The organism is Paenibacillus sp. FSL E2-0201, from assembly GCF_037963325.1.
In the GTDB taxonomy this organism is placed as follows: domain Bacteria; phylum Bacillota; class Bacilli; order Paenibacillales; family Paenibacillaceae; genus Paenibacillus_AQ.
Window position 1 is genome coordinate 3,402,227 of the sequence record NZ_CP150154.1, and the last position, 57,671, is coordinate 3,459,897.

Genomic DNA, 57,671 nt, shown 5'->3' on the forward strand with positions numbered 1-57,671 from the left:
AACCTGTTGTTGTATCGGAAAATTATGAGCAGGTTGACGGCCGATTGGCAGGAAATACGGACGCAAAAGGTCTTTCTCTTGGATTGGCCCAATGGAACGATAGAGGAAAAGTCGATATATCGGCTAAGGTATGGAGATATACTGGAGAAAAATGGTCCAGACAATCGGAGGAGCTCCCTCTCCATCGTGTTCTTGATTTGTCCATTCTGATTTGTCGGTCATTGGAACATTTTCGGGAAGCGTATCGATATGAGAATTTATATGACACTGAGCAGCCTATAATTGATCGAATTGGCTTACAAGGGGATGCCATGACCGTAGGAATTTGTACGGACAATGAGCGAATTAATGAAGATATTAAGCTGTTCAGTCAAGCGCTGAGCGATGATGATGAAATGATCGGTGAGCGTCTGAGCACGTTATCCAAAATATTAAAGGATATGGGATATTAATTAGGAAGTGGCAGTCAATCGGGGGAAAGCAGCCTTCGTGACTGCCACTTTTTTTATTGTAATCAGTTTATAGGCTGATGGAACAACTATCGGATGAGAAGCCGTTTAATTGAGAACACTTTACTAAAAGATAAAATGAGAGAATTAGGCAATGATTTAATACTATTGTGGTATCTGTTTAGTAAAGAATTGTTGCATACTTGAATAGTACTCAAACTAATTTGACTGAACTTCATGAGAAAGAAAGAGCACAGAAGCGCATGCGTAAATTAGGAAATAGCGGCTTGGAAGTTTCGGCAGTAGGGCTTGGCTGTATGGGAATTGGCTCAAAAATCATATATTCTCACGATTCCAGGTACTACAAAATTAATCAGATTAGAAGGAAACCTATTTGGAGTCGACCTTAAATTAACAACGGAAAATGTAAATCATCTGAATGAAGCGATTTCTAATATGGACATTGATAGTACACATTTCTAACTAAAACGATCTCAACTATTAGGAGGATTTTATTATGCAAAAGGTTATTTTGAACAATGATGTTGAAATGCCGATACTCGGATTTGGTGTTTTTCAAATTCAAGAAGAGGCTGAATGTGAACAAGCTGTTTACGAGGCGATTATGGCGGGCTATCGATTGATTGATACCGCAGCCTCCTATTTAAACGAAGAAGCAGTGGGAAGAGCTATCAAACGAAGTGGTATTCCAAGAGAGGATCTATTTATTACAACGAAATTATGGATTCAAGATACAGGATATGAACGTACTAAGAAAGCTTTCGAGAAATCTCTGGCAAGATTACAACTTGATTATTTGGATTTGTATTTAATTCATCAGCCTTTTGGCGATGTGCATGGTTCTTGGCGTGCGATGGAGGAATTGTACCGCGAAGGAAAAATCAGAGCGATTGGCGTAAGCAACTTCCATAGTGATCGGCTGATTGATTTGATCATTCATAATGAGATAACCCCTGCGGTTAATCAGGTTGAGACACATCCATTCTGTCAACAAATTGAAAGTGCTAAATTCATGCAAGAAAACAATGTCCAGATCGAATCATGGGGACCATTTGCTGAAGGTAAAAATAACATGTTCCAGAACAAAATTTTAGCTTCAATCGCCCAAAAATATAATAAATCTGTTGCCCAAGTGGTGTTACGTTGGTTAACGCAAAGAGGAGTTGTAGTAATTCCAAAATCTGTTCGTAAAGAAAGAATAATCGAAAATTTTAATATCTTTGACTTTGAATTAAACGCAGAGGATATGGAAAGAATTGCGATGCTGGATACGAAAGAGAGCCTGTTCTTTTCACATAGAGATCCTGTAATAGTACAAGCGTTAAGTACTAGGAAGTTGGATATTTAATATAACTTGATAGAAGAGGGGTTAACCATATTAATGAGTTAACTCCTCTTTTATTTATTAGACGCCTCTAAGGGATGTTTAAGGATAATTTAATTATAATTGTTTTTACTATCCAGATTGTCAGTAGAAGCTGATAAGCTGTACATTAACTGATCGAGTTTGGACGCATAAAGTAAAATTACAGGCTAAAGGAGAGATTTTTTGACAAATAATGAGGTTGTTGAAATTGCTGATGTGTATTTGCTACCATTGATATCGGAGTTGTACGAGTTGAATGGTTATGAAATTCAGCCCATTCCGGCACATGATGGAGGGCGTAATGTCGTTTATATATGTGAAAAAGAAGGTACTGACGCCAAAATACTCAGAATCGCCTTCCTAAATGACAGAAGCCGGGAAGATTTTTTAGGTGAAGTTGAGTATGTTAGATATTTATTTGAGCATGGCGGAAGTGTCTCGGATGTAGTCAACTCCCTAAAGGGGAATCTACTGGAAGAGATCATTCATAATAATCATACTTTTTTTATCTGCCTATTTAATAAGGCTAAGGGGAAAATGCTTGTAGAAAATAATTATCGGTACCGGGAAGAAGCTCCAATTACAGAATATTATTATAACTGTGGTAAAGTTCTAGGGAAAATACATGAATTGTCGAAAGGATATACTCCTGTTCATCGTCGGCATAGTTTTTTTGACAGATTTAATGCCGAATATATTGATAAATTGATACCTGACTCCTTATCTCTCCTTAAAGAGAGATTGGTAAAGCTTCTTAAAACTTTAGAAGAATTGGACAGGAACCTTGAGTCATTCGGTTTGATCCATTTTGATTACAATGATGGGAATTATTCGATAGATTTTGATACTGGACAAATCACTGTGTATGATTTCGATAATTCATGTTTCTGTTGGTATATGTTTGATCTGGCAGGTCTCTGGACACAGGGCGTGGGATGGGCACAATTCGAACCAGATGCTGTTAAACGAAAGAAGTTCATGGATGATTATTTTGAAGTAGTCCTTAAAGGATACAGATCTGAGACCGCGGTCGATCAGTCAATGTTGGATAAGCTCTCCTTATTCATCCAAGTGACGCTCATGGAGAATATTGTAGATGCATTCGAGGTAATGAGGAACAATGGTGTAGTACCCACATGTGATGAGGAATTATCCTATCGCATAAAATGCATGGAAGACGACATTCCGTTTATGGGGTTTTTCGATGACATTTACTCGTGTAAAGAACCATTTGAATATGAGGAAAGAGAAATTTAGTCTCTAATTTATAGGAGTTGAAGCTACGGTGACTTACGCGAAGCCAAAATTGGCCATGAGTGAAATTGAAAAAGTATTAGAGAATCATCTTAGACCAGGTGCAGTTGAGATTACACCTCTTTCCGGTGGTAATATAAGCAACGTGTTTTCTTTTGTCCTCGAAGGGAAAGGATATGTAGTCAAATTCAGCGATCTGGCAGGAGCGTATGAAACAGAAAACTATGTATCGAATCTGCTATCAAGTCAGAACATCCCTTTCCCGAAATGTTTGGCTTTAGGAAAAACTAGTCAGATAACCTATTTAATCATGGAACGAATGGAAGGTCGCAACCTATCCGATTTCACGGCAGAGGAGCAAACCCTTCACTTGCCTGAAATTATCAGCATTTTGACAAGAATGGGAGCAGCGGATATTGGGGCAACTAACGGGTATGGGTGGATCGGTGCTGATGGCAACGGGGTCTATTCATCTTGGAAAGACTTTATTGTTGCAGTAAATGCTGAGGATCAAACGGGAACGTTCTGGGAGAATTGGTATGATCTCTTCCATACGTCTTGCTTGGAGAAGGATGTATACGAAGAAATATACAGTCGGTTGATGGACTACGTACCCTATAATGAATCTAATAGAAGCTTTATACACGGAGATTTTCAACAGTGGAATATTTTGTCCGATGGAACACGAATTACCGGCATCATCGACGGGAATTGCATGTACGGTGATTGTCTCATAGACCTTGCGATTCTCGATCGGCATATGCCATGGAGTGATGTTATTAAGGTGTATCAAGACTATCAAGAAAAGAACGGAGTAGAAACTCCTAATTTTAAAGAGCGGCTAATGGGAGCCTATTATTTCAAGGGACTTGATGGACTTCGATTCTACGCAAAAATGGGATGGAATGACGCTTATCAGAGCACAAGACAGTTTCTTTTAAACTTGTAGGTTGTAGAGCTGAGAGACTAATTGATTAAATTTGGAAATCGTGATTCAAATGATATAAAAAGATTGAGAGCACCCGTTTGTTTAAATGGGGGCTCTTTTTATTTATGGAGACCAAGAATATGCTTGTACTCGAGCTTCAGGTTTACAATCTGTAATAAGTGCACCTGGACTTGTCATTAATCCACTATCTACAGCTTTGTCCAGCTTGTTAAAATGTAAGCGCAACCATATTATCTATTGATTGGAGGAGTATGGCATGAAAAAGATTGGTGCAGGTTTTATATTCTTATTGGTGATGTGCGCAGCAATATCTACAACAGCTTTCGCTAAACAGCCTTATTCATCCTACTGGTTTCCAGAGCAATTGCTTCAGTGGAGTCCTGCATCCGATCCGGATGCGGCATTCAACCGGAGCACAATCCCGCTGCAAGATCGATTTGTGACAGATGGTGTCAACTCCCATGCGACCAAAGCGCCGAAAGTTATGGCCTTATCAGCTCTGAACTCGGGAACAAGTGGTGTGCCATCACAAGGTTCGGACAAATTTGAGGCTAACACGTTCTCCTATTGGCAGTATGTTGACAAGCTGGTTTACTGGGGCGGATCAGCTGGAGAAGGGATCATTGTACCTCCAAGCGCGGATACTATCGACGCAGCTCATAGGAATGGCGTACCGATCATAGGAACGGTATTCTTCCCACCTACCGTGTATGGAGGGAAATTTGAATGGGTGGAGCAAATGCTTCAACAGAACAGTGACGGCTCGTTTCCTGCTGCAGACAAGCTGATCCAGGTTGCGAACTATTATGGATTTGACGGCTGGTTCATTAATCAGGAGACCGAAGGTGGTGTGCCGGCTGATGCACAGAAAATGAAGGCTTTCCTAAGTTATCTAGAGTCGCACAAGTCGGAGTCTATGCAAAATCGTATGGTACGACTCTATGACTAAGGAGGGCAGTATCAGTTGGCAGAACGCACTAAATGACAAGAACGCGATGTTTCTACAGGAAGATAATAAGAAAATAACAGACAGTATGTTCCTAAACTTTTGGTGGAAGGATCTTAAAAGCTCCGCAGAGAAGGCCAAAAGCTTAGGAAGAACTCCATATGATCTGTATGCAGGGATCGATGTTGAAGCCAAGGGCTACGATACAAATGTGAACTGGAATCTACTGTTCCCAGATGGCAAGCCTGCCGTCACTTCCCTTGGTATTTATCGCCCAGACTGGGCTTTTAACAGTGCAGAGAGTATGGAGGATTTCTTCGTACGTGAGAGCAAATTCTGGGTGGGGCCAAACGGGAACCCGGGGAACACCGTGAGCGATCAGGCATGGAAAGGGATCGCGAATGATGTGGTAGAATCCTCCCCAGTAAATAAGCTGCCTTTCATCACTAACTTCAATACAGGAAGCGGACAGAAATATTATGTCCGAGGGCAGCAGGTACGAGATAAAGGATGGAATAACCGAAGCTTGCAAGATATCCTGCCTACATGGCGCTGGATCGCAGACAGCAAAGGAACAGCACTTACTCCGAGGCTTGATTGGTCCGATGCATATTACGGCGGTAGCTCTCTGAAGGTATCAGGTGAACTGAGCCACAACAATGCCACACATTTGAAGCTCTACAAGACAGACCTGAAAATTGAAGCAAGTACAAAGCTATCGATTACGTATAAAACGCCGAACAAGCCAAGTCTAAAGGTTGGTCTCGCTTTCGCAGACCATCCCGACCAATTTGTCTTCCTTAACGTGAAGGATAAAGCTTCGTCAGGCTGGACTACCGAAACTTTGAATTTGACCCCATATAAAGGAAAACGTATCGTTGCGTTGTCACTGTACTTTGATACCAAGGATACGATCAGTAATTATAGCATTCAAATTGGCCAGCTCTCCATCCAGAATACTAATGATTCAATTAAAGCACTGCCGGCAGTTCGCGAGCTTAAGGTCACTCAATCCGATTTCCGTAATGGAATTTACGGAGATGCTAGATTACAGTGGAAACCGCTTGATCAACAGGTGAAGCAATATGAAATCTATCGTGTACTGCCAGATGGCAGAGAAGTGCTGATGGGTGCAACAACGAATCATGTGTTCTATGTTCCTGAGATGAGCAGAATAGACAAAGAAACGGTCACAGAATTGAAGGTCGTTGCGATCAACGCAAGATACGAGCAAGGTCAGTCCTCCAGCGTCAAGATCAGTTGGCCGGCTTATCCGAAGCCAATCGCTGGGTTCAAGGCTGATCGGACCCTGGTGGCACCAGGTGAGAGCGTAAACTTCATTGACTTATCGACGGAAGTAACAGAAGGATGGTCATGGAATTTCGAAAGCGGAAGCCCAGCTGTGAGTACATCGAAGAACCCTGCTGTAACGTTCAATCAGGAAGGCGTGTATAGCGTGACACTGACTGCAACTAACAGCGCGGGGCAAGATACCATTACGAAACAGGAGCTCATCACAGTAAGCAAAGAAGCTGGAGCGGTGAAGAATTTAGCACTTGGAAAAATTGCAACGGCTGATCATGCATGCGGAGAGAAGGAAGGAGCAACGAACGCCGTAGACGGCAAAGTTACTGATAACAGCAAATGGTGCGCACTTGGAAATCTGCCTCATTGGCTTCAGGTCGATCTCGGAGCCGAGCATCAAATTAGCACTTTTATCATCAAGCATGCACAGAGCGGAGGAGAATGGTCCGGGTTTAATACGAGCGATTATACCATTCAGGTGAGTATTGACGGAACGAATTGGACGGATGTCGTTAACGTTCAAGGAAACTCGGAAGCCGAGTCAACAGACGCGATCGCGTTGGTGAAAGCACGCTATGTAAAATTAATAATTCTTAAACCCACGCAGGGAGCCGATGCGGCGGCGCGAATCTATGAGTTTGAAGTCCATGGGTTATAGCTCCAATGTAAAAGATGGAGTATAGGCCGAGTGTTGGTTATTGATTACTGGAATCAAAAAAAGAACCTGAGTCGTTTATCAGGTTCTTTAATATTGCATATGAACAGACACGATGATATAATCATATCACGTCTTTACATTATTTAGTGGACAAAGATAATGGATCTTATATTAATAATGTACCATGCCGGTCAACTCTTGTCAAATGTTTTTTCTCAATTTAATAGATAGGAGAGATTGAATGAGTTCTTTAGTTCTTGGGTTTCAGGAAATAGATCATACGCAGCTTTCGCTTGTTGGTGGAAAAGGGTTAAATTTAGGGAGATTATCAACTATCGAAGGAATAAATGTACCAGAAGGATTTTGTATTACAACAGTGGGTTACCAAAAAGCTATCGAAAAGAACGAAAAGTATCATACTTTGTTAGATCAACTATCCATGCTAAACGTAAACGATCGAGCGCAAATTGGTGAAATCAGTAGGAAAATTCGAGAAATTCTTATGGAAGTAGAAATTCCTTCAGATGTTGTGACAGCAGTTACTCACTATCTCTCCCAACTTGGTGAAGAACAGGCTTACGCAGTACGTTCTAGTGCAACTGCTGAGGATTTACCAAATACCTCTTTTGCCGGTCAACAGGACACCTATTTAAATATCATCGGACGAGAAGCAATGATGCAGCATATAAGCAAATGTTGGGCGTCTCTATTTACGGATCGCGCAGTAATCTACCGAATACAAAATGGTTTTGATAACAGACAAGTTTATTTATCCGTTATTGTTCAAAAGATGGTTCTTCCACAGGCATCAGGAATTATATTCACCGCTGATCCAATGACCTCTAATCGAAAGTTGCTATCCATTAATGCCAGTTTTGGGCTCGGTGAAGCTCTGGTTTCTGGCTTGGTATCTGCCGATTGTTATAAAGTACACGAAGAGAAACTCGTCGATACGATGATAGCAACCAAAAAAATAGCTATCTATGGCATAAAAGAAGGTGGAACAGAAACCCGGAAAATCGATTTCGAACAGCAAAAGTCTCAAACACTTACAGAACAACAAATTTTACAACTGGCACGAATAGGTAGAGCGATTGAAGCTTATTTTGGTTGCCCGCAAGATATCGAATGGTGTTTGGATCATGATACTTTTTATATTGTTCAAAGTCGACCAATCACTACTTTATACCCGATCCCTGAAGTAAATGATCAAGAAAATCACGTTTACGTATCTGTCGGTCATCAACAAATGATGACGGATCCCATGAAACCACTAGGATTGTCTTTTTATCTGTTAATAACTCCTGCACCAATGCGTAAAGCCGGTGGAAGGTTATTTGTTGATGTTGCACATATGCTGGCTTCACCTGCCAAAAGAGAAACTTTCATAAATACCCTTGGAAAATCCGATCCGCTCATAAAAGATGCATTTATATCCCTAATAGAACGAGAATATATAACATCGATACCAGATGATAGAAAAGAACGGAGTCCCGATAATAGCAGTAAAGATAGGTCGTCAGAAGTTTTTCAAGCCCTAATCGAAAATGATCCGGCAATTGTTTCTGATTTGATTAAGAACAGTCAAACATCAATAGAAGAATTAAAACAAAACATCCGAACAAAATCAGGAGCAGATTTATTTGATTTTATTCTCGAAGATCTCCAGGAATTAAAGAAGTTCTTATCTAACCCACAAAGTACAAAGGTCTTTATGACTGCTATGAACGCTTCGTCATGGATCAATGACAAAATGTACGAGTGGTTAGGTAAAAAAAACGCAGCAGATACGCTTTCTCAATCTGTACCCAACAACATTACTTCGGAAATGGGCCTAGCGCTATCGGATGTTGCAGATGTGATTCGTCCTTACCCGAAAATAATTGATTATTTACAACATGTAAAAGATGATGATTTTTTGGATGAACTGGTTAAGTTTGAGGGTGGACGTGAGACTCAAGACGCTATTTATGCATATCTCAACAAATATGGGATGCGATGTGCCGGTGAAATCGATATTTCGAGAACCCGTTGGAGCGAAAAACCAATTACACTTCTCCCCATGATTCTCAATAATATCAAAAACATTAAGCCAAATGCTGGCAAACGGAAATTTGAGCAAGGAAGACAGGAAGCTTTGGAAAAAGAACAAGAGTTGTTAGATCGATTGAAGCAATTACCGGATGGTGAACAAAAAGCTGAAGAGACCAAACGAGTGATCAGTTTAATCCGGAATTTCATCGGTTATCGTGAATATCCAAAATACGGTATGATTAATCGCTATTTCGTTTACAAACAGGCATTACTGAAAGAAGCCGAACAACTAGTAGAAGCGGGAATAATTCATGAAAAAGAAGATATATTTTATCTCTATTTTGAAGAACTTCACGAAGTCGCACGCACAAATAAACTGGATTATCAGATCATCAGTAAACGAAAAGACGATTACAATTTTTTTGAAAAACTAACTCCGCCACGTGTAATCACGTCTGATGGTGAAATCATTACGGGTGAGTACAAACGAGAAAATCTCCCAGCCCAAGCGATTGTAGGTCTACCTGTTTCTACCGGAGTTATAGAGGGACGAGCACGTGTCATCTTAAACATGGAAGAGGCAGATCTGGAAGATGGAGATATATTAGTCACCGCTTTTACTGACCCTGGTTGGACATCTTTGTTTGTATCCATTAAAGGCTTGGTCACCGAAGTTGGCGGACTGATGACCCATGGAGCGGTTATCGCTCGTGAATATGGCTTACCGGCTGTTGTCGGAGTGGAAGACGCTACCAAGCTGATAAAAGACGGGCAGCGAATTCGTGTGAATGGCACTGAAGGGTACATTGAATTATTGTAGAAATATTTAAAATAAAAATAATTATCGATGTTCTCTTTCGCTTATCTGAATTTCAGTTTAATGTAGGAAAAGGAAGTAAATAATATGGGGAAATGGACAACCTCATAAATTATTCAACTAAGGAGAGTATAAATTATGATTAATAAAGTGGGTCAAGTAATGTTATATGTAAATAATCAAGAAGAATCCAAAGATTTCTGGACAGAGAAGCTAGGGTTTGAGGTGATTTTGGACGAAACAAATGGCCCTATGAGATTTATCGAACTTGCTCCGAAAGGTGCAGCTACTAGCATTGTTCTTCATAATAAAGAGTTGGTTGCCCAAATGAATCCTGAAATGAATCTCGGAACACCTTCTTTAATGTTCTTTTCGGATCATTTTGATCAATTGAATCAAGAGTTGAAGAACAAAAATGTTACGGTAGGAGATATTGTAGAAATTCCCGGTGGAAGAGTATTTAATTTCGCTGACAGTGAAAATAACTACTTTGCTGTAATGGAAAAAGGACAATAAATAATAGTGAGCCATGCAATAAAGCTATAGTTAAATAAGTTACGTCAGCAGCTAATCCAAATGATTAGCTGCTTTTTTATTCCCATATTGGGCGTTAAAAACTTCAAAATCTTACTTGTTAAGTAAAGAATATCATGGTATTCTGCAGAAAGAGGAGATGATCAGATGTTTGAGAAGGGATCGTTCCGACCCGTTCAATCCACTAAGTTAGTGGACGATGTTGTTAACCAAATCCAACATAAGATTTCAACAGGAACTATCTTACCAGGAGACAAATTACCTCCAGAACCTGAATTGATGCAATTATTTAATGTAGGGCGATCAACGATAAGAGAAGCAGTCCGTGTGTTAGTTCATGCTGGACTATTGGAGAAAAAGCAGGGTTTTGGAACTTACTTAAAATCCAGTCCTCTTATTCAAGAACCACTCACCCATCGTTTACTTCGTGCAGAATTGATTGAAGTCTTCGAAGCTCGAAAAATGATTGAATTAGAAATCGCAAGATTAGCAGCTCTACGACATGATGACACTGACTTATCCAACATGCGGAACCATTTGGATACTAGAAATATGGCTCTACAGAAGAATGATCGTGAACTGTATGCCAAATCGGATATAGAGTTCCACATGGCAGTAGCAATGGCAAGCAAAAACGCTGTGATCATTGATTTATATAGAACCTTTACGCATATTTTGTCAGATGCAATGAGTAAATTAAACCGTAATTATAGTTCTCATGATCCTCAATCCGATTACCATGAACAAGTTTATGAATCTATTAAAAATGGGGATCCAGATCAAGCGGTACAATGCACTCTGAGTATTTTAAATGGAACTCTTTCTGAGCTTTAAGTTCAATACAGACATTCATAAGGAGGGGAATTTGGGGCATGATTATATCTCTTAAAAATGTATCGTGGCAGCGCGATAAAACCATGATCTTACGCGATATGAATTGGGAAGTGAAACAAGGGCAACATTGGTGTATCGTCGGATTAAACGGTTCAGGCAAGACGACGATGCTGAACGTAGTGAACGGCTATGTATGGCCGACGACTGGGCAAGTCGAAGTGCTAGACCATCGCTTCGGTGATGTTGATCTTAGGGAGCTGCGCAAACGAATCGGTTGGGTCAGCACCTCCCTGCAGCAAAAGCTATACGGACATCAGACCGCCCTGACCATCGTCCTCAGCGGGAAATTTGCAACTATCGGTTTATATGACAAGACCAATGAAGAGGATCAAAAGCAAGCCGAAGAATTGATGGAGTTTCTAGACTGCTCTTCCTTAGCCGCTCGTACATACGATACCTTATCGCAAGGTCAGCGACAGAAAGTCCTCATTGCACGCGCACTTATGGCCAATCCAGATCTATTGATCCTTGATGAGCCATGCACAGGGCTTGATATTTTTGCCCGAGAACAGCTGTTGCAAATGATCGAGAAGATTACGAAGCAACCCGGCGGACCAACTTTGCTGTATGTAACGCATCATATCGAAGAGATAACACCCTGCTTCACACATACGTTATTAGTTAAGAACGGCGAAATCTATAAAGGGGATGAGACGGAAAACTGCCTGCAGTCGGATGTGTTGAGCGATTTCTTTGATACCCCCGTTGATGTTCAGGAGCATCACAATCGCAAGTGGCTTACACTTGCCGGTGATAAGTAGGATACGCTGCTTGAACATCTTATACAAAAACAAAAGCTGCCAAGCAATCGCATGGTAGCTTTTGTTTTTGTATAAGGAAATAATCGAGATGGATCTAAATTAAACAAGAGGAGTCACAGCAACTTTAGGGGTTCATTTCATTGATATTAGAAATACTTGTTCTTTAATTGGAGAAGAGATAGTACAGCTTTATATTAGTGGCAAGTTCGGAATTTCGTTGTGTATATCATTTGCTGACTTTAAAATAAATCGGATTAGTAGGAGGTACTATGGAAGAGAGCAGATTGTGGAAGGCACATTGGATTTGGTCTAAAGGCTATCCGTGGACGTCAAATCCGGGTACACATGAATTGGTGTATTTTCGCCGTGAATTTAACGTTTCTGATTCAGATGGAGCAAAACTCGTTGTTGATATCACAGCGGATAGCCGGTACCGAATATTTCTTAACGGTGAATCCGTCTCTGTTGGACCCTGCAAAGGTGACCAGTTCAGCCATTATTACGAAACAGTTGATCTGAGCGAGCGTCTTATTAATGGAAAGAACGTGCTAGCAGTTAAAGTACTTCACTATGCTGCAGCCGGTCCCTTTGAAGGATGTTTAGTAGCTATTGCTCAACTCGTAGCGAATTACTATATTGCCGGGGAGTCATTCCGATCTTTTTTTTAAATATTTGGTGAAAAAACTTCAGGTCAGCATATCCGACTGCTGCGGCAATTTCACTTACACCTCTATAACCTCCAGAAAGCATACGGCAGGCAGCATCCATACGAATACTTTGCATGTAATCTGTAAAACTCATTCCCGTTTGATGCTGAAAAAGTCGGCTAAATTGCCGTTCACTAAGGTTCGCTTTGCTAGCAAGATCGCTAAGTTTAAGCCCGCTGGCATAATTATAATTTATAAATGCAATGGCTTCATCAACTGCCATCCATTGTGGCTTCTCCCCAGTTGGTGTATTAAGCTGCAACCGATGTCTAAACAAGCCCGTTAATATTTGCACAACAAGAGCATCGAGGACAGCTAAATATCCAGGTGGTTTTGCCGAGAATTCACGAAACAGTTCACGGAACATTATATGGTATGAACCACTGATATCTTTCATAGAGAACCATAGCAATTGCATATCTGTGAAAAATTCACAAATATCTTTAGCGTGAGGAAAAGTAACCTGAAGCTCAGATAAATACTCTACCGGAAACAAACAGTTGTAAACAATAAGCGGACGGTCTTTTATAGGTGTTTTAGGGCGAAATACATGACTGCGTCCGATAGGTATAAAAAATAACGTACCGTGCTCGACAGGAACGGCCTCATCCTCAATGTAGTGAACCCCTGCGCCTTCACTGATATAAGTAATCTCGATAAACTCATGGGAATGCGCATTCAATTCGAACGTTTCGTAAGCCCTGTTCACATTAATTGGCACATCAGGCTCAAAAAAGCTATCTCCGGACATGACAAAGGTACTGCGTCTGATACTCATAACGTGGCCCCTTTCAAATTACCTAAGGCTAGTCTCATCGTATGAAATTTATGAATGAATGTCCAGATCCACCTATAAAAATGTCAGAAATACCCCCAATTCTATGTTAAGCGACCTCGTACAATAGAATTAGCTCTGCTGGATACATGAGCGACAATTCTATTCTTAACTGTTCTGGTAGGTTACCGAATGATTATAGGAGGTAGTTACAAATGTCCAATTTTGAGGTCACAAATCTTAAGGTGAATTATAGAAAAAATCCATTGGGGATTGATGATTTACATCCGCGGCTTAGTTGGTGGATCAGCACAGAAGTAAGGGGCTTTATCCAATCTGCCTACCAAGTTCAGGTCGCGAATGATCCTAAATTTGTTTCAGAACTCATCTGGGATTCTGAAAAGGTAGAATCAGATAGCAATGTTCATATTGAGTATGCAGGTCCCGACTTACAGTCACGCACTCGGTATTACTATAGGGTTCGAGCTTGGAACGATCAAGGAAAGGTTTCGGAATGGAGTGAACCTGCATACTGGGAAACAGCCTTGTTGTCGGTCAAAGAGTGGCAGGCAAAATGGATAACAGCACCCCTGAGTAACCAAGAGAACGGAGCGGAGCCTTGCGATTATATTCGTACGGAATTTTCAATCCCTGACAATGTCGTATCAGCACGTGTGTATGCAACCTCGCTTGGATTGTACCGCCTTTATATTAATGGTATTCCAGCAGATAACACACTATTTAATCCCGGTTGGACCAGTTATAACAACAGGCTTCAATATCAGACCTATGACGTGACGTCATTGATTGCTGCTGGTGGCAACGCGCTTGGTTGTATTCTGGGAAACGGATGGTATAAAGGGTATCTAGCTTGGGAAGGAAAGAAAGACATCTTCGGTAATGCTCGTGCTGTGCTAATCCAGCTACACGTCACATTATCCGATGGTTCTGAACATATCATTGTATCGGATGAGAAATGGCGTACTTCGACAGGTCCACTCTTGATGTCGGAATTATATCATGGCGAAACATATGATGCGAGGCTCGAGAAAGAAGGATGGTCTTCTCCCGGTTTTGAGGATTTAAAGTGGCAAAAGACTATTCTCAAGGACCGTCCAAAAGCTACATTGGTTGCTCAGGAAAACGAACCGACTAGGGTTATAGAAACCATCAAGCCTATCGCTATCATTACTACACCTAAAGGTGAACACGTGCTGGATATGGGACAAAATATGGTTGGATGGGTAAGGTTTATGGTTCATGCTGAAGCAGGAACCATAGTTACTTTAGAACATGCTGAGGTCTTGGACCGCGAGGGGAACTTCTACATCGGTAATTTACGATCGGCAAAACAGACTGTTACTTATGTATGCCGAGGCGGAGAGGAAGAAACATTTGAGCCGTATTTATCCTTCCAAGGATTCCGTTATGTAAAAGTGACTGGTATACCGCAAGATCAATTATTGGAACAATTCATCGGCTGCGTCATCCATACGGACTTAGAGCAAACGGGCAAGTTCAACTGCTCAGATGAACTCTTAAATCAACTTCAGCACAACATCTTATGGGGACAAAAGGGGAATTTTCTAGATATCCCTACAGATTGCCCTCAACGAGACGAAAGATTGGGATGGACGGGGGATGCTCAAGTTTTTATTCGCACAGCTGCCTTCAACATGAATGTCGTTCCGTTCTTTGAAAAGTGGCTAAAGGATTTGGCCGCGGATCAAGAAGAGGACGGAAGAGTTCCACACGTCATTCCAGATGTACCAGCGGCAGGATACGGATCTGCTGCTTGGGGAGACGCCGCGGTGATTTGTCCTTGGACGCTTTATCAATGTTATGGGGACATTCGTGTGCTGAAAACGCAATATCCAAGTATGAAAGCTTGGGTCGAGTATATTCGGGTGCAAGGTGAAGACGAATATCTATGGAATACAGGTTTTCACTTCGGAGATTGGTTAGGTCTAGATGCCAAAGAAAACAGCTACGTCGGAGCAACTCTAAAAGAGTTGATCGCTACCGCGTTCTATGCTTATTCAACGGAATTGCTAGCTAAGACAGCGACTGTCATTGGAAAACCCGAAGATGCCTTAAAATATGAAGCATTGCATGAGAAGATTGTTCTGGCATTCCGTCAAGAGTTCGTAACGCCAAATGGGCGGGTGGCATCACCGACACAAACTGCCTATACACTCGCCCTTATGTTTGACTTATTGGAGGAAAAGGATCGTCATCGTACAGCCAAGATGCTAGCAGACCACATCGAAGAAAATGGAGTACACTTGACGACCGGTTTTGTGGGAACTCCGTATCTGTGTCTAGTCCTCTCTAGATTTGGTTACACGGATTTAGCCTACCAATTGGTACTGCAAAAAGAGTATCCTTCCTGGTTATATTCCGTAATTCAAGGGGCCACAACCATTTGGGAACATTGGGATGGAATAAAACAGGACGGTTCGTTCTGGAGCGATGATATGAACTCCTATAACCATTATGCTTACGGCGCTATAGGAGATTGGCTCTATCGCACTGCCGGTGGTATCGAACTATTGGAACCAGGCTACAAAAAAATACGGATCCAACCGCAAATCGGGGATCATTTATCGTGGGTTGATGCTTCGCTTGAATCTGTCCATGGAACGATCAAGGTAACTTGGAAAAAACTTAATGAAGCTTCAGTAGAAATGCAAGTATTGATACCATCTAATACAACAGCTGAGGTTATGATTCCAACAATGAAGCAGGAGAATATTTTGGAGTCTGGGATCCCAATAGAACAAGTTATAGGTCTGTCTAGTGTGGAACAAATGCCAGAAGGCCAAAAACTAATCATTGGATCTGGAAATTATCAATTTACGTATCCAATGAGCTAAAAATGATATAACCTTCTACTTTGCAGACAAGCCAAATAGGCTTGTTTTTTTATTCAGTTGATGTCGAGTATAATAAACTTAACCTATAGTAAATCAGATAAATAAGATTGGAGTGAACGATAGATTGAAGGTCATTATATTTGGCGCTACGGGAATGGTAGGTCTAAGTGCACTGCAGGAGTGTATATTAGATGACAGAGTGCGAGAAATAGCTACAATAGGTCGTAAACATCCAGAGCATCTCAGGGTATGAAAGAAGATCAATATCGACGAATAACGTATGACATTACGCTATCCGTTGCGGGAACATTAGCTAGACTAAATCCCCAGATGACCTTTTTATATGTGTCGGGAAGTGGGACAGATAGTTCTGAAAGAGGTAGGTCCATGTGGGCGAGAGTGAAAGGAAAGACGGGAAATGATCTGTTACAGCTTCCGTTTAAGGCAGCGTATATGTTCCGACCAGGAATCATTCTTCCTTCTAACGGCGTCCGATCCAAGACAAAAATGTATCAACTTTTATACGATGTGCTAAGACCTTTTTACCCCATACTTAGAAAGCTGAAGGGTGTCGTTACTTCGGAACAATTAGGGCAAGCAATGATACAAGTAGTAAGTGCTGGTTATCCTAGTCCAATCCTTGAAAGTAATGAGATCAAAAAGATATCTATGGATAATAAGGAATTACAGCATTAAGCCAAAAAAACACATGACATACGTAGTCGCCTTGTCGGCGGCTTTTTTGATTTATCCAAACAAATCATAGAAAATCTTATCTTACAAAAAGAGTTCCCATTAACAGTATTCAATAATAAATTTTGAGTTTAGGTTAAAAAAGCGTATTTGTTGACAAATAGTCTAATTAGACTAATAATATATACAGTCTAATTAGACTATTGAAGAGAGGATGAGAATAATGGTCAAATCATTTTTAATGATTGGTCAGTCAAATATGGCTGGACGAGGATTTATACATGAAGTACCCCCTATCTATAACGAAAGAATACAAATGTTGCGTAATGGTAGATGGCAAATGATGGCTGAACCTATTAATTATGACCGTCCTGTATCAGGAATAAGTCTTGCTGGATCATTTGCGGATGCATGGTGTCGTGAAAATGAAGAAGACATTATTGGCTTAATTCCTTGCGCTGAGGGCGGGAGCACCATTGATGAATGGGCAGTAAATGGGGCACTTTTTAAACATGCATTACAAGAAACTAAATTTGCAATGAAGAATAGTGAATTATCGGGGATTTTATGGCATCAAGGAGAAAGTGATAGTAGTAACGGCAACTATAAAGTCTATTATCAGAAATTACTTCAGATTGTTACGGCGCTAAGAAAAGAGTTAGAGGCTCCAAATATTCCATTTATCATTGGTGGTTTAGGGGATTTTTTAGGCAAAGAAGGATTTGGGAAACATTGCACGGAATATGCGTTAATGAATCAAGAATTACAAAAATTCGCTTTTGAACAAGATAATTGTTACTTTGTTACAGCTTCAGGTTTAACTTCTAATCCGGATGGGATTCATATCGATGCAATATCTCAAAGAAAATTTGGGTTACGATATTTTGAAGCCTTTATTAATAAGCAACATGTAATTGAGCCGTTAATGAATGAACATGAGTTGTTAAGTCTCCATAATGCAAGAATACACACTAAAGCGGAAAAAATGTATATATTGAGTATGGATTTTGCATTAGGAAAAATATCATTTGATGAATTTCAAGCCCAGTTCATACAAATCAACAATGATTAAACCTAATAGTACTTTGACGGAGGCGTTTATTTGATAATATTACTAATTTTAGGATTATTAAAACAAAATCCAGGAGCTCACGGTTATGAATTGTTATCCTTAATGGAGGAAAAACACTATAAATATATAGTGAATTTCACTAAAGGCTCCTTTTATTATAATCTTGGGCAATTAGTAGAGAAAAAGTATATTGTAAAAGTTGATCAAAGAGATAACACCAGAGAGACGCATAATTATAACATCACTGAATTAGGGGAAAAAGAGTTTGAAAAGTTGATGTTCAAATATGGGTCTAAGACAGACTATATAAATCTATCTTTTTACGTAGCCATGCTATTTTCAGATGAATATAAAAAAGAAGAACTATCTAAATTAATTGAATTACAAATTGAACAAACTAAAAATAAGATTTCTTTACTACAGCTATCTATTGAGAACGATGAAAATATCAGTTCTAATTTCAAAAAAATGTTAGAAAATTCACTATCTCATCATTTAGTAAATGTACAATGGTTTGAAGGTTTGCTTGAAGATATACAAAAATGAAAACTGATCAGAACATGCTCTTATAAGAACCCGCGCCCACGCGGGTTTTGTATTTTGTTTACAAGTTTTTAGTCAAGGTGCCTCTGTATTAGCGTAATTACATACTAACGGTACCTGTAAAAAACATTTTGACACATCTAACAGGTACCGTTATAATAAAAACAAACAGGTACCGTCACAAAGATCAACAGGTACCATAAAAACTTTATGGAGGACACATTTATGGACATGAATACTGAATTGTACGAAAAACTTGCGAAACTGCAATGGCTGCTGCAACGTCAACACTTAAAAACACACGCTGCTGTTGGCCCTATGGCCGACACATCCCGCGGGCAAGGCAGGATACTGGCGTTTCTTCGTATGAAAGACGGTATCAGCACAAAGGATTTATCCTATATGCTGGACATCCGTGTATCATCTCTCAATGAATTACTTGCAAAATTGGAGAAAGCCGAATATATCACCCGTAAGCCATCAGAAACAGACAAGCGCATCATGTTGATTTACCTAACCCAAAAAGGACAAGAGGAAGAGGGACAAGAGTTAGACAGTGTTAATATATTTTCTCGCCTATCACCAGAAGAACAGGTTGCTTTCGGGGATTACTTAACTCGCGTCATTACGGCGTTAGAAGAAGAACTTGGAACGGACGGAGAACGCGATGTAATGGCTATGTGGATGGAGGCAGCAAAGGAGCGTATGGGAACAGAGGAATTTGAAAAACTAATGGCCATGCGCGGACAAATGCATAGAATGTGGGGAAATTCTAGAGACGAACGCTTTAACGGAAGATTTCCTGAATTTGGCAGGGAAGGGCGTGGTGACATGCGCGGATTCGGTTGGCCATCCAAAGATGGAACGAATTCGTCACCAGACAAGTCACAGGACCCGGACGATAAGTAAACAGAGTCTTTTAAACAAACAGTAGCTATTGCGCTGCCTTTCCTTAAGAGAAGGAGGAACGTCAAAGGCAGCGCAATGACATGCTTTTAAAGAAATTAAGATCAGTCCAATCCGGCAAACCAAACCTGAAAACTCGTCGTTATGGTACGGGTTTGTTTGTTGCCGTGCCACGGTTTATATTGAATTAATAGTTAGAATTCTAAGTAATTTTTGAAATAAAATAAAGAAAGATAGTGGTGACCGATATGGACGCAGAAAACATTCATTACTTTGAAAAAGCACCTGTCGCAAAAGCCGTAGCTCACTTCGCAGTACCGATGATGCTAGGCATGTCGATGAGTGTCATATACTCCATTTTGAATGCCTATTTCCTTGGCACACTGGGCAATACTGCGATGTTAACCGCACTCGCATTAACTTTACCGTTATTCGCGGCCATTATGGCGCTAGGTAACTTGATTGGTATCGGCAGTAGTGCATTCATCTCCCGTTTGCTCGGAGAGAAAAAATATGATGATGTAAAGCATGTATCTTCATTCGCCTTTTACAGCAGTTTAGTTCTCGGACTTATTTTGATGGCTGGCGGTATCCCGTTGATCGATCCAATCGTTCATGGCTTAGGAGCGACGCCTGACTCCTTTGGATTCACGAAAGATTATGTCACGATAATGCTTATTGGTTCACCATTTGTCGTATTATTCTTCACGCTTGAGAATATCGTACGCTCGGAAGGTTCAGCAATCACTTCGATGATCGGTATGCTTCTCAGTGTTGTTGTGAATATTATTCTCGATGCTCTTGTCATCTTCATCTTCCATTGGGACGTGATCGGCGTTGCGTCTGCTACGGTCATTTCTAACTTGGTTGCAAGTGCATTCTACGCCTTCCATATGGGATATAAGAGCCAATTCTTGACCATCTCCGTAAAATGGTTCAAAGCTAACAAAGAAATTCTCAGCAATGTATTCAAAATCGGAGTTCCCGTCTTCGTTATGAGTATCTTTATGGGTGCAATGTCGCTCATCTTTAATCGTTTTCTGGTCGAATATGGGGAGCAGGCTATAGCAGCATTCGGGATTTCATCACGTTTATTGCAATTTCCTGAGGTTATTCTGATGGGTTTATGCGAGGGAGTCGTGCCGCTAATTGCCTTCTCTTTTACAGCAAATAAATTACGCATGAAGCATACGATTACATTCACAATCAAAGCGACTGTGGTGTTAGCCGCCGTATTCGGCGTCATTGTCTATCTGATTTCCGATCACTTAATTAGTTTATTCACGAATGACCCTCAATTAATTGAAATGGGTAGCTATATTCTTCATGTGACATTCTTATCCTTGTTCATTTCAGGAACGACCGCGTTGTTTACGGGGATCTTCCAAGCAACAGCGCAAGGAACCGCAGCATTTATTATGTCAGTAATTCAAGGTATTACTCTGATTCCAGTGTTGTATATCGCCAATCGAATGAACGGTTTCCATGGAGTGGTCTGGTCGCTCGTCATTTCGGATGCTGTTGCATTCCTTGTTGGTGCCATCATGCTGTATATTTTGCGGAATAAATTGCAGCCGGATTTAGATACTTTAGTACAGTAGAATCCTGAGCCTTAAGTTGATATTTTACGTTCATTAAAAAACCTTGATTCAGCAAGGTTTTTTTGGTGTAGTAGGCTTACAATCTCCGCAAAACACACATGATGATGTAGCAAATCCACAGTTAAATCTTAATGCTGACTTCTCCACTTGAAAGATATTCCTCGTCACCATTCTCATATTTGACTTTCAGATGGCAATCGTTATCGATATCCATTGCTGTTGCTTTTCGTTGTTCATTATTCTTTATCACTGTTACGGGTTTGCCGAGTGAAATTAACCGTTTTCTATATTCGGAAAGAAACAATCTGTCCGTTAAATGCTCATAGAATCCCATAAAATTGTTTAGTACTTCTGCTACCAGTCGGTTACGGAGATCACCATTAGGTTTATTTTCAGAAGTTACAGTTGTTGCGATCTCGGTAAGATCATTAGGAAAGCCATCAGAAGGTAGCGCTACATTGATACCAATGCCCAGAACGGCATAATCAAGCCAACCGTTTTCCAGTGACACGGATGCTTCGGTAAGGATCCCGCACACCTTTTTACCTTCCATGAAAACGTCATTCACCCATTTAATCTGTGCTTCTTTACCTGATATACTCTCGATGGAAAGGGCAACAGCAACAGCGGCACAAGTAGTCAGCAGAGCGGAATCCGTTGCTGATAGCTTGGGACGCAGCAGGATACTCATATAGATCCCTGTTCCCGGTGGAGAAAAGAATTTACGGCCCATTCTCCCGCGACCTGCTGTCTGTTCTTCCGATAGGATCACCTTACCCTCAGCTTCTCCACTTGAAGCAAGGTTTTTTAAGGCTTCGTTCGTTGAAGACAATGTCTTAAAGACTTCAACACGTAACTTTTGTCCCTGTATATCTAGGTACTTTGAAATTGCACTGGCAGACAAGATATCCGTTTGAGGGGACATAGAATAGCCTTTATTGGTTACAGCTTGTATGGAATAACCGTCTGTCTGTAGCGATTTTATTGCTTTCCAGACCGCGCTGCGCGTCACGGATAACTGAACGGCTATTTCCTCACCGGAAAAAAATTCACCTTTATTACTATCAAGCAAGGCAAGAATATGTTCTTTCACTGTCATCAACTTAAACCTCCAGAAGTATAACTCTCCGACCAAAATCCATTGAATTTTTTATCATTCAACGATTGCGACTGAATACTCTAATTCTATATAACAATAGGAAAAACTCAAGCGCGGTATTTCGCTTCATTGTAAACCTATAATAATATTTCGGTTTACAATCAAAGCTATCTCCATTATAATTCAGCTTACTGGACGTATTTACTAACCAGAATACACTTGTTTTTATCCAATGGAGGTCAATTTTTTGAAGACAAAAGAACTTATTTATGCTGCATTATTCGCAGCGCTTATCGCGGTGCTGGGCATGATTCCACCCATCCCCCTTGGTTTCATCCCTGTTCCGATTACTGCCCAGACGCTTGGCGTCATGTTGGCTGGATGTTTTCTGGGGAAACGGATGGGAGCCCTCAGCCTAATCATTTTCATCATTCTAGTAGCCATTGGGCTGCCTGTATTGACCGGTGGTCGTGGCGGAATTGCGGTGCTCGTTGGACCTTCTGCAGGATACATACTTAGCTTTCCGATCGCGGCCGGCCTTATAGGCTGGTATTCTGAAAAAATCTGGCCGAAGGTCCGAACTTGGAAGCTGATAGCGATTAACGTGATTTTTGGTGTATTGCTAGTGAGCCTGATTGGTGCCCCCATCATGGCATTGATTACAAATACGTCGATATGGGCCGGACTTGTCGGAGCGTTGGCCTTTCTTCCGGGAGACATTATCAAAGCCGTTATTGCAGCCGTTATAGCGATGCAGCTTAAAGCAATCAGCCCGATTGAAGAAAAAGCGCAGATGTGATGAAACCTTTGCACCATTCTCGTTTAAATTCAGTTTAATTAGCCGCACTACTATATCTGTGTAAGGAACAGACAACATACATGGATATAGGAGATGGTTATGGTGACAGCAAATAAAACGAAAAAACGAATTGCTATTATCGGCGGAGGTCCAGGTGGACTTACTTTAGCTTTAATTTTGCAAAGACATGGCATTGCAGTAACGATTTATGAACGAGAATTAAAGAATGCCAGCGCCCAGCGCGGAGGATCACTCGACATTCATGAGGATTCCGGCCAGATAGCTCTGAAGAAAGCAGGATTGCTTGAGCAATTCCAGGCGATTGCGCGCTACGAAGGAGAAGATTTTCGCCTGTTTTATAAAAGCGGCAAGATCTATATGGACGAAAGAGCAGAGGAGGGGGAACAAGGTGGCCGTCCGGAGATCGATCGTGGAACGTTAAGCGACCTGCTGCTGAATGCGTTGCAGCCTGATACGATTCGCTACGGTTACAAGCTGACGGAGGCAGTGGCTCTGGAAGGCGGCCAGCATGAGCTTCATTTTGACAACTGCGTGAAGGAGACAGTGGATCTAGTAATTGGTGCTGATGGAGCTTTCTCTAAACTGCGCCCGCTGTTAACGGATGCCAAGGCTTCTTATTCCGGGTTAACAATGATAGAGCTGCAAGTGGATTCCAAGTTACATCCTGATCAGGCATCCTTTAACGCGAGGGGCAAGGTGTTTGGGCTGGGCGATCATAAAGGTATACTTGCACAGCTAAACGGGGACGGTAAGATCAAAGTCGCCTTAACCTTCACGGCCGAGCAAAACTGGATGGATACATGCGGTATCCCTTTTGATCAGCCAAAGGAAGCGAAAGAGCAGCTGCTCGCCTATTTCGAAGATTGGGCGGAGCCGCTTCAGAACTATATCCGAAAGTCAGAGGATAATATTCTGCTAAGACGGATCTATACGCTGCCGGTCGGGCTTAAGTGGGATCATAAGCCGGGAATTACGCTCATTGGTGACGCTGCACATCTAATGTCACCGTTTGCAGGTGAAGGTGTCAACCTGGCGATGCATGATGCAGCGGAGCTTGCGCTTGCCATCACCGGTCATGAAGACTTTGATAAAGCCATTCAAGCTTATGAGGAGAAAATGTATGAGTATTCTTCGTCGTCTGCGAAGGTTTCAGATGATAACCTGAAGCTGATGTTCTCAGACAATGCCGCAATGAAGCTTAAAGCTTCGTTTGATGAGCTATTTGCACAGTTTGCTCAACAAGAATAATTTCATTAATCATTTTTTTGAAACTCGGGTAAATGTAACCCGAGTTTTTTTATTGAAAAATGATACGGTTATGATGTGAATTTGTTTATACTATAAAAATTAAAATGAAATTGAACTAGGGTGGAGAAAAAATGGATAAGGGATTTAATTTAGCCAACCAACTATTAACGCTGCTTGATACGGAACAAAGATGGTTTACCTTAGCCGAAGTTGAAAAAAGTTTAGGCATTTCAGATAAGACCATACGTAAGATGGTGGAGGAAATCAGCAAGCAGCTACCACCAACAGTGACCATTGAAGTTTCTAGAGGAAAGGGAATCGTTCTTCAACGTAATGGGCGAAGTACGATTAGTGAAGTGATTTCTTCTATGTTCAGACAAACCATTTTTTATCGGCTGATGGATTTATTGTTTACGAATGTGGGTCGACTTTCCGTGGAGGAGCTCGCTGAAGCTCTGTTTATGAGTACGTCTTCTTTAAAAAAGTTAATTGTGGAATTAAATAATAATGATCTAAAAGCGTATAAGTTACGCATTAGTTACTCTACACCTGTGATCAAAGGAAATGAAATGAATATCCGATATTTTTATTGGAAGTTATATTGTGATGCGTATGAGTTCACTGGATGGCCCTTTGCGAATGTCGAATTTGCTTATATAAATCAGTTGATCACAAATATAGAGAATGAGAATAACATTGTATATTTTATCAATTCCAAAAGGAAATTGTCTTTTTTGTTGGCCATTGTAATAGAAAGAGCTGCTAAAGGAAATTGTGTAACGATCGACGAAAATGCATACCCCTGGGAAAAGGGAATGTTTTATATACCAGTGAGAGCCATATCAGAGCGTCTTGAAAAAAAACTGTCCATCGAATTTCCAAAGAGTGAAATATTCTTTATGCAATCCATGGTTAGTCTCAGCCAATATCATTATTATGAAGGGTCAGAGATCACTCCGATTAAAGAAGTCGAATTACATAAGGATAAAGAAGAATATCAAATGGGTAATCTGCTTCTAATGTTATTGGCAAAGGTATACCCGAACTTAGATATGCAAGAACGATTTATATTGGAGATTTACGGGTTCTTTGACAAGCTATTAATCGAAAATGCAATTCCGGAATGGATGATGATTTCAAAAAGTCATTTAACAACTTATGTAGAGCAGGAGTGCCAGCAGATATATCAAGAATTGCAAACCTGTATGCAAACGTGGAATAAAACTTACCCTTCCATTCTGTTTAATCATTTTCATTTAACAAAGCTAACCTTAATAGTTCGTTCGAGTTTACGTTACAAAAGTAAAAGGGCTTTCTTAGTGATCGGGGAAGAATTCTCGATTCGTCATTACATAGCGGATTTGATAAAGAAGGAGATAGGGGATCAGTTAATCCTAAATACTTCCATAATGAAAGGGCTAACCGACGAGATCATGCAGCAAAATAATATTGATCTTGTCATTAGTAATATCCCGGTGGCACTAAAGACAGTGCCGGTTGTTATTATTTCTACGATCCCATCAAAAAGAGATTTGGACAATATTCGTAAAGAACTACTTTTATAATTTGACCAATTATTTTCCGTAAGCTCCGTAAGTTTTTGGTCTAGTTTGTAATGTTAAAAAACCTTATGCTCAATCTAGTTTCGAAACTGATTTTACTTGACGGTATGTGGAAAGCGATTTCGGTAAACCTCAGTTTACAATTAAAAGTTGGAGGAAGAACTATGAGTAGGCATTTAGGTGCAAATAAGGGAGAAATAGCAGAGCGCGTTTTGCTCCCAGGAGATCCTTTACGTGCAAAATTTGTAGCAGAACACTTTTTAGAGGAGGCTAATTGTTATAACGAAGTAAGAGGGATGTATGGATACACTGGATTATACAAGGGTATACCGGTGTCGGTTCAGGGGACAGGAATGGGAAATCCATCGATGAGTATCTATGCTACAGAATTGATCGTCGATTATGAAGTTAAGAAATTGATTCGCATTGGTACATGCGGCGCGATGCAGGAAAACATCAATATCCGAGATATTATATTAGCCCAAGCGGTGTCTTCAGACAGTAATATGACGGAGAAGATCTTCCATGGCTGTAATTTCGCACCTACGGCAGATTTCTCATTGTTAATAAAAGCATATCAACAAGCACAAGCTAAAAATGCAAATGTCTTTGTTGGTAACATCTATAATTCTGACGAATTCTATCGTGAGAGCTTAGATCGACTTCACAAGTTTATGGATTTCGGGGTTTTAGCGGTAGAAATGGAAAGCACAGCCCTATACACTTTAGCGGCAAAATATGGTGTAAAAGCGTTATCGATTTTGACAGTCGGCAGTCAATTGTTAAGACAGGAACACCTGACTCATAAAGAAAGTGAACAATCCTTTTATGAAATGGTCGAAATAGCTCTTAATACAGTCATTGATGGCTGATTAATTAATAAGAGCAGTGTTGTTAGAGAAGAGAGTGAGAAAGAAATGAAGGGAATACTGTCAGGATTGCAGTGGATGATTTTTATGATCGCTGGTGCAATTGCTGCACCCATTGCTATCGCAGATTTATATAACTTAACACCCATAGAGACTTCTGGACTTATCCAGAGCACAATGATTACTTTAGGGATAGCTGGATTTTTACAAGGCCTGATGGGGCATAAATTCCCTATTCACGAAGGTCCGGCAGGGTTATGGTGGAGCATTTTTACGATTTACGCAAGTTTAGTAGGGGGACTTTATTCTTCTAACAATGGTGCTTTACAAGCTTTAAGTGGGGCAATGATCATTAGCGGTGTGTTATTTATCCTAATTTCGGCATTTAAGCTAATGGATAAAATCGCTCGTCTATTTACTCCCACCATCACTTTTATTTATTTACTTTTATTGATCTTTCAATTAAGTGGATCTTTTATGAAAGGGATGATGGGGATTACCATAGCCCACACCACGTTAGATGTTAAAGTATTCATCCTGAGTGTGATTGTGGTTTGCATTACCTTTTGGTTAGGAAAAAGTCGCTTTGTAGTACTCAGCCAGTTTTCAATAATTTTCAGTATATTGATAGGCTGCCTATTATTTATTATCTGCGGTATTATACCGGTGTTTTCTCATGCGGATACTTTGTTTAAGCTACCGAAAATATTCCCATTTGGCAGACCTCAATTCGATGCCGGGACCATCACTACTGCCTTTTTATTAACGCTGTTATTAATAACCAATGCAGTTGCGTCCATCCGTTTGATGGAGACCGTTATGAAACAAAAGCAAGTGGATCATCGTCGTTATTTGCGCGCCGGGTTTACTTCTGGAATTACACATCTTATTAGTGGCGGTTTAGGAGCGGTCGGCTCTGTCCCTATCTCGGGAGCGGCGGGATATGTTGAACAAACAGGGATGAAGGAGCGCAGATCATTTTTAATTGGATGCTGCTTAGTGATCTCAATATCCTTATTTCCGCCAATGATGAATGTTATATCAGCAATTCCAGCTCCCATAGGCTATTCCGTTACCTTCGTCATTTTTGTGAAGATGGTCGGACTTGCGTTAAAGGAATTGAGGAAGGTCATTCATGAAGAACGAACATTTATCGTTAGTGGAGTTTCCCTTTTAGTGAATGTGGGTTTAATGTTTATCCCTTCATCAGCTACAGCCCATTTATCTCCGATCGTGATAGCCATTTTAAATAATGGATTAATCTGCGGAAGTCTATTGGCGATTATTTTGGAACAAGGGTTAATGTGGAAAGATACATTTCGAAATGAGGATTCCAAGAAAATCAACCGATAATTTGGAGGGTTAAAAATGCACTATCTAATTTCTGTTGCCGGTTTAGTTATTGTTCTATTACTGGCATGGCTTGGAAGTAACAATAAGAAAAAGATTAAATATCGTCCAATCATTGTAATGATCGCTATTCAGATAGGCTTGGGATTAATTATCCTAAAAACGAGCATAGGCGAATTCTTAATTAAAGGCTTTGCTGATAGTTTTGCAAAATTACTTGGATACGCCAATGAAGGGATTGACTTTGTATTTGGCGGGATTGCAAATGAAGGGGCGCATACATTTTTCCTTTATGTTTTGATGCCAATTGTTTTTATGTCAGCATTAATAGGGATTTTGCAACATTATAAAATATTGCCATTCATTATAAAGTATATTGGTTTGGTACTGAGTAAAATAAATGGCATGGGCAAATTGGAATCCTATAATGCAGTTGCAGCTGCAATTGTAGGACAAAATGAAGTGTTTATTTCGGTGAAAAACCAACTGGGATTATTGCCAAAACATCGCTTGTATACATTATGTGCGTCCGCAATGTCGACGGTGTCCATGTCAATCGTTGGTTCATATATGACGATGCTAGAACCTCGATATGTAGTGGCGGCGTTAGTATTAAACCTTTTCGGTGGATTTATCATCTCATCCATCATTAATCCATATGAAGTTACACCTGAAGAAGATATTGTTGAAGTTCAGGTAGCGGAAAAACAAACGTTTTTTGAAATGCTGGGCGAATATATTATGGATGGCTTCAAGGTAGCCATAGTAGTTGGAGTAATGTTGGTTGGTTTTGTGGGAATCATTGCTCTAATTAACGGGGTCTTCAGCGGAGTATTCGGCATTTCGTTTCAAGGAATTTTAGGGTATGTCTTTGCACCAATCGCCTTTCTTATCGGTGTGCCATGGCATGAAGCAGTTGATGCAGGCAGTATTATGGCGACAAAGCTTGTTGCGAATGAATTCGTTGCTATGCTTGACTTTGTTAAGATGCAAGACGGTTTAAGCGGACGTACTACAGCCATTGTCTCCGTTTTTCTAATCTCATTTGCTAACTTCGGGTCCATTGGTACCATTGTGGGTGCAGTGAAGGGATTGAATGAAAAACAAGGGAACATCGTAGCTCGATTTGGATTAAAGCTGTTATTCGGCGCCACACTTGTAAGCGTTTTATCTGCTTTGATTATCGGTATCATATTCTAGTAGAATCAAGGAGTATTAACATGAAACAAACACCCCGGTTTAAGCGTGTTTTCGTCATCGTTATGGATTCTGTAGGTATTGGTGAAGCTCCAGATGCTGAAAAGTTTGGGGATGCAGGATCACATACATTACGGCATATTGCGGAAAAAATGAATGGACTACATGTTCCTGTGTTATCCAAGTTAGGGTTAAGCCATATTGATCAAATACCCGGAGTGCCCAAAGTAGATCAGCCTTTAGCTTATTGGTCAAAAATGCAAGAGGCTTCGAATGGAAAGGATACGATGACAGGCCATTGGGAAATCATGGGTTTGCGAATTGAGGTTCCTTTCAAAGTGTTTCCTGAAGGATTTCCATATGAATTAATTAATGAATTAGAAGAAAGAACGGGAAGAAAGGTAATTGGGAATAAACCCGCTAGCGGTACTGCTATTCTCGATGAGCTTGGACAAGAGCATATGGACACCGGTGCACTCATTGTCTATACATCAGCAGACTCAGTGATTCAGATTGCCGCTCATGAAGAGGTTATTCCTTTGGAAGAACTGTATCAAATCTGTGAGATTGCCAGAGAGATTACTTTACGTGAGGACTACAAGTTAGGCAGAGTGATCGCAAGACCGTTCCTCGGACAGCCCGGAAATTTCAAAAGAACATCGAACCGCCATGATTATGCCTTGAAGCCTTATGATAGAACCGTGATGAATGAGCTCAAGGATGCTGGGTTAGATGTATTAGCGATTGGCAAAATCTCAGATATATATGATGGAGAAGGTGTCACCAAGTCATTGCGTACAGTGTCTAACATGGATGGTATGGATAAACTTATGGAGACCATTCATACTGATTTTACTGGACTTAGTTTCTTGAATCTTGTTGATTTTGATGCTCTTTATGGTCATCGTAGAGATCCGATCGGGTACGGGAAAGCACTAGAAGAATTTGACGAACGATTGACGGAAGTTCTCGCGGAGTTGAGTGAAGATGATCTTCTTATGATTACGGCAGATCATGGCAATGATCCCGTTCATACTGGTACAGATCACACCCGTGAATATGTGCCTTTACTCATCTACAGTAAGCGTTTCAATCAACAATGTGAGCTTCCTGTATGTAGGACATTTTCGGATATTGGAGCAACCATTGCAGATAATTTTGGTGTAGCCCTGCCACAATTTGGACAGAGCCTCCTCCAGGAACTTAAATAAAACTAAATTTATTATGAAACAGGATACCTAACTTATATTTCGTAAAAGGGGTATCCTGTTCGTCTTTTTAACTGGACATCTACTTATACAAAAAGTCGCTAAGAAAGCGGCTTTTTTTGTTGTAATTATGAACAAGTATTTAGACCGGAAATAAATGAAAAAGAATAATTGATAATCAAATGAGTTAATAAAAGGTAAACCATCAGGCAATACCCTTTTCCAATGAATCGTAGTTAAGAGTGCTGGTATAAATGTTCTTGTCACTTCTTTTGCTCACGGCTTAGATAATTATTAGTATTGACAACCTGTATATACAGGTTTAAACTGTGGATGTGTTTGAACTTGTATATACAGGTTTAATATTTGACATAAAGTAATTCATTTGGAGGTGTTCAACTTGAGTCAGTCCCAGAATTCAGAATGGTGGCGCCGGTCCACGGTGTATCAGGTGTACCCAAAGAGCTTTAAGGACACTACAGGCAACGGAACAGGAGATATTAAAGGACTTATTGAAAAGTTAGATTATTTACAGACCCTTGGAATTGATATTGTCTGGTTACAGCCGGTCTATGTTTCGCCGCAACATGATAACGGTTACGATGTTGCGGATTATGAAAATATTAACCCGGATTTTGGAACGATGGAGGATTTCGACGAGTTAGTACAGGAATTGCACAGACGCGGTATGAAGCTAATGATCGATATCGTGGTTAACCATACTTCAACAGAACATGAGTGGTTCAAACAATCCATTTCAAGCAGGAACAATCCCTACCGTGATTACTATATCTGGAAGGACCCAGCTCCGGACGGAGGCTTACCCAACAACTGGCAGTCGAAGTTCGGAGGCCCTGCTTGGCAGTTCGATGAAGCTTCGGGACAATATTATCTAACTCTCTTCGATAAAACCCAAGCGGATCTGAATTGGGAGAACGAGAAGGTCCGTAGAGCAGTGAATGATATGATGCTATTCTGGGCTAAAAAGGGTGTCGACGGCTTCCGCATGGACGTAATTAACTTAATCTCCAAGGATCAGCGCTTCCCTAATGATGACGGAAGTGTTCCGCCGGGGGATGGACGAAAGTTCTATACTGACGGTCCACGTGTTCATGAATACATCAAAGCGATGTATGAAGAGGTATTTGGTCCGTATGAGATGGTGACTGTCGGAGAGATGTCCTCAACTACACTGGAGCATTGCATCCGATACTCGAATCCTGTAGAACGGGAATTTTCCATGACGTTCAATTTTCATCATTTAAAAGTCGATTATCCGAATGGACAGAAGTGGGAGCTAATGCCCTATGATTTTGAGGCGATGAAACGGTTGTTCACGCAGTGGCAGACTGAAATGCAGAAGGGCCGGGGCTGGAACGCATTATTTTTTAACAATCACGATCAACCGCGTGCCCTCTCCCGATTCACTGATGATAAGGTCTACCGTATGGAGAGCGCCAAGCTGCTCGCGACAACGCTGCATGGACTTCAAGGGACACCTTATGTCTATCAGGGGGAAGAAATCGGTATGCCAAATCCGGTATGGAATAGCATCGATGAGTTCCGTGATATCGAGTCACTGAATATGTTCCGCATATTGTGCGAACAAGGGAAAAGCCCTGAGGTTGCCTTGAGCATTCTTCAGGAACGTTCACGGGATAATTCCCGAACGCCGATGCAGTGGGATGACAGCCAAAATGCCGGATTCACCACCGGTACTCCATGGCTGAAAGTTGATGAACGGTATCCGGACATCAATGTGCAGAAGGAGTTAGAAAACCCCGCTTCCATCTTCCATCATTACCGCAAGCTAATTGCGCTACGCAAAGAGTATGGGATATTTATAGACGGTGTATTCAAGAGACTCGATGAAGCACACCCTGAAGTATTCGCTTACACTAGAACAGGAGATGGGGAAGCACTTGTCGTGGTCTCAAACTTCAGCAATAAACAGATTACCTTCCGCTTTGAAGACAGTCACTGGTCTGAATTTTCATCGAGGGGGAATGACGAGCTCCTGATTGGGAACACAACAGATACACCTGCTTTAACACAAGAGCTTCAGCTTAGTCCTTATGCTTCCTACATGTGGTTAATCCGCTAACGAGGTGTACTTGAGAAGGAGCACATATCAATTTTGTAAGGAGTGAAAATATGGCTATAGACCGCAAAAATGTTGAGGATATTGTACGGGCAGTTGGGGGCAAGGAGAATATAGAGGTTGCGACACATTGTGTAACCCGGCTGAGATTCTCGCTGTATGATGAGAGCAAGGTGGATTCGGAAGCCCTAGACCAAAACGAACTCGTAAAAGGACAATTCTCTACCCAAGGGCAGTTTCAGATCGTTATCGGACCGGGAATTGTAGATAAAGTATACGATGAAATGATTCAGATTACTGGCGGTTCTCGTTCTTCTAAGGATGAAGTGAAATCCGCTGCAGCCCGAAAACAAAATCCACTTCAGCGTGCGATCAAGACGCTGGCTGATATATTTATTCCGATTCTTCCGGCTATCGTAACCGCAGGTTTACTGCTTGGGATCAATAATATTTTGACCGGACCTGGTATCTTCTTTGATAGCCAATCGTTGGTGGATGTCTATCCGGCATGGAAAGACTTTGCTGCGATTATTAATACGATTGCCAGCACAGCCTTTACCTTTTTACCGGCATTAATCGGTTGGGCAGCTGTCACCCGTTTCGGCGGAAGTCCTCTTCTCGGGATCGTACTGGGTCTCATTCTAGTACACCCCGATCTATTAAGTGCTTACAACTATGCAAGTGCCTCAACGGAGGGAACTGTTCCGACCTGGAATTTGTTCGGCTGGCATTTGGAGAAGATCGGTTATCAGGGGCAAGTATTGCCAGTGCTGGTTTCAGCTTATATTCTGGCAAGGCTGGAGAAGTTCCTCAACCGCCGGGTGCATGATTCCATTAAACTGCTGGTTGTTGCGCCAGTGACTTTACTGATTACAGGTTTTCTGGCCTTCACCATTATCGGACCGGTTACGTTTGGCATTGCCAATGCCATCACCTCCGGCCTGATCTTTGTATTTGATCATTTTGCACTTCTTGGTGGCTTGATTTACGGCGGATTCTATGCGCTTCTGGTCATCACTGGTATGCATCATACCTTCTTGGCGGTTGATGTGCAGCTCATCGGCAGCGAGGGCGGCACTTTCCTCTGGCCGATGTTAGCGTTATCCAATATTGCACAAGGTGCAGCGGCACTGGCAATGATGTTCGTAGTCAGAGAACAGAAGGCAAAAGGCTTAGCGGCTACATCTTCCGTCTCTGCATTCCTCGGCGTGACGGAGCCGGCGATCTTCGGAGTGAATATCCGCTATCGTTATCCTTTCATCTTCGGGATGATCGGCTCAGGGATTGCAGGTATGCTTCTTACCGTTAATCAGGTTCGCGCTTCTTCCATTGGCGTAGGCGGGATTCCCGGCTTCCTTTCGATATTCCCGAACCAGTGGGGCGTTTTCTTCATTGGCATGCTTATTGTTCTCATTGTGCCATTTGTCGCCACTGTACTCTACGGCCGTTCTGTGGTGGGGCGTTCCGAAAAGAACTCAGCTACAAAGGTTACTAGTACTGTGAGCGAGACAGACAATTTACACAGCCGCCCTATAGTTCAAGAGTCACAGGACTCCGTGAATATTCTGGAGCTTATCTCTCCGCTCAGTGGAACTGCAGTACCATTGGAACAAGTTCCCGATCCCGCCTTTGCCGAGAAGCAAATGGGCGATGGCATTGCAATCGAACCTTCTGAGGGTAAAGTATATGCACCCTTTGATGCTACAGTAGCTCATGTGATCAAGAGCAAACATGCGCTTATTCTGGAGCATGCCAGCGGTGTGCAAGTACTCATCCACGTGGGAATTAATACCGTGTCACTTAAAGGTAGCGGATTTACCACCTTTAAGAATATTGGAGACAAGGTGCAGGCAGGTGAGCTTCTGCTGGAATTTGATATGGAAGCTATCCGTGCAGCAGGTCACCCGTTGATTACTCCAATCATCATTCCAGTAGGTCAGGAAATGATCGAGAAGATTGAAGAGAAGACAGGACCAGCTACGGCTAAACAAACAAGTATCTTGACTGTTCATCTCAAGGGTTGATAAATGTTATATTGGCAAAGACTTTATACTATAGAAAGACAGCCCCCAGGGGCTGTCTTTCTATAAATTTATATGTTCCACGGTATATAATCCTCTTATATTACTTCGTGAAACGGTTTCGTCTTTAAAGGACGACAAAGTCGTTTCTTCTTATGTGCCGTATTCCAATTGAATCGATGCTTCCAAAGGCATGACGTGATACAATAAAGGGCGGTGATCAAAATTGAGAGAAAATAAATATTTGCAAATTTATAATGAGTACAGCAACCAAATTCATTCTGGACAACTGCTGCCGGGAACCAAGCTGCCTTCCGAAAGTGAACTTGCTGAAGCTTACAGCACTTCACGAGAAACCGTTCGCAAAGCACTGAACCTCTTGTTCCGTGAAGGATACATTCACAAAATCAAGGGCAGAGGCTCCTTTGTGCTTGACATGACGAGAATGGATTTCCCCATTACCGGTTTGATATCATTTAAAGAGATGTCCGATACACTGGGTACTACCTCACGGACACTGGTAGACCGGACGATAAGTGAGCCGGCAGGCGCTGCGCTCGCCAGACATCTACAGATTCCGCCTGAAACCCTGGTTTGGAAAGTAATTCGTGCCAGAGAGATTGAAGGAGATCGGATCATTTTGGATAAGGATTATTTCCGAGCGGATATTGTTCCATTCCTAAACGAGGAAATCGCTGAAGGCTCACTCTATGAATATCTGGAGCAGGAGTTGGGGCTTAAAATCAGTTATGCGAAGAAGCTGATATCCGTTGAGCCCTCAGCCGAGGAGGATCATCGATTACTTGATTTGAAGGGCTTCTCACATATTGTAGTAGTCCGAAACTATGTTTATCTGGAGAATACAGTGCTTTTCCAATATACCGAGTCCAGACACCGGCTGGATAAATTTCAATTCGTTGATTTTGCCCGAAGGGTGAGACGGTAAGCTTAAAGAGGGGTATTCCAATTAGGGATACGCCTTTTTTTGCGCGGAGTTTTTTAAATTGTATTAATGGAATGAATTGATGATTCATTTAAAGCTGTCTTCACAGAAATAAAAAGTACAAATTGTAAGTGTTTGGAGCATAAATAATGATTTACACAACTGAAAGTAATCTTGCTCAATAGTGTCTTCCCCAAATTCTACAGTTATTCGTGTGGTAAAATTAGGATAATTGAATCTTGGGAGGAGAGTACATTGAGACTCGAACTTGTTATAATCATTTTTCTACTGTTCTTAAATATTCCGGTATATAAGGTATTGTTTCGCGTGTTCTTTGTGGATAATGATGATTATAACGAAACAGTTAGACATACTTTTACACCTAACATCATTTCATTATTCCGAGGAGAGTATTGGAAGGATAAATTGAATACGACAAGACTTCAGTTTTTTATAATGATTTGCGTCGGGATCGTTGTTTTAGAATATCTTGTTTTGAATAAAGTTATGAAATTCTTGCATAAGCACCGCTCAATTATGGAAAACTTCTGTAGTGCGAATAAACAGCATAATTCCATTTTGGGAGGATAGCATTATGACAAATCTGGATCCGCAGGAGCTTCTAAAAAGTAAACATAAGCTAGATGAGCAGAAAAGGCAGTTCACAAATTTTGCTCGAAGCGCTTCCGGCCATGGTGAAGTAGAAGCAGGCCAGGAATTCAGTAATGACCGAGTGCCTGACGATCAAAACCGCATGAAGTCTGTTGAGAATAGACAAGATTGATCTTAAGAAAGCTTTAAAAATAAGCCGATCCTTTCTGGATCGGCTTAGCAGATGATTATTACGTTGTAATGTGTTGTTTCAATAAGTATTGAATGCCCGAAGAAATGAATTGTAGTCACGGACATAAATATGGACACTTTGAGTTTGTGTGGAGAAGGTTTATGTTTGGGAGTAAATCAAAAGCCACATACAAATAGATTTCGGAAGAAATAAAGATTAAGGATCATAATCATGCAGATTTCTTTGGAATTGAATAGAAAATAATTTTCTTTTCATGTTTGTCAATTTGATAATGTAAACCCAGACTCTTGGCGATAAGAGAGATCGGTAAATATATTCGGTCATTTATTATTGTTGGAGCCACAGCGAGTTTCACTTTTAAGCCATCATCTCCATATCCTTGTTCTGTGTATGGATTCATACCTTTAAGGTAAGCCGTTGTATTGCCTATTTCAAATTCTAATTTGGTATAACCATCTGTCACTATAATCAATTTGGTATTTTCCTGAGGTTTAATTTTAAAGTGATAAGCATTAAAGAAAGGTGCAGCGGGCAGCAGTGTAGTATTTGACTCATTAACAGCTGTTATATCTCCCGAAATCCTCTGTTTTTTAATGAAGATTTGGTAGTCGACTTCATCTGCAGGAGCTGCTGCCGCAGTTAGAATTGCAAGTGACAAAACAAAGATTGTATTCATTATGAATCTCATTTTCATAGTTGTTCTCCCTGTTACAAATTAGTTATCCTTTTTACCCATATTTTAACACTATTCTGGCTAGTAATCATTTACAAGTATTTTGCGAAGAGGAGCTCAAATAAATATCTCGACTGTTATTGATAATGGTTATCATTTATGATTATCATTAGAAAGATAACGGAGGGGCAATCATTATGCACAAAAGCAATCAAATATTTCTTTGGGATCAAGCGACGGTCAAGTTAATGGACGTACGCCATATTGAAATGGTGCAAGGCGAAATACTTCAAAAATATAAGATTCCAGCCAACATATTTTTACTATCGGTACATGGAAGTGCTCAAGTTCAGTTAGATCGGTCTGAATTTTCTTTTACAGGATATCAATTTTTGCATAGCGGAAAAGGGGCGACCCTCAATATTGTTCCAACAAGCGAAAAATTTGTTTACTATATCATTTATTACCGTGCATGGATTCATGAAGAGGATCTCTTCCAATCACAATATTGTTTTACCCCTGATGCACCCATTTTACTTTATAACAAAATTCAAATGATGTATCAAAAATGGAACGAGCAAGAAGAGAGACTCAACGTAAAATCACTTTTTTATCAATTCATTCATCAGCAATTAAAAGAGTTACATAGAAAAGAGACTGAGGTGAAACAAACAAGTGTTGCAGTCCAAGTAATCACCTATATCCAGGAGTACTACGCGGAGCCTATCACATTAGATTCTCTTGCGGAAGTATTTAATTTTAGTGCTTATCATTTGTCATCATTGTTTAAAGAGTACACAGGTATGAGTCCGATTGATTACTTAATTTGGTTTAGGCTTGATCTTGCAGCAAAGCTTTTAATGACAACAGATGCTTCTGTGGGGGAAATTTCAGCAAGCGTTGGTTATAAAGACGTTTATTATTTCAGCCGAATTTTCAAGAAAAGAAAGGGAGCTTCACCTGCACATTTTAGAACAAGAGAGATACAGCGAGTTGTTGAAAATCCATCAAACTTCCCCACATCCTCTATTTTTGAACACATCGTTCAACAGTATATTAATAATGATAATCATTATCATAATACGGATAAAGGGGAATTACATATGTTTAAAATGACAAAATCTCAGACGACGGCAGCTTTACTGCTTTGCGGTTCTCTATTATTAAGTGCTTGCTCCAGCGGGACGGGCACAGCTGCGAAGGAGCAAAGCGCAGGGAATGGAAACGTAAATCAAACAAAATCAGAAGAAATTTTGAAAACCCGAATAGTATCAACACCTAAGGGAGATGTAGAAGTACCCGCAGAGCCGAAAAGAGTGGCATCTGATCAATATATGGGACATTTATTGAAATTAGGTATAGTTCCAATCGGTGTAAGAACGTTTATGCTGGATGAAGGTTGGATGGAAAAGGCAGACATTCCCAAAGAAACGATCGAGAAAATTGAAGATTTAGGCAATTTCCCTTTAAACCTGGAAAAATTAACGATGCTAGATCCGGACTTAATTATCGGCTCAATCGATGAAAATATAGAACAATATGAGAAAATTGGAACGACTGTTTTTCTGCCTTATTGGGAGGGGTTAACAACAGCAGGGCCGCTTGATAAGTTTAGGAGTGTAAGCAAGATTTTTGGAAAAGAAAAAGAAGCAGAAGAATGGATTACGGAATACGAACAGAAAGTAGCTGAAGCAAAGTCAAAACTATCCGGGGTGATCAAGGAAGGGGAGACCGTCTCGGTTGTTTCATTTTCAGAAAAAGCAGTATACGTCTTAGCGGCAAAGGGCGGAAACTATGGATCTTCGACTATCTACAATATGCTACAGCTGCCTCCAACAGAAAATGCAAAAAATATGGCGGAAGGGTTTGAATCGATTTCACTTGAAGTTCTTCCAGAATACTTAGGTGATTATGTTTTTGTATATAACGGCGATGCTGATGCAACCAAAAAAGCAATGGAAAGTAACATTTGGAAAGGCATACCTGCAGTGAAAAATGACAAAGTTTATTTATATGGTGATAACTATCATGATGAATTCGTAATGGAGGACCCATTTTCATTAGAGCTTCAACTTGATACAATTGTGAATTTATTACTTGGCACTACTTAATAGTTTAATAGATGCGGAGTGCCATATGGAAGGCGTGGTCGACATCATCCTATTAAAAATTCCGAGTGCAGCTTTCAAATGAAGATTCTAATCAATGGATATTAATGACATTGACATCCAAAGGTTTTTCTAAAATAATAGAATGTAATTAAATACTGGTACCTTTAATTCAGTCCAGAGAGGCTGACAAGGACAGCGGATTTTTATAATCAGCTAAGAATCAGGGCATATTCCGTCAAGGGATGCTCTGTGTCTTCGCGCGGGTTATGATGAACAAAAGAGGCTACTTGTCAGTTTGATTTGACGAGTAGCCTCTTTTTGTTTCTGCTTTTTTGGTATCAGGACACTTTATATGGGGGTATTCTGATGAGTAAACAAGATCAAGAGTTTTCGTGGCAAGCGGTGCCGAAAACGCAGAGAAATCATTTTGGGAAGACGTTTTCCGTCATGTTGGCATTCACTTTCTTTTCCGCAAGCATGCTGGCAGGGGGGACGTTAGGGGTCAGCTTGACATTCATGGAGTTCATTGGAATCGTGCTTGCCGGTAATCTGGCACTCGGCATCTATACGGGAGCACTGGCACATATCGCTGCCAAAACAGGTCTTTCCACGCATTTGCTTGCAAAATATGCGTTCGGTGAAAAAGGATCGTACCTTCCATCTTTCCTGCTTGGCTTCACACAGGTAGGATGGTTCGGTGTCGGTGTAGCCATGTTCGCGGTACCGGTCGCCAGAGCGATGGACTGGAACGTGTACCTTTTGATCTTCGTGTTTGGTCTCGCAATGACGGCATCAGCCATCTTCGGCATGAAGTCACTCGTCATTCTGGGTTATATAGCAGTTCCGGCCATTGCTATTCTTGGTGGTTACTCCGTGTTCGAAGGAGTTAACACGCTGGGTGGTCTGCAAGGGTTGCTCGATTACTCACCAACAGAGTCGCTTACCGCAGCAGCAGCATTGACCATTTGTATCGGGTCATTCATTAGCGGCGGAACGTTGACGCCCGATTTTGCCCGGTTTGCAAGGACGTCCCGGCAGGCGGTTACAGCCACTGTAATTTCGTTCTTTCTTGGGAACTCACTTATGTTCCTATTCGGCGCTGTCGGCGCAATGGCTTACAATCTAGCTGATATCTCGGAGGTCATGTTCTTGCAAGGATTGCTCATTCCTGCAATCATCGTTCTGGGGCTGAACATCTGGACGACCAACGATAATGCACTTTACGCTTCCGGGCTGGGCTTTGCCAATATCACTAAAATATCGAAAAAGTTCTTCGTTATTGTGAACGGCATCGTAGGTACAGTATTTGCCATGTGGATGTACAACAATTTCGTCGGATTCTTGAATGTGCTGGGCGCAGCGATACCATCCATCGGGGCTATCATCATCGCAGACTATTTTATTGTGAAGCGCAGAAACTATAAACCGTTTGCCGACATGACTTTCAAGAATGTAAACTGGATAGCAATGGTGGCATGGGCTATCGGTGTGGCCTTTGCCCAGCTGGCTCCAGGAATAACACCACTCAATGCACTTATCGGAACAGCGGTTGTATACACCGTGTTGATGCTGATCGTTTCTGCGAGAAAATCCAAAGAAAAGGGGAATTTAAATGATTATACAAAACGCAAAATTGCGGGGTAAAGAAGGTTTATGGAATATTGTAGTGAAAGATGGGAAGTTTGAGCTTATCACGCAGTCACTGGAATCAATTGTGAATGAGGAAGTAATTGATGTTAACGGCTCACTTGTGCTGCCACCGTTCATTGAACCTCATATTCACTTGGATACAACGTTAACAGCTGGTGAGCCGGAATGGAATTTGAGCGGAACACTGTTTGAAGGCATTCAGCGTTGGTCAGAACGTAAAGCCTTCCTGACACACGAAGACGTCAAAACTCGCTCCAAAACTGCACTGAAGTGGCAGATCGCACAGGGTATCCAGCATGTAAGAACACATGTAGACGTCACCGATCCAAGCTTGACCGCCGTTAAAGCGATGCTTGAAGTGAAAGAAGAGATGGCAGCATTCATTGACATCCAGCTTGTCGCTTTTCCACAGGAAGGTATTCACTCCTACCCGAATGGCGTAGAATTACTAGAAGAGTCGCTGAAAATGGGCGTTGATGTGGTGGGTGGTATCCCACACTTTGAATTCACAAGAGAATATGGCGTCGATTCGATGAAGGTTGTGTTTGACCTCGCTGAAAAGTACGACCGCCTGATCGACATCCATTGCGACGAAATCGATGACGAGCAATCCCGTTTCTTAGAAGTTGTAGCCAAAGAAGCCTACGAACGCGGGCTTGGCTCTCGCACGACAGCAAGCCACACAACGGCGATGGGTTCATACAATGATGCCTATACGTACAAATTGTTCAGATTACTGAAGATGGCTGACCTAAATTTCGTCTCCAATCCTCTGGTTAACATCCATTTGCAGGGACGCTTTGACACTTATCCGAAAAGAAGAGGATTAACTCGCGTCAAAGAACTGCTGGAAGCCGGACTTAATGTATGCTTCGGTCACGATGATATCTTTGATCCATGGTATCCGCTAGGTACAGGCAACATGCTTCAGGTGCTCCACATGGGCATTCATGCTTCTCAGTTGCTCGGATACGATCAAATCGTAAATTCAATCGATCTTATTACGAAAAATAGCGCAAGAACGTTGAATATCGAGGATATGTATGGCATTGAAGAAGGTAAACCTGCCAACTTCATCGTTCTTGAAGCAGAGAACGAGTATGAGACCGTTCGTAAACAGGCCGGAGTTCTTTATTCGTTCAGAGCTGGGCGTAAAATCGCGGTAACAAAGCCGCGGGACACTTCGATCATTCTTGAGAACGGTTCGGAGAAGATTACATTCAATAAATAATCGAATAAAGTATGTGCTCCATCAAGCAGAGCCTGCTTTTTAGCCAAAAATCCCCTCATGATAGTCAGGAATATATGAGATCACGTGATTGTGAACTCTTCCTGTATACATGGGGGGATTTTTTTGTGATTCTTGTGTTTGACCATTTTTCTATTGTAGGACGTTCCGGACCTAAACTCCAGTATCACTAAGACTTTTTTCATAGCTTATTTCCAAGATTCGACCTTGTTTTCACCCACTGTATAGGCCGAAAGTATAAATTTACAACACTTTACAAAAATCTATGTTTTTCCTAATCCTTATGAGATAGCATATTAGACGAAAGCGGTGGACAATTATGGAAAAATCCACCGATCTATTTCTTAAGGAGGAAGGATATGAAGGAGAAGCATTCAGGTTGGAGAAAGAAGCTGCTAAATAGCATGCTGGTTGCATCTGTTGCCGTACCTCTGCAATTGTTCGTATTCGGAGCCGACTCGGCGATATACGCTGAGGGGCCAAGCGACCCCGCACCATTTATTGAAGCCAAAGTGGTCAACGAGCATTCAGGCCAGAAAATTCTGTTCGACAATACTCACGCGCAGACGGCCGGAGCGGCCGACTGGGTTATCAACGGTGCTTTCTCCGACTTTGGCAATGCACTTGCGCAGGAAGGCTATTATGTCAAGGAACTTCGTAAGACCACTCCCATTACGCTAGGCGATCTTTCCAGCTATGATGTCTTCGTCGTAGCCGAATCTAACATTCCATATAAATCTAGTGAACAGGCAGCCATGTCAGAATATGTGGAGAACGGCGGCAGCATCTTCTTCATCGGCGATCATTACAATGCGGACCGCAATAAGAACCGTTGGGACGGCAGCGAGGCATTCAACGGGTACCGCCGTGGAGCTTGGGATAACCCGGCTAAAGGCATGAGCACCGAAGAGGCTGGATCTGCTGCCATGCAAGGCGTGGTCAGCTCCGATTGGCTGGCGGATGAGTTCGGCGTCCGGTTCCGCTTCAATGCGCTCGGTGACATTAACGCAAACAACATCGTGGCTCCCGAGCAAGCCTTCGGTATTACAGCAGGAGTATCAAGTGTAGCCATGCATGCCGGCTCTACGCTGGCAATCCTCGACCCGACCCGGGCGAAGGGCATCGTCTATCTGCCTAAAACCACCAATGCTTGGGGTAACACAGTGGATCAAGGCGTCTACAATGGCGGTGGCGTAGCAGAAGGGCCTTACGTGGCCGTGGCGAAAAAAGGAGCCGGAAAAGCCGCCTTTATCGGCGACTCCTCCCCGGTCGAGGATGCCACGCCGAAATATTTGCGCGAGGATACCGGTGCCAAGAAAACGACTTACGATGGCTTCAAGGAGGCTGACGATGCTGAGCTCTTGGTGAACACCGTTAACTGGCTCGCCGAACAGGAGAGCTATACAGATTTCACCCAGGTAAGTGGCTTAACGCTGGATCAGCCTACACAGTTGCATCTGTTCGAAGAGCCGGCACTCTCCACCGAACCGCAGCCAGAGCCATGGGCCGCGCCGAATGCCGGTTATAAATGGTATGACCGCACTACCTTCAAGGCAGGTTCTTACGGCGGAGCAGCGGCTACAGCAAGTGCGGTGTACAATTTCACACACCAGACGGTGCTACCTAACGCGCAGGATTTCCAGATTCGTGTCAGCGCAGATAATCTGCCTGCCAATACCAGCGTATCAGGCTTCCAATTAGGCATCTACCAGGTGAGCAGCGGAGCCCAGATCGCCAAGATCCAGAACAGTGACGGCACTTGGCCGAGCAGCTATGGTTACAGCGCCAACTTTAGCCTGACATCAGACCTGAATGGCCATGCCTACAAAGATCTGACCGTGCAGATCAAACCGGGTACCACGGCTGCATCTAACCTGCGCTTGCGCCAGAACGGAACGAACCTGAAGACCGATTCGGTAACGCTCGGTAACGTCCCAGCAGAACCGCTTCCGGACGAAGAAGATCCGATTCCGGCGACCGTTTCCATCGGCGAAGCCCGAACCAAAATAGTCGGATCGTTGGTAACAGTTGAGGGAATCGCAACGACTGAGCCGGGTATTTTCGGCGGGCAAACCTTTTATCTGCAGGATGAGACCGGCGGTCTTTATGTCTACCAGAGCCAAAGTGGCTACCATGCTGGTGATACGATCAAGGTAACAGCGTCCACGGCGCTATACAATTCGGAGCTAGAGTTGACCGAAGTTGTACAGATCGAGAAGACCGGCACTGCGAAGCTGCCCGAGTCCATTGTCGTGGCGGCAGTGAACGATACCAATCAAGGTCAGCTGCTCAAGCTTAACGACGTGAAAGTGACGAATATTATCACCGCAACACCAAGCGGTTCCTTTGAATTTGACGCCGTCGCCAATGACGGGACAAGCAATCACATCCGAGTAGATGTCCGGACGGGGATCGCGAAGGACAGCTTCCCTTATGCGGAAGGACAGAAGCTTAATATTACGGGCGTAGCCGCGATCTTCAAAGACGTATACCAACTCAAGCCTAGAAGTCTCGGAGACTTCAGCGTGGTGGAAGCAGAGGCGGCTCCGGTAACGACGGCGACGTTGTCGGCGAATCCGAACGCGGCGGGCTGGTTGAACCAGCCCGCCGAAGTGACTCTGAAGGCCGACTCCGATACAGCAAAGGTTTATTACTCGTTGAATGGCGCCGCGCAATCTATATACAGCACTCCGTTGGCCGTAAGCAAAGACGGACAGTATACGCTGACTTACCATGCGGTTTCGGACAAGGGGAAGGCGGAAGAAACCAAGTCACTGACCCTTAATATCGACACGGTTTCACCGACAGCGGAGCTGACGGAGTCTGGTCATGCGGTCGGCGATGTGGAGGAGGAAGCCCAGCTCAAGTTTGTATTGATTGCCGAAGATAACCTGTCTGGCGTAACCTCCAAACAGCTTCTGCTGGATGGACAGCCCATTTCCGACGGACAGATGCTGAACGCTGCGGAGCTGGGTGCCGGGCCTCATACTGTAAGCTATGTCGTGATCGATGCCGCAGGCAACACTACCGAAAAGAGCTACAAGTTCCAAATTACTGGCGGAGCTGTACTCGCAACTGACAAGCCTGGTCAGCCGGTGTTGTCCTCGAACAGCGGCTACGGTAATGGACTCAGTGAAGGCAACTTTACCGTCACCATGAACCTCTGGTGGGGTAACAACGCTACTAGCTACAAGCTTTATGAGAATGGCACGTTGATCGATTCCAAGTCACTGAAGGATGTATCACCGTCCGCCCAGACGGCAAGCACAGCGCTTCGCGGTAAGCCGAATGGCACCTATATATACACAGTGGAGCTTAGCAACAAATACGGCACAACCAAGAGCCAGCCGCTCACGGTAACAATCCGCGATGCCGCACCGGGCAAGCCGGTCCTAGCCCATGACAACTGGGACGCAGACGGCTCTTATAAAGTAACGATGAATCTGTGGTGGGGCACTAACGCCACCGAGTACCGCCTTTATGAGAACGGACAGCTGATCGACACGCAAGCGCTAAACGCCAACACGCCTTCGGCGCAGAGTGCTACAACTGATGTCACTGGCCGCGCTTCCGGCATGTATGAATACCGGGCGGAGCTGGTCAATGCAACGGGAGAGACCTTAAGCGATACCATCAAGGTAACCGTCAGCCGTTAATGAGATGAGCGCTTAAATCTTGTACGAAGTATTTCAAGGACTACATATGTAACAACATATGTAGAATCATACGATTAAAAAATAACCTAGGGTGCATGCCTTAGGTTGTTTTAGTTTTGATTTCAATTCATTTAGAGATTGCTTTCATTTTGGCTTGTTCATATTCCGTTCATATTCTCGTCACGGAGAGTACATCTTGGTTGATTACACTTTGAACATGTCGTCAAAGCGGCACTTCAGATACAGGGACAAGGAAGGGAAGAGATGAACGTGGCAAATATGGTGGAAATAAAAACAACGGGGACTAAGAGCCACAAGAAACGAAACCTATGGTTAAAAATAATCGGAGGTATTGTAGGGGCACTCGTGCTGTTCATGGGCATCGTTTTTATCGTTAATATTATCAGCAACGGGGTCGAGAAAAAGAAAATCGAATCGTATGGCCAGTATGTCAATGTGGATGGGAAAAAGATGAATGTGCTCATTCAAGGCAGCGGAGATCAAACCGTTGTGCTCCTTCCGGGACAAGGAACCCCGACACCTGCGCTTGATTTTAAATTACTGATCGATGAAATTCCCCCCAATTATAAAGTTGTGGTGGTCGAGCCTTTCGGTTATGGTTTGAGCGATGAAACCAAGAAAGAAAGAACGACAGAAAATATTGTAAGTGAGGTTCACGAAGCTCTGCAGCAACTGGGTATTAACAGATACATTCTAATGGGACATTCTATAACTGGACTTTACGGAGCATCCTATGTGAACACCTATCGGGATGAAGTTCTTGCTTTTGTCGGCATCGACAGCAGCGTTCCCAATCAACCTGGTATGGATGTCAAATTGCCTATAAAATCGATGCAGTTTCTCAAAAAATCAGGTCTAATGAGAGTGGTCCAAAAAGTGAGCGGAGATCCGTATGAATCGCTTGCATTCGATGAGCATACCAAAGAACAGATGCGTTTGATTTCGAATCAAGTTGCGGTCAATCCAACGTTGATGAATGAATTGAGCCACCTCGGTTCCAATTTCAAAAATGGAGAAAAACTCACAATTCCAAATGACTTGCCTTTGCTTCTCTTTGTTCAATCGAATAATGAGCACAATAAACAGTGGATTCCGCTTCATGAGGAGCAAGTCAAACAATCCGCACAGGGAAAAATGATCCCGATGGAAGGTTCACATTACTTGCATCATACAAAATACAAAGAAATCGCCGAAGCATTCAAAGAATACATGAAGCAGATCCAATAGAATGGTTGATAACTAAACTGCGGAGCCGAACTTGGTTCCGTGGTTTCTTTATTTTGATATTAAAATACGATATTTAAACCTTATTCCTGGGACATTGGAGTTTGGTATACATAGAGACAAATCTTGGTCATCTCATCAATGGATTTTGCAAAGTCGGATTGTATCCATTTGAGGAGAACATTATAGAGAGCTCCCGCTTTAAAGTATATACGATATACATTCTCTTCGCTTTTGTCCTGAGCAGTAGAGAGCATCATTTCATTCAAGCAATCCAGAATCACATGATCAAACTTCGCGCTTTGAAGAGCTTTGTAGATGCTACGCTGCTGAAAAATAACTTCAAAAAGCACTTTGATAAATTTTTGAGGTTCTTTGGCTTTGCCTGTTAATTCATTGGTGTAAGGCAAGAGTTTTTGATTAATTTCAAAAATAAGCGAATCGACCAAATCCACCAGGATCTCTTGCTTGGAGGAATAGTTATTGTAATAAGCCGTTCGAGAGACCCCTGCGCGCTTCACAATATCGGTGATGGTGATTTTGTTAAAAGGCTGTTCCTGGATCAAGTAGACTAATGCCGTGCAGATGGCCTCTCTTGTCAAACGGTTGGTTTCTTTATTGGACTGATGCTGAGAGGTATTTGGACTGTATAATTCATGATTTGAGATGACATTTCTCCTCCGTTTGTACATTCTGGTGTTCGCTTCATTGTTTTTCATGAGTCTTTTCAATATGCTAAAAACATAAGGCATTACAAATGTAATGTCAAAATAGTAGTTAGATGAAATGGGAGGGCGTCATGTTAGAAAACTTATATAGACGATTGTCAGCGGTGCTGCTTTTGACCTTAGCACTCTGTGCTACGGTATTTATTGGCAAAGAGACGGTAATCTCGATAGTTACCATTATCTTTTTATTAGCAGAATTAGGCATCTCTTTTTTGCTTTTAAAAAAGCGTGAGAAGTTACATGTGGTATTCATTAGTGTGGTGGCGGCGGAAGGGTTGTTTTTACTAACAGAGGAATTTTGGCTGCTTGCGCTTTCTATCCTGCTGCTGATCGTAGCGGGCATATGGAGAGGACTGTTTTGGCAAAAGGAGAGTAGAAGAGTCACTGCGTTTCTAGTGGTTCGAAAAGTGTTATTTAGCATCGCAGCTCTTATCGTCACTGTACTTTGGGGTATTGGAATCTATGCAAAACCTATTACAAAGCCTGTGGCATTAGCAACGAATGCGGCAGTGACGATCGATGAACATACATTGGATTCTGCAGCAGTGATGCTGAAGGATATTGAGGTAATGAATTCTTTTGGAAGCCGTACAACCGGCTCTGAGGGTCACAATCAATTCATTGCATGGCTGGAGCAACAGGTAACGGATATGGGGTTGAATGTTTATCGTGATCGTTATACTTTTGACCGATGGGAAGAAAAGAGCAGTTCTTTAATGATTGATCAGCATGAAATTCATGTTTCTTCAGCTTTCCCCTATTCCGGGGAGACTGACGAAAAGGGCGTAACAGGGGAACTGGTGTATACGAAGCGTGGTGAATATGACCAGGCCAGCGGGAAAATTGCTGTCATTGAAATTGAGAATTTTAGAAATTTTCCAAGTGGGATCGTAATGAACATGCGGGATTCATCCCCAATGGAAAGCCAAATTGCCCCAAATGAAGGCGATCTAGTTCTCACTACAGCTTTAAAAGAAGTTAAATTGGAGCAAGCGAAGGAAATGGGCGTAAAAGCAGTTGTTCTAGTCTGGAAAGGGGTATCCGACGATAAGGTTGAAAAGCAATATGTGCCTTTTACCACCGATTATGCTGGAATCCCTGCGATCTGGGTTAATGAAACGGATGGGCAGAAGGTGATCAGCGCAGCGCAGGAGCATAAAGAAGGTACGGTTATTTTAGAAGCAGAAATACAAAAAAATGCTCCAACAGAATCCTTTTATGTAAAAATTAACGGTAAAAATAAAGACGAAGCGATAATCGTAAATACGCATACGGATGGGATAAATGTAGTGGAGGAGAATGGTGCTGTGGGCATGCTGTCCATGATTCGTTACTTGCAGCAGGAGCAGCCGGAACGTACGATGATTTTCGCTTTTGTGACAGGGCATTTTAGATTGCCGGATTTCAAAGGGTCTTCTCAGGCGACTTCCACTTGGATGGAGGGACATCGAGAGCTCTGGGATGGCAAGAAAGACCATTTAACAGCTGTAGCTGGAATTACGGTTGAACATTTAGGCAGCATGGAGTGGAAGGACGATAATACGGGTCACTATAGCTCTACTGGACAAATAAGTACAGAATATACTTATGCGGGCAATGAAATGATGGCAGCCATTTGGCTGAAGGCTATTGAAAAGACCGATGGCACACGTACTGTATTATTGCGCGGACATAACAAGTTTGAGTTTGGAGAGAGTCAGCCTTTATTTGAAGCCGGTATACCTGTAATTGGCTTCATTCCAATGCCCGATTATCTACTAGTGAATAGTGAAAACAGAGAGATGGATAAGTTTGATGAAAAGCTAATGCATACGCAAGTTGTATCGTTACTGAAAGCGGTCAAGCTAGTGGACGCAACGGAGACGACTAAGCTAGGGAAGTCGGACGGGTATTCTTTTTTCTATGGCCGAACTAAATGAAGGAAGTTGACTGCATCATAAGTCGTAAAACTAAAAGTAAAGGAGAGAAAACTACATGTTGATCAAAAATGTTGAGGACCTTGTATTAGAAGAGTTTACAACTTGCTTTAACGAAGCCTTCTCCGATTATGTCATTCCATTTCAAGTTTCTTCGGAGCAATTAGCTGATAAGTTTGCAGGTGCGGGAGTGAATTATCAGTTGTCGTTCGGTGCTTTTGATCAAGATAAGCAGGTTGCATTTGTTATGCATGGCATCGGTGAACATAACGGCAAAAGAACTGCATTTAATACCGGTACAGGAGTCGTTCCTTTATATAGAGGGAGACGGCTAGTCGAACAAATTTATCGTCATGCTATTCCCATTTTTAAAAAACATCATATTCAAAAATGCTTGCTTGAAGTGATCCAAACCAATGATAAAGCTATAAAAGCGTATACCGCCATAGGATTTCAAATTCATAGAGAATTGGTTTGTTTCAAGGGGCATATTGATGTAACCCTTCCGGACGATCTTAGTTTTACTTCCATTGCTTCGGTTCGCCTGGAAGATTTCGATTGGACATCGGTACATTCTTACTGGAATTCGGAACCATCTTGGGAACAATCTGTTCATGCAATTTTACGAAACCCGCATTTATACGATGTGGTCACGATAAGGGAAGAGAATAAGATTTGTGGATACGCGGTAATAAAATCGGCCAACGGAGCAGTTCTGCAGTTCGGTGTTTTGCGAGAAAAAAGAAACCGAGGATTTGGACGTTCCTTATTTCATTGGATCGGAAAGAGATACCCAACCATTACCGTCAATAATGTAGACAAAAGAGATAGAAATTCTATACGTTTCCTTCAAGGAGTTGGTCTCGACATATATATTGAGCAATACGAAATGGAGAAAGATTTGTCATAACGAAGATGATATAGCGATGCCTTTGGTAAGTAATACGATATTTAATTCAAAAACACTGATGATTTGAGTCAGTGTTTTTTATATTGAAAAAGGGGGTATATATTACGGATTAGGATGAGGAAATATCGTTTTTCTTTAACATCGAATTAGGAGGAGACTTGTGACATCACATATACACTAATGAATCAATAGCTCCTTCGGGTGATTTTTGTGTTATTCACTGAGTTGTTAGAAAGATTTGTCCCTTTCTTGAACGTTTAAGGTTTAAGAGCTTTCTGTGATTGAATTACTTGCATTTTAAGATAAGATGTTTTTAATCATTAGGTCACGTTATTAATTTGACTGCTCAGTATCAGGTAAATCAGGCTCGTCAACTCTTGCTTTGTGAAATTTTTCTCTTTTTACATAGCAAAGAACGAGGAAAGTCATACTAAAACGAACAGCCAACGATGTCACTGAGCCCGGCTAAACCTGATATTGAATGCAGCCCAAGAGTAAGCCGGCCTAATCATAAGCATCAACTTATCACGAAAAATGAACAGAGTTTGAAGGGAGCAGTAAAGAATGGCAATTGATACGGTGCTATGGAGCAGGCTGGTGACAGGCTTGACTCTCGGGTTCCACGTTATTTTTGCGACGATTGGCGTCGGTATACCGCTAATGATCGCTATAGCAGAGTTCATCGGGATCCGAAAGAAAGATCCCCATTATACACTTATGGCGAAGAGGTGGTCTCGCGGATTTGTCATTTCTGTAGCGGTTGGTGTCGTGACCGGTACAGCGATTTCACTACAACTGGCACTGGTGTGGCCGAATTTTATGAAACTGGCTGGGAATGTTATCGCTCTTCCGTTATTCATGGAAGTGTTTGCGTTCTTTTTTGAAGCCATCTTCTTGGGCATTTATTTGTATACGTGGGATCGGTTCAAAAATCCGTATATCCATTGGCTGCTGACGATTCCTATTGTCGCCGGGGCAGGCATGTCTGCCGTCTTCATTACGACGGTGAACGGATTCATGAACCAGCCTGGAGGCTTTGTCATGGAAGCAGGCCAATTCACAGCGATTGACCCAGTGCAAGCGATGCTGAATACGGCGACGTTCTCCAAGGTGTTCCATGTATTAAGCTCGGCCTATTTGACAGGAGCTGCCTTGTTAGCCGGTATTGCAGCCTTTGCGATGCTGAGAAAAGGGGTATCCGCATACCACAAAAAATCCTTGAATCTCATGATGGCGGTTGTTTTACTGTTCGGCTTGCTGAACACGTTAGCTGGAGATGTGTCCGCCAAGTTTTTGGCCGAGCATCAGCCGGAGAAGCTTGCAGCGGCAGAGTGGCATTTTGAGACGGGTAGCGGTGTGGATTTGGTTTTAATGGGATGGCTGAATGCAGAGCATGAAGTTCTAGGAGCTCTTCATTTGCCGAAGGTGCTCAGCTTTCTGGCCTTTGGAGACTTTAATGCAGAGGTAACGGGGCTGGAGGAATTCCCCAAGGATGAATGGCCACCGCTTCTCGTTCATTATCTGTTTGATTTAATGGCCGGAATCGGATTTGCTCTGCTCGCGATAGCAGTTCTATATTTCCTGTTTGTGTTCTGGAAAAAGCGCAATGCGCTTAACAAGTGGATGCTTAGCATCATCGCACTGATCGCACCGCTCGCTTTTCTAGCTGTAGAGCTAGGCTGGTTTTATGCAGAGGTTGGGCGACAGCCGTGGATTATCCGTGGATATATGCGTGTAGAGGAGGCTGCCACGACTTCACCGAATGTAAGAATTATATTCTTCGCCTTATTGCTCTTGTACATCGTACTCGGCAGTATGTGTGTAATCGTGTTAAGACGCTTGTTCAACAATAATCCGGCAGAAGTTGAGATGGAGAAATGGATGAAGGAACATCCTAATCAATCTACGGAAAAGGGGGGCACTGAATGATGAGTTACGAAATAATTGGCATCTCGGTGCTCTGGTTGTTCTTGTACGGCTATTTAATTATAGCTTCCATTGATTTCGGTGCAGGATTCTTCGCCTTTTATGCTCGTTTGACTAAGCAGGATCATCTCATTAATCGTCTGATTTCCCGTTATTTATCACCCGTTTGGGAGATCACAAATGTATTTTTTATCTTTTTCTACATTGGCATCGTCGGATTTTTTCCGGACACGGCCTATTATTATGGCTCCGCGCTGCTAGTTCCGGGAAGTATTGCAGTTATTCTTCTTGCGATTCGCGGTTCGTTCTATGCTTTTGAAAATTATGGTTCCAAGAAAAACATAGTCTATCTTTTTTTGTACGGAGCTACAGGCCTGCTTATTCCGGCTTCGTTGTCAGTGGCGCTAACTTTGTCTGAAGGCGGCTTTATTGTGAAGCAGGCTGAGTCAGTTTCTCTGGATTACTGGGCGCTGTTTACCAATCCGTTATCGTGGAGCATCGTTGGACTGGCAATCGTGTCCGTTTTGTTCATAAGCGGCTCATTTCTGACTTTTTACGCATCTCGTGCAGAGGATCATTCCGCGTTGAAGCTGATGCGGAACTACGCCCTGTTTTGGAGCACACCGACGATAATTCTCGCACTGACAGCATTTATCTATTTGGGCCAACACAATGAACGGCATTTTCAAAATATGATGGATTTATGGTGGTTGCTGGCACTTTCCGTTGCTTTCTTCATGATCGCGATGTGGCTGTTATATAACGGACGCCGTTACGGATTAGCTTTCATATGCATCATGTTGCAATTTTTCTGTGCTTTTTTCGCGTATGGGATTGGGCAATACCCTTATATTCTTGATCCGTATATCACGATTCAGAGCAGTGCAACTTCACCAGCAATGGGCTTGGCGTTAGTTGTTGTATTTATCGGCGGTCTATGCCTGTTGATCCCATCCCTTATTCTGGTCTTCAAACTCTTCCTGTTTGATGCGGATTATGTAAAAGGGAAAAAATAAAACTGATTAATCCATTACGGCATGTTTGAGGTTTCTCTACAAGCCTATATATAAAGGAGGTGTGATCTGTGAAGAGGAAATCCAGTCTGATTTCTCAGCAAATGTCTTCACAAAGGAAAAATATGACCCTCCTCGCGGTCATTTCGCTTGCGCTAGGTACAGCTATTGTGAGTCAGGCAGGGCTGCTTGCTGAAGCAGTCCAAAGGATTTTTGTGGAGAGAGCTTCATTTTCATCGGTTATCCTGTTGCTTGGCATACTTCTGACTGTTATGGCTGTACGCACACTGTTGTCGTACGCAAACGGTAAAGTTGGTTTGCACATGGCTGCCACTGCCAAGACGAATATGCGAGCGGCTGTGCTGAAAAACTTGACCCACTCTTCCATGCCGTCAACCCTTCGTGGACAGACCGGAGGGAAGGTCAGTATTGCTCTGGATGCTGTGGATGAGGCTGATAGTTATTTCAGTCAGTACATGCCGCGGATGATGGAAGCTGCTATCATCCCGATTCTAATTTTGGTCGTTACTTTTATCCAACATGCTAACACAGGTTTCATTCTATTGTTTACAGCTCCATTCATCCCGCTGTTCATGATTTTGGTAGGGCTCAAAACGAAGAACAAATCTGAAGAAAAATATGCACAACTTGCTGAGTTTTCGGGGACGTTTCTGGATTCTCTTCAAGGGCTGGTGACGTTAAAAATATTTGGACGGGCACACAGTCAGCAACAGAAAATTGAACACAGTAGTCTGAGTTACCGTGATGCCACGATGGGTATTTTGAAGATTGCGTTTACGAACACCTTCATGCTGGAATCGATCGTGATGCTAAGCATCGGCATTGTAGCTCTCGAATTGGCTATCCAGTTGCTTGTTTTCAAAACTATGACATTCCACACCGCTTTTTTCGTTTTGCTGCTCGTTCCCGAGTTTTACAACCTGTTAAAGAATACGGGAACGGCCTTTCACAGTGGCCGAACAAGTATGGGGGCAGTACGTAAGGTGGAACAGATGCTTGAAGAAACGGCAGGGGAGAGCATGGACGCGAAAGGCAATGAAGGAACATTAACCTTCCAGGGAAACGACGAGAACGTCAACATGGGTAGGGTCGACAAGATAAGCAAATTGGAGCTTGCCCATACCAATGATCTTTCAGTTCCGCCATCCATGGAAATTGACCATCTCAGGTTTCAGTATGCACCAGATTCATTCGAGCTTAAGACGGGTCAGATCCAGTTTAATCCGGGAGAACACATTGCGATTGTAGGTAAAAGCGGTTCCGGCAAAACGACTTTGCTTCATCTCATCGCCGGTTTGCTGAAACCTGCAACGGGAACGGTCCTGGTGAATGGAAGCCCACTCTCGCAATACGATGAGTCTGTTTGGTTCGAACATGTTAGCTACATTACACAGCATCCGTATATTTTTGCTGGTACATTTTCTGAAAATATTGCGATTGGTGCTCGTGAGAGCATTTCCAAGGCAGAAATTGAGCGGGCGGGGGAGGAAGCAGGACTCGCTGCGCTTACAGCCCAATTGGAGCATGGATTTGATACCTTTGTTGGTGAAGGAGGCAGGGGTCTGTCTGGTGGGGAGAAGCAACGGCTTGCTTTGGCACGCGCTTTTTTGAAGCGGCCTGCCATCATTCTGTTTGATGAACCTACAGTTGGACTGGATTTGCACACCGAACGGGTACTGCAACGCTCCATTACCAAACTGGCAAAAACGGCTACGATGATTACGGTGGCTCACCGATTATATACGATTCAACAAGCCGACAAGATTTTATTTATGGATAATGGAGTGTTAGTGGACTCTGGACGGCATGACGAGCTTATGGAGCGCCTGCCTCAGTATGCCGAGATGGTTGATGTACAGCGGAAAGGGGGGGTATCCTCATGAATGAGCTGGCTGTTCTGTCAAAAGCGATGATTCAGGAGCGCAAGGATATCATTCTTTCCATTTTGTGTGGATTTATCGCCGGCATAGCCGGTGTGGCACTCTTTTCCGCGAGCGGGTATCTAATTTCACAAACGGTATTTGCACCACCGCTTTATACTTTGATTGTACTAACCTCGATGGTCAAACTGCTTGGTCTGCTCCGGGCGGCGAGCCGTTATGGAGAACGCTTGTACTCTCACCGGGCGACATTTTCCATGCTTAGCCGTTTACGTACTTCCTTTTTTGCCAAGCTTATTCCTTTAACGCCTGGTATTTTGAACAAGAATCGAAGCGGGGATCTGCTTGCGCGGATCGTTGGGGATGTGGAAAGTTTGCAAAACTATTTTTTGCGAGTTGCTTATCCTCCGATCATGGTCGTCATGGTATTTTTGGCTACGGTGCTGTTTACTTCTACCTTTTCGATCTGGATTGCCGTTTTGTTTGTACTAGGTATGCTGATAACGGCATTCGTTGTACCAGGAATTGTGTTACTCGGGCAGCGGAGAGTACATGGACGCGTTCGTGAGCAGAGGGCGCAGCTGTCCACGGAAGTTACCGAAGTGTTGTACGGTTTCCGGGATTTGAAAGTATACGGGCAATTGGCACAGCGGGAGGAGCAGCTTCAGCATGCTTCCGCTGTATTGGCAACTGAACAGCAACGAGCAGCCGGGCAATTACTGCGCGGGCAGTCGATGCACACTTTTGTTACGTTTCTCGTTTCCTGGGGAGTGCTGACGCTCGGCGCCTATTTGATTATGGAAGGAGCGCTTGCAGGCGTATTTCTTGCCATGTTGGTCATGGCATCACAAACCGTATTTGAAGAAGCGACGGCTATGGCCACATTACCCGCGTATAAAGAGGATAGCGAACACGCAGCCAGACGACTGACCGAAACAGTACAGACCATAGATGAGCAGTCTTCGCAGCCAAGCGGCATTTTGTCTGTTAATGATGCTGTTAGGATAGAACTATCCGGGGTTACGTTTCAATATGAAGGGGAATGGAGACCGGCACTTAGGGATATGTCTCTGCACATTTTACCTGGGTCCAAAACTGCGATTGTCGGGCCGAGTGGGTCAGGAAAGTCAACAATTATCGAATTGCTGCTCAAGCTGCGAACGCCAACGGCTGGAGATATACGTTTAAACGACATTTCGGTAAAGGAACTGGATGAGGCTAGCATTTGGAAAACGGCTAATGTGGTGTTTCAGCAAAGTCATTTCTTCCGGGGAACGATCCGGGACAACCTGCTGCTTAATGGAGAAGAACATGCTGACGAACAATTGTTAGACGTGCTGGCAAAAATGCAGCTGCCCGATACATCTTTGACCGATAGGGTGTATGAAAAAGGGGAGAATCTGTCAGACGGCGAGAAGCAGCGACTGGCTCTGGCGCGAGCGATGCTCCGCAAAGGACGGTTATGGCTTCTGGACGAACCAACTTCATCGCTGGATTATGTGACTGAGCAACATGTTTTTAAGCATCTCTACGCACAGGCGGCTGATGATACACTTCTCTTGATTTGTCATCGGCTTACCGGCTTGGAGGAGATGGACCAGATTGTGGTCATGGACCAAGGCAGGGTAGTCGAAACGGGTTCCTATTCGGAGTTGATGAGACAAAAAGGTTATTTTTATGAGATGAAAAAAATTGAACAGCAAATGATCGGAGAAGTTGGAGTGTGATGATTGGAAAAGCAGAAACAGTCTTGGACTTAATAGGAAGTCCAAGACTGTTTCTGCATTTTTTCGCTTAACGTTACGAGATAGTTTTTCTGCCAGATACAATATTAACTGTGTAATTTCAGAAGTTACCAATATTGATTTTTCTCAATCCTAGCCTTTTACATAGCGGAGCATCGCAGTAACCTGCTCCACCACAAAGTTTGAAAGCATTTTGCGGTAGAGTAAGATAGTTAACACCTGACCATACAAGATTCCTGTCTGTAGATTCAGCATAGTAATATCTCTCTCGATTGTTGACTGCCGCACTCAATACCTTTACCGTTTAACATAGATTTATTGTGTACCAACCTACAGCTTCATTCACCAATCGTACTAAATGAATATCTAAACAATTGACTGATTAATTCTCATGCGGTGTCCCGAAAGCCATTTTATGGCTGTTTAGGGCGCCTTTCGTTTTTTATATAAGTTTAAGGTAAACACCAAAATCCGTTTTTTCTTTGAATCCACTACAGAAAATGTGATGATACATAGTCATGATATTCCTAAGGTTTATGAAGAAGATGAAGCTAACTGACTGTA

General features: G+C 42.4%; 42 protein-coding genes and 2 pseudogenes (1 of these 44 cut by a window edge). 39 read left to right on the plus strand and 5 right to left on the minus strand.

The genetic code is table 11. The features are described 5' to 3' along the window. From NSU15_RS15300 to NSU15_RS15350, 11 genes and pseudogenes are all read left to right on the plus strand, one after another. Positions 1-452 carry the 3' portion of a DUF6530 family protein gene (locus NSU15_RS15300; protein WP_042127831.1) on the plus strand. It extends 28 nt beyond the left edge of the window, so only the last 452 of its 480 coding nucleotides appear in the window; the start codon falls outside the window, past its left edge; it ends in the stop codon at positions 450-452. Positions 453-966: 514 nt separating this feature from the next. Beyond that, complete coding sequence (locus NSU15_RS15305; protein ID WP_339286546.1) at positions 967-1,818, plus strand: aldo/keto reductase; 852 nt, start codon at positions 967-969, stop codon at positions 1,816-1,818. A 201-nt stretch (positions 1,819-2,019) separates the two neighbouring features. After that, positions 2,020-3,093, plus strand: coding sequence for a phosphotransferase (locus NSU15_RS15310; protein ID WP_339286548.1), 1,074 nt, complete (start codon positions 2,020-2,022; stop codon positions 3,091-3,093). Between the two features lie 28 nt (positions 3,094-3,121). Continuing rightward, positions 3,122-4,039 (plus strand): aminoglycoside phosphotransferase family protein, encoded by a 918-nt coding sequence (locus NSU15_RS15315; RefSeq protein WP_042127835.1) that lies wholly within the window; start codon positions 3,122-3,124, stop codon positions 4,037-4,039. 484 nt (positions 4,040-4,523) lie between these two features. Then, positions 4,524-5,403 (plus strand): annotated as a pseudogene (locus tag NSU15_RS15320) (endo-beta-N-acetylglucosaminidase); the annotation flags it as partial. A 747-nt stretch (positions 5,404-6,150) separates the two neighbouring features. Next, positions 6,151-6,948 carry a discoidin domain-containing protein gene (locus NSU15_RS15325; protein ID WP_339291365.1) on the plus strand — a complete coding sequence of 266 codons (798 nt, stop codon included), beginning with the start codon at positions 6,151-6,153 and terminating at the stop codon, positions 6,946-6,948. A 241-nt stretch (positions 6,949-7,189) separates the two neighbouring features. Further along, positions 7,190-9,802 (plus strand): phosphoenolpyruvate synthase, encoded by a 2,613-nt coding sequence (ppsA, locus tag NSU15_RS15330; RefSeq protein ID WP_339286550.1) that lies wholly within the window; start codon positions 7,190-7,192, stop codon positions 9,800-9,802. A 135-nt stretch (positions 9,803-9,937) separates the two neighbouring features. Next, a complete protein-coding gene (locus NSU15_RS15335) occupies positions 9,938-10,315 on the plus strand; it encodes a VOC family protein (RefSeq protein WP_339286552.1) in 378 nt (125 codons plus the stop codon). A 165-nt stretch (positions 10,316-10,480) separates the two neighbouring features. Further along, positions 10,481-11,167 (plus strand): FadR/GntR family transcriptional regulator, encoded by a 687-nt coding sequence (locus NSU15_RS15340; protein WP_339286553.1) that lies wholly within the window; start codon positions 10,481-10,483, stop codon positions 11,165-11,167. 38 nt (positions 11,168-11,205) lie between these two features. Beyond that, positions 11,206-11,988, plus strand: a complete 783-nt coding sequence (locus NSU15_RS15345) for an ABC transporter ATP-binding protein (protein ID WP_339286554.1) — start codon at positions 11,206-11,208, stop codon at positions 11,986-11,988. A gap of 269 nt (positions 11,989-12,257) precedes the next feature. After that, complete coding sequence (locus NSU15_RS15350) at positions 12,258-12,656, plus strand: hypothetical protein (RefSeq protein WP_339286555.1); 399 nt, start codon at positions 12,258-12,260, stop codon at positions 12,654-12,656. Here the strand turns inward: NSU15_RS15350 and NSU15_RS15355 are convergent. Next, the gene (locus tag NSU15_RS15355; protein WP_076120902.1) at positions 12,595-13,473 is read right to left on the minus strand and encodes an AraC family transcriptional regulator; all 879 of its coding nucleotides are present in this window, start codon (positions 13,471-13,473) and stop codon (positions 12,595-12,597) included. The two genes, NSU15_RS15350 and NSU15_RS15355, sit on opposite strands and share 62 nt — an antisense overlap. 212 nt (positions 13,474-13,685) lie before the next feature. On the opposite strand from NSU15_RS15355, the gene NSU15_RS15360 reads away from it, so the two are divergent. The 6 genes and pseudogenes from NSU15_RS15360 to NSU15_RS15385 all read left to right on the plus strand — a co-directional run bounded on the left by NSU15_RS15360 (position 13,686) and on the right by NSU15_RS15385 (position 21,161). Further along, positions 13,686-16,346 (plus strand): family 78 glycoside hydrolase catalytic domain, encoded by a 2,661-nt coding sequence (locus tag NSU15_RS15360; RefSeq protein WP_339286557.1) that lies wholly within the window; start codon positions 13,686-13,688, stop codon positions 16,344-16,346. Between the two features lie 124 nt (positions 16,347-16,470). Beyond that, a pseudogene (locus NSU15_RS15365) lies at positions 16,471-17,042 on the plus strand (epimerase). A 220-nt stretch (positions 17,043-17,262) separates the two neighbouring features. Continuing rightward, the gene (locus NSU15_RS15370; RefSeq protein ID WP_339286559.1) at positions 17,263-18,111 is read left to right on the plus strand and encodes a sialate O-acetylesterase; all 849 of its coding nucleotides are present in this window, start codon (positions 17,263-17,265) and stop codon (positions 18,109-18,111) included. A 30-nt stretch (positions 18,112-18,141) separates the two neighbouring features. Further along, positions 18,142-18,657 carry a helix-turn-helix transcriptional regulator gene (locus NSU15_RS15375; RefSeq protein WP_076120906.1) on the plus strand — a complete coding sequence of 172 codons (516 nt, stop codon included), beginning with the start codon at positions 18,142-18,144 and terminating at the stop codon, positions 18,655-18,657. A 222-nt stretch (positions 18,658-18,879) separates the two neighbouring features. Further along, positions 18,880-19,563, plus strand: coding sequence for a MarR family transcriptional regulator (locus NSU15_RS15380; protein WP_339286562.1), 684 nt, complete (start codon positions 18,880-18,882; stop codon positions 19,561-19,563). Between the two features lie 245 nt (positions 19,564-19,808). Next, the gene (locus NSU15_RS15385; protein ID WP_339286563.1) at positions 19,809-21,161 is read left to right on the plus strand and encodes an MATE family efflux transporter; all 1,353 of its coding nucleotides are present in this window, start codon (positions 19,809-19,811) and stop codon (positions 21,159-21,161) included. 121 nt (positions 21,162-21,282) lie between these two features. Here the strand turns inward: NSU15_RS15385 and NSU15_RS15390 are convergent, their stop codons facing one another. After that, positions 21,283-22,260: a biotin--[acetyl-CoA-carboxylase] ligase gene (locus NSU15_RS15390; RefSeq protein WP_076120909.1), complete on the minus strand. Its 978-nt coding sequence runs from the start codon at positions 22,258-22,260 to the stop codon at positions 21,283-21,285. A gap of 247 nt (positions 22,261-22,507) precedes the next feature. Here NSU15_RS15390 and NSU15_RS15395 point away from each other — a divergent pair, with 247 nt between their 5' ends. The 11 genes from NSU15_RS15395 (at position 22,508) to NSU15_RS15445 (ending at position 36,363) form a co-directional block, all read left to right on the plus strand. Beyond that, positions 22,508-23,059 carry a biotin transporter BioY gene (locus NSU15_RS15395; protein WP_076120910.1) on the plus strand — a complete coding sequence of 184 codons (552 nt, stop codon included), beginning with the start codon at positions 22,508-22,510 and terminating at the stop codon, positions 23,057-23,059. A gap of 99 nt (positions 23,060-23,158) precedes the next feature. Next, positions 23,159-24,328 carry an NAD(P)/FAD-dependent oxidoreductase gene (locus tag NSU15_RS15400; protein ID WP_076120911.1) on the plus strand — a complete coding sequence of 390 codons (1,170 nt, stop codon included), beginning with the start codon at positions 23,159-23,161 and terminating at the stop codon, positions 24,326-24,328. Positions 24,329-24,459: 131 nt separating this feature from the next. Further along, the gene (locus tag NSU15_RS15405; RefSeq protein WP_339286565.1) at positions 24,460-25,893 is read left to right on the plus strand and encodes a helix-turn-helix domain-containing protein; all 1,434 of its coding nucleotides are present in this window, start codon (positions 24,460-24,462) and stop codon (positions 25,891-25,893) included. A gap of 161 nt (positions 25,894-26,054) precedes the next feature. Then, positions 26,055-26,762: a purine-nucleoside phosphorylase gene (gene deoD, locus NSU15_RS15410; protein ID WP_042127861.1), complete on the plus strand. Its 708-nt coding sequence runs from the start codon at positions 26,055-26,057 to the stop codon at positions 26,760-26,762. Between the two features lie 45 nt (positions 26,763-26,807). Next, a complete protein-coding gene (locus NSU15_RS15415) occupies positions 26,808-28,112 on the plus strand; it encodes a purine/pyrimidine permease (protein ID WP_339286567.1) in 1,305 nt (434 codons plus the stop codon). Positions 28,113-28,127: 15 nt separating this feature from the next. Further along, positions 28,128-29,309: a NupC/NupG family nucleoside CNT transporter gene (locus NSU15_RS15420; RefSeq protein WP_339286569.1), complete on the plus strand. Its 1,182-nt coding sequence runs from the start codon at positions 28,128-28,130 to the stop codon at positions 29,307-29,309. Between the two features lie 20 nt (positions 29,310-29,329). Next, a complete protein-coding gene (gene deoB / locus NSU15_RS15425) occupies positions 29,330-30,517 on the plus strand; it encodes a phosphopentomutase (RefSeq protein WP_339286571.1) in 1,188 nt (395 codons plus the stop codon). A gap of 397 nt (positions 30,518-30,914) precedes the next feature. Then, a complete protein-coding gene (gene treC / locus NSU15_RS15430) occupies positions 30,915-32,618 on the plus strand; it encodes an alpha,alpha-phosphotrehalase (RefSeq protein ID WP_139328612.1) in 1,704 nt (567 codons plus the stop codon). Positions 32,619-32,668: 50 nt separating this feature from the next. Further along, a complete protein-coding gene (gene treP / locus NSU15_RS15435) occupies positions 32,669-34,639 on the plus strand; it encodes a PTS system trehalose-specific EIIBC component (RefSeq protein ID WP_076120914.1) in 1,971 nt (656 codons plus the stop codon). Positions 34,640-34,862: 223 nt separating this feature from the next. Then, positions 34,863-35,582, plus strand: coding sequence for a trehalose operon repressor (gene treR, locus NSU15_RS15440; protein ID WP_076120915.1), 720 nt, complete (start codon positions 34,863-34,865; stop codon positions 35,580-35,582). A 592-nt stretch (positions 35,583-36,174) separates the two neighbouring features. Then, the gene (locus NSU15_RS15445) at positions 36,175-36,363 is read left to right on the plus strand and encodes a hypothetical protein (RefSeq protein WP_042127876.1); all 189 of its coding nucleotides are present in this window, start codon (positions 36,175-36,177) and stop codon (positions 36,361-36,363) included. A gap of 229 nt (positions 36,364-36,592) precedes the next feature. Here the strand turns inward: NSU15_RS15445 and NSU15_RS15450 are convergent, their stop codons facing one another. Continuing rightward, positions 36,593-37,060, minus strand: a complete 468-nt coding sequence (locus NSU15_RS15450; RefSeq protein WP_339286576.1) for a copper amine oxidase N-terminal domain-containing protein — start codon at positions 37,058-37,060, stop codon at positions 36,593-36,595. Between the two features lie 194 nt (positions 37,061-37,254). Between NSU15_RS15450 and NSU15_RS15455 the strand changes: the two genes are divergently transcribed. The 5 genes from NSU15_RS15455 to NSU15_RS15475 all read left to right on the plus strand — a co-directional run bounded on the left by NSU15_RS15455 (position 37,255) and on the right by NSU15_RS15475 (position 46,971). Beyond that, positions 37,255-39,168, plus strand: coding sequence for an AraC family transcriptional regulator (locus NSU15_RS15455; protein ID WP_339286578.1), 1,914 nt, complete (start codon positions 37,255-37,257; stop codon positions 39,166-39,168). Positions 39,169-39,534: 366 nt separating this feature from the next. Continuing rightward, entirely contained in the window at positions 39,535-40,812 is a 1,278-nt protein-coding gene (gene codB / locus NSU15_RS15460; protein ID WP_042127882.1) for a cytosine permease, read from the plus strand. Then, positions 40,781-42,049 carry a cytosine deaminase gene (locus NSU15_RS15465; RefSeq protein ID WP_076121909.1) on the plus strand — a complete coding sequence of 423 codons (1,269 nt, stop codon included), beginning with the start codon at positions 40,781-40,783 and terminating at the stop codon, positions 42,047-42,049. The genes codB and NSU15_RS15465 overlap by 32 nt, the downstream gene beginning before the upstream one ends. 377 nt (positions 42,050-42,426) lie before the next feature. Then, a complete protein-coding gene (locus tag NSU15_RS15470; RefSeq protein WP_339286581.1) occupies positions 42,427-45,723 on the plus strand; it encodes a chitinase N-terminal domain-containing protein in 3,297 nt (1,098 codons plus the stop codon). Positions 45,724-45,987: 264 nt separating this feature from the next. Next, positions 45,988-46,971 carry an alpha/beta hydrolase gene (locus tag NSU15_RS15475; protein WP_339286583.1) on the plus strand — a complete coding sequence of 328 codons (984 nt, stop codon included), beginning with the start codon at positions 45,988-45,990 and terminating at the stop codon, positions 46,969-46,971. 80 nt (positions 46,972-47,051) lie between these two features. Here NSU15_RS15475 and NSU15_RS15480 read toward each other — a convergent pair whose 3' ends face one another. After that, positions 47,052-47,660, minus strand: a complete 609-nt coding sequence (locus tag NSU15_RS15480; protein ID WP_339286585.1) for a TetR/AcrR family transcriptional regulator — start codon at positions 47,658-47,660, stop codon at positions 47,052-47,054. 107 nt (positions 47,661-47,767) lie between these two features. On the opposite strand from NSU15_RS15480, the gene NSU15_RS15485 reads away from it, so the two are divergent. The 6 genes from NSU15_RS15485 (at position 47,768) to cydC (ending at position 57,089) form a co-directional block, all read left to right on the plus strand. After that, positions 47,768-49,615, plus strand: a complete 1,848-nt coding sequence (locus NSU15_RS15485) for a hypothetical protein (RefSeq protein WP_339286587.1) — start codon at positions 47,768-47,770, stop codon at positions 49,613-49,615. Positions 49,616-49,670: 55 nt separating this feature from the next. Then, positions 49,671-50,522, plus strand: coding sequence for a GNAT family N-acetyltransferase (locus NSU15_RS15490; protein WP_339286588.1), 852 nt, complete (start codon positions 49,671-49,673; stop codon positions 50,520-50,522). A 564-nt stretch (positions 50,523-51,086) separates the two neighbouring features. Then, positions 51,087-52,451: a cytochrome ubiquinol oxidase subunit I gene (locus NSU15_RS15495; protein ID WP_339286589.1), complete on the plus strand. Its 1,365-nt coding sequence runs from the start codon at positions 51,087-51,089 to the stop codon at positions 52,449-52,451. Then, positions 52,448-53,464 carry a cytochrome d ubiquinol oxidase subunit II gene (locus tag NSU15_RS15500; protein WP_339286590.1) on the plus strand — a complete coding sequence of 339 codons (1,017 nt, stop codon included), beginning with the start codon at positions 52,448-52,450 and terminating at the stop codon, positions 53,462-53,464. Before NSU15_RS15495 ends, NSU15_RS15500 begins: the two co-directional genes overlap by 4 nt. Before the next feature lie 68 nt (positions 53,465-53,532). Next, on the plus strand, positions 53,533-55,365 hold the full coding sequence (gene cydD / locus NSU15_RS15505; RefSeq protein WP_339286591.1) for a thiol reductant ABC exporter subunit CydD: 1,833 nt from the start codon (positions 53,533-53,535) through the stop codon (positions 55,363-55,365). Then, on the plus strand, positions 55,362-57,089 hold the full coding sequence (cydC, locus tag NSU15_RS15510) for a thiol reductant ABC exporter subunit CydC (RefSeq protein ID WP_339286593.1): 1,728 nt from the start codon (positions 55,362-55,364) through the stop codon (positions 57,087-57,089). Before cydD ends, cydC begins: the two co-directional genes overlap by 4 nt. A gap of 150 nt (positions 57,090-57,239) precedes the next feature. Here cydC and NSU15_RS15515 read toward each other — a convergent pair whose 3' ends face one another. After that, positions 57,240-57,362: a hypothetical protein gene (locus tag NSU15_RS15515; protein ID WP_339286595.1), complete on the minus strand. Its 123-nt coding sequence runs from the start codon at positions 57,360-57,362 to the stop codon at positions 57,240-57,242. Between the last annotated feature and the right edge of the window lie 309 nt (positions 57,363-57,671).

Coding starts and splice junctions, on each gene's coding strand:
- NSU15_RS15385 (WP_339286563.1), top strand. CDS start 19,809: ATGGACGCAGAAAACATTCATTACTTTGAAAAAGCACCTGTCGCAAAA.
- NSU15_RS15400 (WP_076120911.1), top strand. CDS start 23,159: ATGGTGACAGCAAATAAAACGAAAAAACGAATTGCTATTATCGGCGGA.
- codB (WP_042127882.1), top strand. CDS start 39,535: ATGAGTAAACAAGATCAAGAGTTTTCGTGGCAAGCGGTGCCGAAAACG.
- cydC (WP_339286593.1), top strand. CDS start 55,362: ATGAATGAGCTGGCTGTTCTGTCAAAAGCGATGATTCAGGAGCGCAAG.
- NSU15_RS15345 (WP_339286554.1), top strand. CDS start 11,206: ATGATTATATCTCTTAAAAATGTATCGTGGCAGCGCGATAAAACCATG.
- NSU15_RS15405 (WP_339286565.1), top strand. CDS start 24,460: ATGGATAAGGGATTTAATTTAGCCAACCAACTATTAACGCTGCTTGAT.
- NSU15_RS15445 (WP_042127876.1), top strand. CDS start 36,175: ATGACAAATCTGGATCCGCAGGAGCTTCTAAAAAGTAAACATAAGCTA.
- deoB (WP_339286571.1), top strand. CDS start 29,330: ATGAAACAAACACCCCGGTTTAAGCGTGTTTTCGTCATCGTTATGGAT.
- NSU15_RS15335 (WP_339286552.1), top strand. CDS start 9,938: ATGATTAATAAAGTGGGTCAAGTAATGTTATATGTAAATAATCAAGAA.
- NSU15_RS15415 (WP_339286567.1), top strand. CDS start 26,808: ATGAAGGGAATACTGTCAGGATTGCAGTGGATGATTTTTATGATCGCT.
- NSU15_RS15325 (WP_339291365.1), top strand. CDS start 6,151: ATGAGCAGAATAGACAAAGAAACGGTCACAGAATTGAAGGTCGTTGCG.
- NSU15_RS15475 (WP_339286583.1), top strand. CDS start 45,988: ATGAACGTGGCAAATATGGTGGAAATAAAAACAACGGGGACTAAGAGC.
- NSU15_RS15470 (WP_339286581.1), top strand. CDS start 42,427: ATGAAGGAGAAGCATTCAGGTTGGAGAAAGAAGCTGCTAAATAGCATG.
- NSU15_RS15420 (WP_339286569.1), top strand. CDS start 28,128: ATGCACTATCTAATTTCTGTTGCCGGTTTAGTTATTGTTCTATTACTG.
- NSU15_RS15355 (WP_076120902.1), bottom strand. CDS start 13,473: ATGAGTATCAGACGCAGTACCTTTGTCATGTCCGGAGATAGCTTTTTT.
- NSU15_RS15340 (WP_339286553.1), top strand. CDS start 10,481: ATGTTTGAGAAGGGATCGTTCCGACCCGTTCAATCCACTAAGTTAGTG.
- NSU15_RS15390 (WP_076120909.1), bottom strand. CDS start 22,260: ATGACAGTGAAAGAACATATTCTTGCCTTGCTTGATAGTAATAAAGGT.
- NSU15_RS15305 (WP_339286546.1), top strand. CDS start 967: ATGCAAAAGGTTATTTTGAACAATGATGTTGAAATGCCGATACTCGGA.
- NSU15_RS15380 (WP_339286562.1), top strand. CDS start 18,880: ATGGACATGAATACTGAATTGTACGAAAAACTTGCGAAACTGCAATGG.
- treP (WP_076120914.1), top strand. CDS start 32,669: ATGGCTATAGACCGCAAAAATGTTGAGGATATTGTACGGGCAGTTGGG.
- NSU15_RS15450 (WP_339286576.1), bottom strand. CDS start 37,060: ATGAATACAATCTTTGTTTTGTCACTTGCAATTCTAACTGCGGCAGCA.
- NSU15_RS15500 (WP_339286590.1), top strand. CDS start 52,448: ATGATGAGTTACGAAATAATTGGCATCTCGGTGCTCTGGTTGTTCTTG.
- NSU15_RS15495 (WP_339286589.1), top strand. CDS start 51,087: ATGGCAATTGATACGGTGCTATGGAGCAGGCTGGTGACAGGCTTGACT.
- NSU15_RS15480 (WP_339286585.1), bottom strand. CDS start 47,660: ATGTACAAACGGAGGAGAAATGTCATCTCAAATCATGAATTATACAGT.
- deoD (WP_042127861.1), top strand. CDS start 26,055: ATGAGTAGGCATTTAGGTGCAAATAAGGGAGAAATAGCAGAGCGCGTT.
- NSU15_RS15515 (WP_339286595.1), bottom strand. CDS start 57,362: ATGCTGAATCTACAGACAGGAATCTTGTATGGTCAGGTGTTAACTATC.
- NSU15_RS15350 (WP_339286555.1), top strand. CDS start 12,258: ATGGAAGAGAGCAGATTGTGGAAGGCACATTGGATTTGGTCTAAAGGC.
- NSU15_RS15485 (WP_339286587.1), top strand. CDS start 47,768: ATGTTAGAAAACTTATATAGACGATTGTCAGCGGTGCTGCTTTTGACC.
- ppsA (WP_339286550.1), top strand. CDS start 7,190: ATGAGTTCTTTAGTTCTTGGGTTTCAGGAAATAGATCATACGCAGCTT.
- NSU15_RS15490 (WP_339286588.1), top strand. CDS start 49,671: ATGTTGATCAAAAATGTTGAGGACCTTGTATTAGAAGAGTTTACAACT.
- NSU15_RS15360 (WP_339286557.1), top strand. CDS start 13,686: ATGTCCAATTTTGAGGTCACAAATCTTAAGGTGAATTATAGAAAAAAT.
- NSU15_RS15370 (WP_339286559.1), top strand. CDS start 17,263: ATGGTCAAATCATTTTTAATGATTGGTCAGTCAAATATGGCTGGACGA.
- NSU15_RS15455 (WP_339286578.1), top strand. CDS start 37,255: ATGCACAAAAGCAATCAAATATTTCTTTGGGATCAAGCGACGGTCAAG.
- NSU15_RS15465 (WP_076121909.1), top strand. CDS start 40,781: ATGATTATACAAAACGCAAAATTGCGGGGTAAAGAAGGTTTATGGAAT.